General features: G+C 74.8%; 57 protein-coding genes and 1 pseudogene (1 of these 58 running past the window's edge). 29 read left to right on the top strand and 29 right to left on the bottom strand.

The genetic code is table 11. From position 1 onward, the window contains the following. A protein-coding gene (locus ACFWXO_RS10230) for an ABC transporter substrate-binding protein (protein ID WP_380523138.1) crosses the window boundary here: on the bottom strand, nt 1-394 show its beginning. The gene continues 1,031 nt to the left of window position 1, outside the view; 394 of the gene's 1,425 nt are visible here — the first part of the coding sequence; its start codon is at nt 392-394; the stop codon falls past the left edge of the window. Further along, complete coding sequence (locus ACFWXO_RS10225) at nt 385-972, bottom strand: hypothetical protein (protein WP_380523137.1); 588 nt, start codon at nt 970-972, stop codon at nt 385-387. Before ACFWXO_RS10225 ends, ACFWXO_RS10230 begins: the two co-directional genes overlap by 10 nt. A 113-nt stretch (nt 973-1,085) precedes the next feature. On the opposite strand from ACFWXO_RS10225, the gene ACFWXO_RS10220 reads away from it, so the two are divergent. From ACFWXO_RS10220 to ACFWXO_RS10205, 4 genes are all read left to right on the top strand, one after another. Next, a complete protein-coding gene (locus tag ACFWXO_RS10220) occupies nt 1,086-1,754 on the top strand; it encodes a hypothetical protein (RefSeq protein ID WP_380523136.1) in 669 nt (222 codons plus the stop codon). A 4-nt stretch (nt 1,755-1,758) separates the two neighbouring features. Beyond that, the gene (locus ACFWXO_RS10215; RefSeq protein WP_380523135.1) at nt 1,759-3,738 is read left to right on the top strand and encodes an ABC transporter permease; all 1,980 of its coding nucleotides are present in this window, start codon (nt 1,759-1,761) and stop codon (nt 3,736-3,738) included. A 283-nt stretch (nt 3,739-4,021) separates the two neighbouring features. After that, a complete protein-coding gene (locus ACFWXO_RS10210) occupies nt 4,022-4,705 on the top strand; it encodes an ABC transporter ATP-binding protein (RefSeq protein ID WP_380523134.1) in 684 nt (227 codons plus the stop codon). A gap of 52 nt (nt 4,706-4,757) precedes the next feature. Continuing rightward, a complete protein-coding gene (locus ACFWXO_RS10205; RefSeq protein ID WP_380523133.1) occupies nt 4,758-5,441 on the top strand; it encodes an ABC transporter ATP-binding protein in 684 nt (227 codons plus the stop codon). Between the two features lie 19 nt (nt 5,442-5,460). On the opposite strand, the gene ACFWXO_RS10200 is transcribed toward ACFWXO_RS10205, so the two are convergent. Next, on the bottom strand, nt 5,461-6,237 hold the full coding sequence (locus ACFWXO_RS10200) for a GNAT family N-acetyltransferase (RefSeq protein WP_380523132.1): 777 nt from the start codon (nt 6,235-6,237) through the stop codon (nt 5,461-5,463). Nucleotides 6,238-6,344: 107 nt separating this feature from the next. On the opposite strand from ACFWXO_RS10200, the gene ACFWXO_RS10195 reads away from it, so the two are divergent. Next, nucleotides 6,345-6,869 carry a hypothetical protein gene (locus tag ACFWXO_RS10195; RefSeq protein ID WP_380523131.1) on the top strand — a complete coding sequence of 175 codons (525 nt, stop codon included), beginning with the start codon at nt 6,345-6,347 and terminating at the stop codon, nt 6,867-6,869. A gap of 20 nt (nt 6,870-6,889) precedes the next feature. Here ACFWXO_RS10195 and ACFWXO_RS10190 read toward each other — a convergent pair whose 3' ends face one another. Both ACFWXO_RS10190 and ACFWXO_RS10185 read right to left on the bottom strand, forming a co-directional pair. Then, nucleotides 6,890-7,666, bottom strand: coding sequence for an SDR family NAD(P)-dependent oxidoreductase (locus ACFWXO_RS10190; protein WP_380523129.1), 777 nt, complete (start codon nt 7,664-7,666; stop codon nt 6,890-6,892). Between the two features lie 127 nt (nt 7,667-7,793). Next, nucleotides 7,794-8,720 (bottom strand): NADP-dependent oxidoreductase, encoded by a 927-nt coding sequence (locus tag ACFWXO_RS10185; RefSeq protein WP_380523128.1) that lies wholly within the window; start codon nt 8,718-8,720, stop codon nt 7,794-7,796. Between the two features lie 163 nt (nt 8,721-8,883). On the opposite strand from ACFWXO_RS10185, the gene ACFWXO_RS10180 reads away from it, so the two are divergent. Genes ACFWXO_RS10180 through ACFWXO_RS10170 form a run of 3 tightly spaced genes read left to right on the top strand, consistent with a single transcriptional unit; the run spans nt 8,884 to nt 11,616 of the window. Next, the gene (locus tag ACFWXO_RS10180; RefSeq protein ID WP_380523127.1) at nt 8,884-10,266 is read left to right on the top strand and encodes a LuxR C-terminal-related transcriptional regulator; all 1,383 of its coding nucleotides are present in this window, start codon (nt 8,884-8,886) and stop codon (nt 10,264-10,266) included. 37 nt (nt 10,267-10,303) lie between these two features. Continuing rightward, the gene (locus ACFWXO_RS10175) at nt 10,304-11,143 is read left to right on the top strand and encodes an SDR family NAD(P)-dependent oxidoreductase (protein ID WP_375892057.1); all 840 of its coding nucleotides are present in this window, start codon (nt 10,304-10,306) and stop codon (nt 11,141-11,143) included. Nucleotides 11,144-11,160: 17 nt separating this feature from the next. Then, nucleotides 11,161-11,616 carry a protein phosphatase gene (locus tag ACFWXO_RS10170; protein ID WP_380523126.1) on the top strand — a complete coding sequence of 152 codons (456 nt, stop codon included), beginning with the start codon at nt 11,161-11,163 and terminating at the stop codon, nt 11,614-11,616. Nucleotides 11,617-11,642: 26 nt separating this feature from the next. On the opposite strand, the gene ACFWXO_RS10165 is transcribed toward ACFWXO_RS10170, so the two are convergent. Both ACFWXO_RS10165 and ACFWXO_RS10160 read right to left on the bottom strand, forming a co-directional pair. Beyond that, the gene (locus ACFWXO_RS10165) at nt 11,643-13,265 is read right to left on the bottom strand and encodes a serine/threonine-protein kinase (RefSeq protein WP_380523125.1); all 1,623 of its coding nucleotides are present in this window, start codon (nt 13,263-13,265) and stop codon (nt 11,643-11,645) included. A 98-nt stretch (nt 13,266-13,363) separates the two neighbouring features. Further along, the gene (locus ACFWXO_RS10160; protein ID WP_380523124.1) at nt 13,364-14,239 is read right to left on the bottom strand and encodes an NmrA/HSCARG family protein; all 876 of its coding nucleotides are present in this window, start codon (nt 14,237-14,239) and stop codon (nt 13,364-13,366) included. Between the two features lie 68 nt (nt 14,240-14,307). On the opposite strand from ACFWXO_RS10160, the gene ACFWXO_RS10155 reads away from it, so the two are divergent. Then, nucleotides 14,308-14,802, top strand: coding sequence for a MarR family winged helix-turn-helix transcriptional regulator (locus ACFWXO_RS10155; protein WP_380523123.1), 495 nt, complete (start codon nt 14,308-14,310; stop codon nt 14,800-14,802). A gap of 66 nt (nt 14,803-14,868) precedes the next feature. Here ACFWXO_RS10155 and ACFWXO_RS10150 read toward each other — a convergent pair whose 3' ends face one another. The 10 genes from ACFWXO_RS10150 to ACFWXO_RS10105 all read right to left on the bottom strand — a co-directional run bounded on the left by ACFWXO_RS10150 (nt 14,869) and on the right by ACFWXO_RS10105 (nt 23,779). Continuing rightward, on the bottom strand, nt 14,869-15,834 hold the full coding sequence (locus ACFWXO_RS10150; RefSeq protein ID WP_380523122.1) for an urease accessory protein UreD: 966 nt from the start codon (nt 15,832-15,834) through the stop codon (nt 14,869-14,871). Further along, nucleotides 15,831-16,451, bottom strand: a complete 621-nt coding sequence (ureG, locus tag ACFWXO_RS10145) for an urease accessory protein UreG (RefSeq protein WP_375892068.1) — start codon at nt 16,449-16,451, stop codon at nt 15,831-15,833. The genes ACFWXO_RS10150 and ureG overlap by 4 nt, the downstream gene beginning before the upstream one ends. 45 nt (nt 16,452-16,496) lie before the next feature. After that, nucleotides 16,497-17,213, bottom strand: coding sequence for an urease accessory protein UreF (locus tag ACFWXO_RS10140; protein WP_380523121.1), 717 nt, complete (start codon nt 17,211-17,213; stop codon nt 16,497-16,499). Next, nucleotides 17,210-18,934 (bottom strand): urease subunit alpha, encoded by a 1,725-nt coding sequence (ureC, locus tag ACFWXO_RS10135; protein WP_380523120.1) that lies wholly within the window; start codon nt 18,932-18,934, stop codon nt 17,210-17,212. Before ureC ends, ACFWXO_RS10140 begins: the two co-directional genes overlap by 4 nt. Next, nucleotides 18,934-19,377 carry an urease subunit beta gene (locus ACFWXO_RS10130; protein ID WP_380523119.1) on the bottom strand — a complete coding sequence of 148 codons (444 nt, stop codon included), beginning with the start codon at nt 19,375-19,377 and terminating at the stop codon, nt 18,934-18,936. Before ACFWXO_RS10130 ends, ureC begins: the two co-directional genes overlap by 1 nt. Before the next feature lie 23 nt (nt 19,378-19,400). Beyond that, complete coding sequence (locus ACFWXO_RS10125) at nt 19,401-20,246, bottom strand: sirohydrochlorin chelatase (protein ID WP_380523118.1); 846 nt, start codon at nt 20,244-20,246, stop codon at nt 19,401-19,403. A gap of 3 nt (nt 20,247-20,249) precedes the next feature. Continuing rightward, nucleotides 20,250-20,555, bottom strand: coding sequence for an urease subunit gamma (locus ACFWXO_RS10120; RefSeq protein WP_188310190.1), 306 nt, complete (start codon nt 20,553-20,555; stop codon nt 20,250-20,252). A 98-nt stretch (nt 20,556-20,653) separates the two neighbouring features. After that, on the bottom strand, nt 20,654-21,589 hold the full coding sequence (locus tag ACFWXO_RS10115) for an urea transporter (RefSeq protein ID WP_380523116.1): 936 nt from the start codon (nt 21,587-21,589) through the stop codon (nt 20,654-20,656). A gap of 448 nt (nt 21,590-22,037) precedes the next feature. Further along, nucleotides 22,038-22,847 carry an alpha/beta hydrolase gene (locus ACFWXO_RS10110; RefSeq protein WP_380523115.1) on the bottom strand — a complete coding sequence of 270 codons (810 nt, stop codon included), beginning with the start codon at nt 22,845-22,847 and terminating at the stop codon, nt 22,038-22,040. A 164-nt stretch (nt 22,848-23,011) separates the two neighbouring features. Then, on the bottom strand, nt 23,012-23,779 hold the full coding sequence (locus ACFWXO_RS10105; RefSeq protein ID WP_375892079.1) for an alpha/beta fold hydrolase: 768 nt from the start codon (nt 23,777-23,779) through the stop codon (nt 23,012-23,014). 101 nt (nt 23,780-23,880) lie between these two features. Between ACFWXO_RS10105 and ACFWXO_RS10100 the strand changes: the two genes are divergently transcribed. Both ACFWXO_RS10100 and ACFWXO_RS10095 read left to right on the top strand, forming a co-directional pair. Beyond that, nucleotides 23,881-24,414, top strand: a complete 534-nt coding sequence (locus ACFWXO_RS10100; protein WP_375892080.1) for a SigE family RNA polymerase sigma factor — start codon at nt 23,881-23,883, stop codon at nt 24,412-24,414. Then, nucleotides 24,411-25,325 (top strand): hypothetical protein, encoded by a 915-nt coding sequence (locus ACFWXO_RS10095; protein ID WP_380523114.1) that lies wholly within the window; start codon nt 24,411-24,413, stop codon nt 25,323-25,325. The genes ACFWXO_RS10100 and ACFWXO_RS10095 overlap by 4 nt, the downstream gene beginning before the upstream one ends. A 98-nt stretch (nt 25,326-25,423) precedes the next feature. Here the strand turns inward: ACFWXO_RS10095 and ACFWXO_RS10090 are convergent, their stop codons facing one another. The 3 genes from ACFWXO_RS10090 to ACFWXO_RS10080 all read right to left on the bottom strand — a co-directional run bounded on the left by ACFWXO_RS10090 (nt 25,424) and on the right by ACFWXO_RS10080 (nt 28,628). Beyond that, on the bottom strand, nt 25,424-26,641 hold the full coding sequence (locus tag ACFWXO_RS10090) for a glycosyltransferase (protein WP_380523113.1): 1,218 nt from the start codon (nt 26,639-26,641) through the stop codon (nt 25,424-25,426). Nucleotides 26,642-26,764: 123 nt separating this feature from the next. Beyond that, nucleotides 26,765-27,577, bottom strand: a complete 813-nt coding sequence (locus ACFWXO_RS10085; protein WP_380523112.1) for a nucleotidyltransferase domain-containing protein — start codon at nt 27,575-27,577, stop codon at nt 26,765-26,767. A 127-nt stretch (nt 27,578-27,704) separates the two neighbouring features. Beyond that, nucleotides 27,705-28,628: a LysR family transcriptional regulator gene (locus ACFWXO_RS10080; protein ID WP_375892086.1), complete on the bottom strand. Its 924-nt coding sequence runs from the start codon at nt 28,626-28,628 to the stop codon at nt 27,705-27,707. A 182-nt stretch (nt 28,629-28,810) separates the two neighbouring features. Here ACFWXO_RS10080 and ACFWXO_RS10075 point away from each other — a divergent pair, with 182 nt between their 5' ends. Then, complete coding sequence (locus tag ACFWXO_RS10075) at nt 28,811-29,704, top strand: NAD-dependent epimerase/dehydratase family protein (RefSeq protein WP_380523111.1); 894 nt, start codon at nt 28,811-28,813, stop codon at nt 29,702-29,704. Continuing rightward, nucleotides 29,701-30,597: an aldo/keto reductase gene (locus tag ACFWXO_RS10070; protein WP_380523110.1), complete on the top strand. Its 897-nt coding sequence runs from the start codon at nt 29,701-29,703 to the stop codon at nt 30,595-30,597. The genes ACFWXO_RS10075 and ACFWXO_RS10070 overlap by 4 nt, the downstream gene beginning before the upstream one ends. Before the next feature lie 41 nt (nt 30,598-30,638). Here ACFWXO_RS10070 and ACFWXO_RS10065 read toward each other — a convergent pair whose 3' ends face one another. Next, on the bottom strand, nt 30,639-31,028 hold the full coding sequence (locus ACFWXO_RS10065) for a VOC family protein (protein ID WP_375892092.1): 390 nt from the start codon (nt 31,026-31,028) through the stop codon (nt 30,639-30,641). A gap of 108 nt (nt 31,029-31,136) precedes the next feature. On the opposite strand from ACFWXO_RS10065, the gene ACFWXO_RS10060 reads away from it, so the two are divergent. Next, on the top strand, nt 31,137-32,306 hold the full coding sequence (locus ACFWXO_RS10060; protein ID WP_380523109.1) for a PQQ-binding-like beta-propeller repeat protein: 1,170 nt from the start codon (nt 31,137-31,139) through the stop codon (nt 32,304-32,306). Nucleotides 32,307-32,314: 8 nt separating this feature from the next. On the opposite strand, the gene ACFWXO_RS10055 is transcribed toward ACFWXO_RS10060, so the two are convergent. Continuing rightward, nucleotides 32,315-32,554 (bottom strand): hypothetical protein, encoded by a 240-nt coding sequence (locus tag ACFWXO_RS10055; protein WP_380523108.1) that lies wholly within the window; start codon nt 32,552-32,554, stop codon nt 32,315-32,317. A 140-nt stretch (nt 32,555-32,694) separates the two neighbouring features. Here ACFWXO_RS10055 and ACFWXO_RS10050 point away from each other — a divergent pair, with 140 nt between their 5' ends. The 4 genes from ACFWXO_RS10050 to ACFWXO_RS10035 all read left to right on the top strand — a co-directional run bounded on the left by ACFWXO_RS10050 (nt 32,695) and on the right by ACFWXO_RS10035 (nt 35,671). Then, on the top strand, nt 32,695-33,393 hold the full coding sequence (locus ACFWXO_RS10050) for a glyoxalase (protein ID WP_380523107.1): 699 nt from the start codon (nt 32,695-32,697) through the stop codon (nt 33,391-33,393). A gap of 123 nt (nt 33,394-33,516) precedes the next feature. Further along, on the top strand, nt 33,517-34,206 hold the full coding sequence (locus ACFWXO_RS10045) for an alpha/beta fold hydrolase (protein WP_380523106.1): 690 nt from the start codon (nt 33,517-33,519) through the stop codon (nt 34,204-34,206). Between the two features lie 276 nt (nt 34,207-34,482). Then, complete coding sequence (locus ACFWXO_RS10040; RefSeq protein ID WP_380523105.1) at nt 34,483-34,962, top strand: RICIN domain-containing protein; 480 nt, start codon at nt 34,483-34,485, stop codon at nt 34,960-34,962. A gap of 229 nt (nt 34,963-35,191) precedes the next feature. After that, the gene (locus ACFWXO_RS10035) at nt 35,192-35,671 is read left to right on the top strand and encodes an RICIN domain-containing protein (protein WP_380523104.1); all 480 of its coding nucleotides are present in this window, start codon (nt 35,192-35,194) and stop codon (nt 35,669-35,671) included. 55 nt (nt 35,672-35,726) lie between these two features. Here ACFWXO_RS10035 and ACFWXO_RS10030 read toward each other — a convergent pair whose 3' ends face one another. Beyond that, entirely contained in the window at nt 35,727-36,719 is a 993-nt protein-coding gene (locus ACFWXO_RS10030; protein ID WP_375892104.1) for an Lrp/AsnC family transcriptional regulator, read from the bottom strand. A gap of 157 nt (nt 36,720-36,876) precedes the next feature. On the opposite strand from ACFWXO_RS10030, the gene ACFWXO_RS10025 reads away from it, so the two are divergent. The 3 genes from ACFWXO_RS10025 (at nt 36,877) to ACFWXO_RS10015 (ending at nt 40,264) form a co-directional block, all read left to right on the top strand. Beyond that, nucleotides 36,877-38,445 (top strand): MFS transporter, encoded by a 1,569-nt coding sequence (locus tag ACFWXO_RS10025; protein ID WP_380523167.1) that lies wholly within the window; start codon nt 36,877-36,879, stop codon nt 38,443-38,445. Nucleotides 38,446-38,644: 199 nt separating this feature from the next. Continuing rightward, a complete protein-coding gene (locus ACFWXO_RS10020; protein WP_380523103.1) occupies nt 38,645-39,550 on the top strand; it encodes a HEAT repeat domain-containing protein in 906 nt (301 codons plus the stop codon). A 39-nt stretch (nt 39,551-39,589) separates the two neighbouring features. After that, the gene (locus ACFWXO_RS10015; RefSeq protein ID WP_380523102.1) at nt 39,590-40,264 is read left to right on the top strand and encodes an O-methyltransferase; all 675 of its coding nucleotides are present in this window, start codon (nt 39,590-39,592) and stop codon (nt 40,262-40,264) included. A gap of 54 nt (nt 40,265-40,318) precedes the next feature. On the opposite strand, the gene ACFWXO_RS10010 is transcribed toward ACFWXO_RS10015, so the two are convergent. From ACFWXO_RS10010 to ACFWXO_RS09990, 5 genes and pseudogenes are all read right to left on the bottom strand, one after another. Continuing rightward, on the bottom strand, nt 40,319-40,615 hold the full coding sequence (locus ACFWXO_RS10010) for a DUF1330 domain-containing protein (protein WP_375892109.1): 297 nt from the start codon (nt 40,613-40,615) through the stop codon (nt 40,319-40,321). A gap of 209 nt (nt 40,616-40,824) precedes the next feature. Further along, nucleotides 40,825-41,313, bottom strand: coding sequence for a peptidoglycan-binding protein (locus ACFWXO_RS10005; RefSeq protein ID WP_375892119.1), 489 nt, complete (start codon nt 41,311-41,313; stop codon nt 40,825-40,827). 12 nt (nt 41,314-41,325) lie between these two features. After that, nucleotides 41,326-41,712, bottom strand: a pseudogene (locus ACFWXO_RS10000) (peptidoglycan-binding protein); the annotation flags it as partial. A gap of 303 nt (nt 41,713-42,015) precedes the next feature. Beyond that, nucleotides 42,016-42,525 (bottom strand): YbaK/EbsC family protein, encoded by a 510-nt coding sequence (locus ACFWXO_RS09995; RefSeq protein ID WP_380523101.1) that lies wholly within the window; start codon nt 42,523-42,525, stop codon nt 42,016-42,018. Between the two features lie 7 nt (nt 42,526-42,532). Then, on the bottom strand, nt 42,533-44,290 hold the full coding sequence (locus ACFWXO_RS09990) for a 2-isopropylmalate synthase (RefSeq protein WP_380523100.1): 1,758 nt from the start codon (nt 44,288-44,290) through the stop codon (nt 42,533-42,535). A gap of 290 nt (nt 44,291-44,580) precedes the next feature. On the opposite strand from ACFWXO_RS09990, the gene ACFWXO_RS09985 reads away from it, so the two are divergent. From ACFWXO_RS09985 to ACFWXO_RS09955, 7 genes are all read left to right on the top strand, one after another. Continuing rightward, on the top strand, nt 44,581-45,270 hold the full coding sequence (locus ACFWXO_RS09985; RefSeq protein ID WP_380523166.1) for a FadR/GntR family transcriptional regulator: 690 nt from the start codon (nt 44,581-44,583) through the stop codon (nt 45,268-45,270). A 501-nt stretch (nt 45,271-45,771) separates the two neighbouring features. Continuing rightward, nucleotides 45,772-48,627 (top strand): nitrate- and nitrite sensing domain-containing protein, encoded by a 2,856-nt coding sequence (locus ACFWXO_RS09980; protein ID WP_380523098.1) that lies wholly within the window; start codon nt 45,772-45,774, stop codon nt 48,625-48,627. Beyond that, complete coding sequence (locus tag ACFWXO_RS09975; RefSeq protein ID WP_375895420.1) at nt 48,627-49,073, top strand: roadblock/LC7 domain-containing protein; 447 nt, start codon at nt 48,627-48,629, stop codon at nt 49,071-49,073. The genes ACFWXO_RS09980 and ACFWXO_RS09975 overlap by 1 nt, the downstream gene beginning before the upstream one ends. A gap of 104 nt (nt 49,074-49,177) precedes the next feature. Then, nucleotides 49,178-49,543, top strand: coding sequence for a DUF742 domain-containing protein (locus ACFWXO_RS09970; protein WP_375895482.1), 366 nt, complete (start codon nt 49,178-49,180; stop codon nt 49,541-49,543). A gap of 3 nt (nt 49,544-49,546) precedes the next feature. Continuing rightward, a complete protein-coding gene (locus tag ACFWXO_RS09965; RefSeq protein WP_380523097.1) occupies nt 49,547-50,161 on the top strand; it encodes an ATP/GTP-binding protein in 615 nt (204 codons plus the stop codon). Nucleotides 50,162-50,208: 47 nt separating this feature from the next. Then, nucleotides 50,209-51,342: an FAD-dependent monooxygenase gene (locus ACFWXO_RS09960; protein ID WP_380523096.1), complete on the top strand. Its 1,134-nt coding sequence runs from the start codon at nt 50,209-50,211 to the stop codon at nt 51,340-51,342. A gap of 231 nt (nt 51,343-51,573) precedes the next feature. Then, nucleotides 51,574-51,993, top strand: a complete 420-nt coding sequence (locus ACFWXO_RS09955) for a DUF2690 domain-containing protein (protein ID WP_380523094.1) — start codon at nt 51,574-51,576, stop codon at nt 51,991-51,993. A 101-nt stretch (nt 51,994-52,094) separates the two neighbouring features. Here ACFWXO_RS09955 and ACFWXO_RS09950 read toward each other — a convergent pair whose 3' ends face one another. After that, complete coding sequence (locus ACFWXO_RS09950; RefSeq protein ID WP_380523093.1) at nt 52,095-52,853, bottom strand: serine hydrolase; 759 nt, start codon at nt 52,851-52,853, stop codon at nt 52,095-52,097. A gap of 146 nt (nt 52,854-52,999) precedes the next feature. Here ACFWXO_RS09950 and ACFWXO_RS09945 point away from each other — a divergent pair, with 146 nt between their 5' ends. After that, nucleotides 53,000-54,097 (top strand): trypsin-like serine peptidase, encoded by a 1,098-nt coding sequence (locus ACFWXO_RS09945; protein WP_380523092.1) that lies wholly within the window; start codon nt 53,000-53,002, stop codon nt 54,095-54,097. Nucleotides 54,098-54,257 lie beyond the last annotated feature (160 nt).

Here is a 54,257-nt window from a genome sequence, read left to right as displayed (position 1 = left end):
CGTCGTCGCAGGTCACCACCTCGACCGTGCGCCCGTGCAGGCCGCCGCGGTCGTTGAGGGCCTGGAAGAACGCCTGGGCGCCGTACCGGGGGCCGCTGAACACCTCGCTGCCGACCGGGCTGGTCAGGGAGGTGACGATGCCGATCCGGATCGCGGTCGCGGACACGCCGGTGTCGAAGGACGGGTTGCCGCCGGCCCCCGGGGCGGGCGTGGCGCGGGCGGTGAAGGCGCCGTCCGGCAGCCGGGTGCCGCAGCCGGCGAGCAACGGCAGCAGGGCCAGGAGCAGGGCCAGGACCGGTGCCAGGACCGGGACCAGGACCGGACGCAGAACGGGCGTCGGCCCGCGGCCGTGCGGCAGTGCGGTCAGGTGCCGCCGAGGTGCGGTCAGCCGCATCCGGGGACCGGGGTGGCACTGGCCCCGCCGGCCTGGGTGAGCAGCCCGCACAGGGTCGAGCGGGAGACCTTCCAGGTGCCGTTGTCGAGGACGGCCTGCCCGGTCGCGGCCGGCGCGACCACGGTGCCCTGGAGGGAGAGCGCGTAGGTGACGGTCGCGTCGGCGGCGTCGGTGAACGCGACCCCGCCCACCGTGGCCTTCACCTGGCCCACCCGGGGGTCCTGGGAGAAGCCCTGGAGCACCGGGAGCAGCGTGTCGCCGCCCTGGAGCAGCTTGGCCTTGTCGGCGATCGGGGTGGCCGGGTCGAAGAACTTCTCCCAGTTGGCGGTGACCTCCGCCTGGGCGGCGGCCGGGTCGGCGGGGGCGGTGGCACTGGCGCCGGCGCCGGCGCCGGTGGTGACACTCGCACCGGCGGCGACGCTCGCGGTCGCGGCCGGGGAGGAGGCCGAGGACCCGGACCCGGACTTGGTGCTGCCGCACCCGGCCGCGGTGCCCGCCAGCAGCAGGGCGAGCAGCCCGCCCGCCGTCCGCAGGAGGGCGCTGCCGCCCCGGGAGGTGCCGCTTCGCGTCACGCGCATGGTGTTCCCTCTCGACCGCGCCGCCCGGACTGCGCCCGGCCGGTCGCGGATCCCCGGATGCTGTTCCAGGCCGATCCTGGAAACGTCTCAGGTGACACCATGAAGGCGGATCCATGGACGCATCGCAATCCGACGGAGAAATCACCCGTAACGCCCCGAGGGTTTCCCCCGTCCGGCGCGGTGCCCGCCTGCCGCAGAGCCTCCGGAGCGCGCGCGAGCGGGCCGGGCGCGAGCGGGCCGGCTGGCTGCTCCTCGCGGTCGGGGCCGTGCTGTGCGTGCTCGGCTGGTACGGGGTCTCCGGCGAACGCTTCGTCGAGCAGCAGGTCCCCTACCTGGCCTCCGCCACCGTCCCCGGCGCGGCCCTGATCGTGGCCGGCGCCGTCCTGGTCGCGCTGCGGCCGCCGCCCCCGCGCGGGCACCTGGGGGAACTGACCGACCGGCGGGTCGAGCGGCTGTACGACCTGCTGGTGGAGCCCGGGGCCGAGCCGGGGCCGGGGCCTGATCCGGCCCCGGCGCACCGGTCGGGGCCACTCGCCGTCCCCGAGGGCACCCGCTACCACCGGCCGGACTGCCCGCTGGTCACCGGCAAGGCGACGGCCGCACCGGTGGACGCGGCCGCCGTACAGGAGCGGGGTCTGACGCCCTGCCCGCTCTGCTCGCCGGACGCCCCCGGGGCCCCGGACGCCCTGGGGCTCCCGGAGACCCCGAACCCCCCGAACACCCCGGACGCCCCGAGCAGGCCCGCCACCCGTCCGGGCGAAGCCGCCCCGCCGAGCGGCTGAACCGATGACCGTCCTGCTCGCCGCGCCCGACTCGTTCGGCCTCACCCTCGACCTCGCCCTCGCCGGGCTCACCGTCGGCAGTGCCGCCGCGCTCAGCGGCATCGGACTGGTCGTCTGCCACCGCGCCACCGGCGTGCTCAACATCGCCCAGGGCGCCCAGGCCATGGCCGTCGCCTACCTGCTGCGCGACCTCGTGGTCGTCCGGCACTGGCCGGTCTGGCCGGCCCTCGCCTGCTGCCTGCTGGTGGTCGCGCCCGCCCTCGGCGTGCTCCTCGACGTCCTCGTGCACCGCCCGCTGCAACGGCGCGGCGCCGGACCGGCCGAGACCATGGTCGCCGGGCTCGGCGTGTTCGTGCTGCTCATCGGAGTCGCCGTCCTGCTGTGGGGACCGGCCCCGCTGGCCGGCGCGCCCAGCCCGTTCGGCGGCGCCCCGATCCGGCTGCCCGGCGGCCACACCCTGCGCCCCGACACCGTCGCCCAGCTCGCCGCGATCCTGGTCCTCGGCCTCGCCGTCGCCGCCACCACCCGCTGGACCCGCCTCGGCCTCCACCTGCGCGCCGTCGTCGACGACCGCCGGCTCGCCGCCCTCACCGGCGTCGACGCCGACCGGGTCTCCGCCCTCGGCTGGGCCTTCGGCACCTTCACCGCCGGACTCGTCGGCGTCGCCCTCGCGCCCTACCTGCTGCTCGACCCGTACGGGCTGCCGCTGCTGGTCATGGAGACCATGGCCGTCGCCGTCGCCGCCCGGCTGCGCAGCATCCCCGTCGCCGTCGCCACCGGACTCGGACTCGGCATCGCCCAGTCCGAACTCACCCGGCTCCGCCCGTCCGGCCAACTGCTGCCGCTGGTCCAGGCGGTGCAGTCCAACCTGTTCGTGATCGCGCTGCTCGCCGCCGCCCTGCTCGCCGGGCCCGGCATCAGCGGGGGCCGGGCCCCGGACGGCGGGGCGCCGCTCACCTCCCGGAGCCACCGACCCGGAGGAGGACGAGGAGGAGGGCGAGGAGGAGGAGGCGGCGGCGGGCGGTCGGCCGGCGCGGTCTGCCTGGTGCTGCTCCTGTTGCCCTTCGGCTTCCGCGGCAACGACCTGCGCAGCGCCCTGCTCGTCCCCGCCCTCGCACTGGTACTGCTGTCCGTCGTCGTCGTCACCGGCTACGGCGGGCAGACCTCCCTCGGCCAGGCCGGGTACGCGGGCCTCGGCGCGCTCGGCACCGCCCTGCTGATGAGCGGTCGCGTCCCCGGCCTGCCGGCCCTCCCGGCCGTCCCCGCACTGCTGCTCGCCGTCCTCGCCACCGCCCCGCTCGGCCTGCTCACCGGCCGGCCCGCGATCCGCCGCCGTGGACTCGCCCTCGCCCTCGTCACCTTCGCTTTCGGCACCGCGCTGAGCCGCTTCGTCTTCCAGCAGCCCTACGCCACCACCGGACTCACCCTCGACCGCCCCGCCCTCCTCGATGGCGACCGCGCCTTCTACCTCGCCGAACTCCTCCTGCTCGGCCTCGGTCTGCTCGCCGTCCGCGCCCTCCACCGCGGCCGCCTCGGCCGCGCCCTCACCGCCATGCGCGACCACGAGGCCGGTGCGGTCGCGGCGGGCGTCGACGTACCGGGCCTCAAACTCCTCGCCTTCGTGGTCGGCGCCGCGCTCGCCGCCCTCGGCGGCGGCCTGATGGGCCTCGCGGGCCGCGCCTTCGACGCGGCGTCCTTCGACCCGGTCCGCGGCCTGCTCTGGTTCGCCGCCGTGGTCGTCGCCGGCGCCGACAGCGCCCTCGGCGCCGTCCTCGCCGCCGCCCTGCTGATCGGCCTCGACGCGGGCACCGTCACCGGCGTCTCGGCCGTCGCGGTCGGCGTCCTCGCCGCCGCCATCGGCCGCCTCCCCGGCGGCCTCGCCGCCCTCCCCACCGCACGGCGCGACCCCCCGCCAGACCTCCCGCCCGGCCGCCTCACCCCCACCGGCCGACGCCTCCGCGCCACCCTGAACCGCCGCCCGTGAACGGAGCACCGGCGCCACCCGAACTCCCTGCGAAGGAAGGCCCGTTGAACAGATCCTCGCCCCCCGCCCGACACTGCGGCCGGATCCACCACCGACTCCCCCGCGCCACCACCCTGCCGGGTGCGGCCCGACCCGACGCCCTACGACCGCGGGCAGGAGCCGAGGCCCCTGCCGGCCGGAGACGGCGGACGACGAGCCACCTCACCTTCCCCGTAGGCCTGTTCAGCTGGACGACGCCCCCCGGTGGGGCGTCGTGACGGCGGCGCGGTTGACCGTGCGGGGGGTGGTGCGGCGGTACGGGGGGATCGTGGCGGTGGGCGGGGTGGACCTGGTGGCTCCGGGTGGGCGGATCACGGCGTTGATCGGGCCGAACGGGGCGGGGAAGAGCACCCTGTTCGACTGTCTGGCGGGGACGGTGCGGCCGGATGCCGGGCAGGTGCTGCTGGGCGGGCGGGACGTGACCGCCGTGGCCGCGCACCGGCGGGTGCGGCTCGGGTTGGCGCGGACGTTCCAGCAGATCGCCGTCTTCCCGACCCTCTCGGTGGCCGACAACGTGCGGGTGGGCGCGGAGCAGCGAGGGGGCAGGGGGGCGGCGGAGCGGACGGAGCGGGCGCTGGGGTTGCTCGGGTTGCGGGGTGTCGCGGACGAGCCGGCGGGGGTGCAGCCCACCGGGGTGCTGCGGCTGGTGGAGTTGGCGCGGGCGCTGGCGGGCGAACCCCGGGTGCTGCTGCTGGACGAGCCGGCGGCGGGGCTCGATGCCGCCCAGACGGGCCGCCTGGTGGCGGTACTGCGCGCTCTCGCGGGGCGTGGGATGGCACTGCTGCTGGTCGAGCACGATGCCGAGCTGGTGGCCGAACTCGCCGATGCCGTCTACGCGATGGCGCAGGGCCGGGTGGTGGCGGCCGGGCCGACGGCGGCGGTGCTGGCGGACGCCCGGGTGGCCGAGGCCTGGGGTGGCCGCCCGTGAGTGCCGAACTCCCGTACGGGAAGCCCTGCTTGGACGCCGCCGGGGTGATCGCATGCCGGTAGCCGCGGCCCTGTGCGGCGTCCGGGTCCGGTACGGGCCGCTGGAGGCGCTGCACGGTGTGGACCTCGCTTTTCCGGCCGCCGCCGTCACCGTCCTGCTGGGCCGCAACGGTTCGGGGCGCACCAGTGCGCTGCACGCCCTGGCGGGGGTGGTGCCGCTGTCCGGTGGGCGGGTGTGCTGGCGGGGGCGGGACGTCACCGGGCTGTCGGTGCACCGGCGGGTGCGGCTGGGGTTGGCGCTGGTGCCGGCCGAGCGCGGGGTGTTCGGTTCGCTCACCGTGGCGGAGAACCTGGGCCTGGCCGGTGCGGGGCGGGCGGAGGTGCCGGCGGAGGTGCTGGAGGCGTTCCCGGAGCTGTCCGCGCTGCTGCCCCGCCGGGCGGGCACGCTGTCCGGCGGTCAGCGCCAACTGGTGGCGGTGGGGCGGGCGTTGGGGGCGCGGCCCGATCTGCTGCTGCTGGACGAGCCGGAGCGCGGGCTGGCGCCGGCGGTGGCGGCGCGGCTGCACGCGGTGCTGCTGGCCGGGGCGGCCGGGGGCCGTACGGTGGTGCTGGCCGCGCAGTCCCTGCCGCGCTCGCTGGCGGGGGCGGCGGCGGTGCACGTGCTGCACCGGGGTGAGGTGGTGTTCTCGGGCGAGCCGGGGGAGGCACTGCCGGGGCGGTTCACGCCCACGCCGTGACGCCCCCGGCGCCCGGGCCCTACGGCTGGTACACGTACGGCGTGGTGGTGCTGAGCCGCGCGAAGCCGAGCCGCTCCAGGATGGGGCGGCTCTGGTCGCTCGCGTCGACCTGGAGGTACTCGTAGCCGAGTGCGGCGGCCTGGCGGGCGCGGTGGGCGACCAGGGCGCGGTAGATGCCGCGCCCGCGCCAGCCGGGGACGGTGCCGCCGCCCCACAGGCCGGCGAAGCCGGTGCCCGGGGTGAGCTCCGTCCGGGCGGCGCTCACCGGCTGGTCGCCGGCCATCGCGACGACCAGGAGCAGCGTCTCCGAGTCGTGCCGGAGGTGGTCGAGCAGGCGCCCGCGCAGGGTCGGGGATGCGGCCCCGAAGGCCAGATCGTGGGCGGTCACCATGAGGTCCACCCCGGCCTCGTCGGTCACCGGCTCCAGCCGGACGCCCTCGGGCAGGGCCGCGTCGGTGGGCAGGTCCGCGATCCGGGCGATCATCAGCGCCTCGTCGGGTTCGGCGGTGAACCCGGCCGCGAGCAGCCGCCGGCCGAGGTCGGCGGGGCGGTCGTGGCTGTAGGTCTTCCACTCGAACTCCAGTCCCAGCCCGGTGAAGTGGGCGACCTGCGCGGCGATCGCGGCGTCCGCCCCGGCCTCGTCCAGTCCGGACCAGACGATGCCGTTCCAGGCGTGCTCGCCCCCCACCTGGCGCACCACGGCGCCGTCGCGCTCGACCCGGACGTCGGGGCCGTCCGGCCGCGCGTCGCGCCGGATCCGCTGGTCGAACAGGGCGAGTACATGATCACGATCCATCCGACCACTCCAGCACGCCGCGACGGGCGGGCGCCACCGCTTTTACGGCCCGCCCACGAACGCCCCCGCCCGGCGCGGGCGGGCGCGGCGGCTGGGATACTGCCGCCATGCCCTTGCTCACGTGGATCGCCGAACTCGCGGACGACCCGCTGGTACTGGACCCGGACGACCGTCCGGCGGAGCAGCGGACCAACACCTGGTGGATGACCGCCGAGGAGGAGGACCGGCGGACGCTGACCGTCCAGCAGGTGGTGGACGCCTTCGAGCGCACCGCCGCCCTGCTCCTGGAGCGGGTCCGGGCACTCGGCCACCACGGGCCGGCCACCTTCTACGTCTGGCACGACGTGCTGGCCGGGCAACTGCGCTGCTCGACCGGCTCGGTCGGGCCGCGGGACCTGCCGTTCCGCGGGAACTACCTGCCGACCACGGACCTCGGCCCGATCGTCGCGGACCACCTCGCCGACGACGAGCCCGGCACGGTCCTGCGCACCGAACTGGTGGACATCGGCGACCTCGACGAACCCCCGAACGACGGGGACGTCCTGGACGCGGACGGGAACTGGGTCCCGGGGCCGCCCCTCCCGCCGTTGCCCGTCTGGGTCCGCGACGTCGGAACGGCGGGCGGCGCCTGATCGGCCCCGCGCCCCGCCCGCTACTGCGCCAGGTAGCCGCCGTCGACCGGCAGGACGGCGCCGGTGATGAACGAGGCCTCCTCGGAGGCGAGGAAGAGGACGGCGGCGGCGACCTCGGCCGGGTCGCCGAGACGGCCCATCGGGTGCAGCTTCTCGATCGCCGCCAGGTACTCGGGCCCGCCGGGCTCGTCCCGCAGCCGGGCGACCCGCTCGGTGCCGATGGTGCCGGGGGCGACGGCGTTGACCCGGATGCCGCGGTCCGCCCATTCGACGGCGAGGTGCTTGGTCAGCCCGGAGGCGACGAACTTGGCGGGCCCGTACACCGCCTGGCCGCGCTGGCCGGCCTCGCCCGAGATGGAGGACAGGCAGACGATCGAGCCGCCCGGCCGTTCCTGGGCGAGCATCGCCTCGATCGCGTACTTGCAGGTGAGGAACATGCCGCGGCCGTCGACGGCCATCACCCGGTCCCAGTCCTGGGCGCTCGCCTCGGTGATGTCCATCAGCGGGATCACCCCGGCGTTGGCCACCAGCACGTCGATCCGCCCGTGCCGTTCGACGGCCGCCGCGACCATCCGGCGGGCGTCCGCGTCGACGGACACGTCACCGACCACCGTGCCGACGGCCTCCGGGAACCGCCCGGCCAGCCGGTCCAGCCCCTCGGCGTCCAGGTCGGTGGCCACCACCGACGCGCCCTCCCGGACGAAGCGTTCCGCGACGGCCCGGCCGATGCCGCTGGCCGCGCCGGTCACCACGCAGGAACGGCCGGCCAGCCGCCCCGCCGCGTTCAGAGTCACCATGGCGGGACTCTACCGAGCGCGGCGGCGCGGGGCCGGACTTCCGCCCGACGGGCCCGGGTCGACAGCGGACCGGCCCGGACGGCGGTAGCGCTCGGACCGCTCGGACCGCTCAGGCCGCTCAGGCCGCTCAGACCGTAAGGACGATCTTCCCCCGCACGTGCCCGTCCTCGCTGATCCGGTGCGCCTGCGCCGCCTCCGCCAGCGGGAGCACCCGGTGCAGCGGCAGCCGCAGGGTGCCCGCCCGGTGCAGGGCGAGGGCGGCCGCGAAGGCGCGCCCGTGGTACGACTCGCCGCCCTCGGCTCCGCCGCTGAAACGGATGCCGTGCTCCTGCGCGCCGGGGATGTCGGCGATCGTCAGCACCCGCTCGGCGCTGCCCGCCAGTTCGACGGAGAGCGGCAGCACTCCCTTGCCCGCCGCGTCCAGGACGCGGTCGACCCCGCCCGGCGCGGCCGCCCGCACCCGCTCGGCCAGGCCCTCGCCGTACGTCACCGGGATCGCGCCCAGCTCCCGCAGGTAGGCGTGGTTGGCCTCGCTCGCGGTGCCGACCACGGTGATGCCGCGGGCCCGGGCGAACTGGAGCAGCAGGGTGCCGACGGCCCCGGCGGCGCCGTGCACCAGCAGCGTCTCCCCGGAGCGCACGCCCAGGATGTCGAGGACCCGCTCGGCGGTCTCGGCGGCGACCGGGATCGCCGCGGCCTCCTCCCAGCTCAAGGTGGCGGGCTTGGCCACCACCTGGTCGGCGTCGAGCAGCGCGTGCTCGGCGTAGCCGCCGCCCATCAGGGCGCCGAACACCTCGTCGCCGGGGGCGAAGGCGGTGACCTCCGCGCCGACCGCCTCCACCACCCCGGCGACCTCGTAGCCGGGCACGGCGGGGAAGGTGACCGGGATGATGCCGTCGAACGCGCCGCTGCGCACCTTGTGGTCCAGCGGGTTGACGCCGACCGCGCGGACCGCGACCCGCACCTGGCCGGGCCCGGGGGCGGGCAGGTCGAGCTCGATCGGGCGCAGCACGTCCGCGTCGCCGTACCGGGGGAAAGCGATGGCCTTGGTCATGGAAGATCCTCGGTTCGTCCGGGCGTTGTCCGTCCGGGGGTTGTTCGTTCCGACGGCTCCATCCTGCGGCGCCGGCCGCAGGCCCCCGGCCGGCCGTTCGGACAGTTCCACCTGGCCGAAGGGAGGGGCGGCCGGGGGCGGCCCCGGAACTAGGGTGAAGGGCATGGACGCAGGCATGGAGTCGCACGAAGGCATGGACGCGGTGGACGGCCCCGGCCCCGACGAGGCCTGGCGGGAGCACTGGGGCCGCCCCGAGGACGCGCTGGCGCGGGCCGTCGAGGTGCTGCGCGCGCCCCGGCCCGAGGTGGTGCCGCGGCTGTCGGCGGTGGTCCGCACGCTCGTCCCGCACGTCGCGATCGCCCACCTGAGCGGTGTCTGCGCCTACTCCCCCGCCAACGCCCACGGCCCGCGCGAGCTGGTCGGCGGCCTCTCCGGGCTGGAGCTGGCCCGGCTCGCCGAGCAGGCCGCCGGGACGACCTCGGCCGGCCGCCCCTGGCAGGGCGAGGCCGAACTGGCGGGCCGGACCCGGCCGGTGGTGGTGATCGCCGCTCCGGCCGACGACAAGGAGGTGCTGCTGGTCCTGGTCCGCGGCGACGCCGCGCCGGTGCCGGCCGGTGCGCTCGCCGTCCTCCAGCAGGTGTGCGAGCTGGTGATCGCCCACTCCGAGCACCGCGCCACCGACGCCGCGCCCGGCCAGGCGATGATCTCCCGTACCGCGGCCGTCACCCGGGCCCGGACCATCGCCGAGTTCACCGGCACCCACAGTGCCGCGCTGACCGCCGTCCTGGCGCCGCTGCGTTCGGCCGACCTGGACGACCGCGCCGCCCGCCGGGCCGCCACCGACCTGGCCGTCACCGCCCTGCTCGACCTGCGCCGGGCCGCGGACCTGGACCGCGAGCTCAGCGAGGAGCCCGCCGACGCCGCGTTCGCCCGGCTCGCCCGCGAACTGCGCCCGCTGCTGCGGCACACCGGGGTCCGGCTCGACCTCGCGCCGCCGTCCGACGCCACCCGGTCCATCCCCGCGGACACCGCGCACACCGCCCGGGCCGCCGTGCAGTGCGCCGTCATGCTGATGATGGAGCAGGAGAAGCCCGGTCGGCTGCACCTGAGTTGGCAGTTCACGGCAGACGGCGCGCTGCGCACCGTGGTGCGCGACGACGGCCTCGGGGTGCTCGCCGCCGACGCCCTCGCCGTCCACCGCACGGCCGACCGGATCACCGCCCTCGGCGGCCGCTACGAGGTCGAGTCCGTCCCCAACTGGGGCACCACCGTGACGGTGGAGCTGCCGCTCGGCATGCCCTCGCCGACCGCCGTCACCGACCCGCTGGACGGGCTCCAGCCGCGCGAACTGGAGGTGCTCGACCAGCTCGCCCAGGGCCGCCGCAACCGGGACATCGCCGCGGAGCTGCACATCAGCGAGTCCACGGTGAAGTTCCACGTCGCCAACATCCTGGCCAAGTTGGGTGTCGGCTCGCGCGGCGAGGCGGCCGCCCTCGCCCACCGCGCCGGGATGCCCGGCGGCGCGCGGCTGCACGTGGCATCCTGAACCGGATCCGCCGCCACACCCGTTGACAGGAGTCCCGATGACCACGCCCACCCCACCGCGGACCGTTCTCATCACCGGCTCCACCGACGGCCTCGGCCGCGCCCTCGCCCACCGCCTGGCCGCCGAGGGCGCCACCCTCCTGCTGCACGGCCGCGACCGGGACCGGCTCGACCGCACCGCCCGGGAGGTGGCCGAGGCCCACGGGACGGCCCGCCCGGCCACCCTGCTCGCCGACCTCGCCGAGCTGGAGCAGGTCCGCGCCCTCGCGGCCGAGGTCCGCGCCACCACCGGCCGGCTCGACGTCCTCGTCAACAACGCGGGCATAGGCGCCGGCGAACCCGACGGCCGCACCCGCCGCACCAGCGCCGACGGCCACGAACTGCGCTTCGCCGTGAACCACTTGGCCGGCTTCCTGCTCAGCCTCGAACTGCTGCCGCTGCTGCGCGCCTGCGCGCCCGCCCGGATCGTCAACGTCGCCTCCGCCGGACAGCAGGAGATCGACTTCGACGACCTCATGCTGGAGAACGGCTACGACGGCACCAGCGCGTACTGCCGCAGCAAGCTCGCCCAGATCGCCTGCGGCATGGAGCTCGCCGCCCGGGTGCCGGCCGCCGAAGTGACCGTCAACAGCCTCCACCCGTCGACGTACATGCCCACCAAGATGGTGCTCCGGGAGATCGGCCACAGCATCGACAGCCTGGAGGACGGCGTCACCGCCACCCACCGGCTGGTCACCGACCCGGCCCTGGCCGGCACCACCGGCCGCTACTACGACCGGCTGCGCGAGGCCCGCGCCAACCGCCAGGCCTACGACCTGCGGGCCCGGGCCGAGCTGTGGGAGCGCTGCTTGAAGCTCGTCGGGCACGCCGACCTCTGAAAGGCGACATCAACGACATGACCGAGCACCCCCGCACGAGTTGGGCCCCCGACGCCCCGGGCGTGCTGCGCCTGCCCTCCGGGCGGCTGCTGCGCGGCCGCGGCGTCCTCAACCCGCTGCCGCCGGGCCCGCGCCCCGACTTCGGCATCTACCTGCTGGGGCGCGAACCGAAGCCGCTCCCCTGGGAGAGCCGCTGGGTGCGCTGGCCCGACTTCCGGCTGCCCGCCGACCGCACGGACGCCGCCGACGCCTTCCGGGAGGCCTGGGAGCGCTGCACCGGCGAGCGGGTCGAACTCGCCTGCGCGGGCGGCCGCGGGCGCACCGGCACGGCCCTGGCCTGCATCGCCGTGCTGGACGGCGTGCCGGCGGCGGAGGCGGTCGGGTACGTGCGGGAGCACTACGGCCGGCACGCCGTGGAGACGCCCTGGCAGCGGAAGTTCGTGGAGCGCTGGGCCCGGCCCTCGACCGACTGACCGGTCCTGCGGCGACTGACCGGTCCTCAGCTGCGCGGGTACGCCTTCACGACCGTGCCGTCGAAGTCCGCCCTGAGGTAGGCGGCGCCGTAGGCGTCCGCGACGTACACCAGCAGCGACGGTTCGGTGTCGCCCATCCCCTGGGCGTCGTGCAGGAACACGTAGTGGCTGGTCGGATGGGTGATGCCGAGTTCGGCGTCGGCCCGTTGCAGCAGCGCGGGGAGGGCGTCCCAGTTGACGGACCGGAGGTCCAGCGGCTTCTCGCCGAAGGCCACGGTGCCGGAGCGGATGCCGGGCGTGGACTTGCCGTCGCGGTAGGAGAGGCTGTCGTAGAGGTTCGGGTTGGCGGCGGTCGCGACGAGGGCGTCGCCGGAGTCCTGCCGGAGCGTGAACTCCAGGAAGGCGCGGCCGCCCGACTTCTGGCTCATGGACTGGATCGCGCTGCGCGCGCCCGTCGGCGTCAGCAGGCCCGGGTAGGCCGCCGGCGGGGTGGCGGTGCTGTCGCCCTGGGCCGCGAAGTGCTGGACGGCGAAGCCGATGCTCACCATCAGCACCGGGACCAGCACCAGGTAGCCGGTGCGCAGCGCGCCGCGCAGCCTGCCGGGCCGGGGCGGGGGCGTCGCGTCGCGCGGCTCCTGGCCGAGGGTCTGCGGCGGGCCGTAGGCCTGCCCGGTGGGGTGCCCCGTGGCGTACCCGGTCGGCGGCGGGGCGGTGGCCGTGGCCGTCGGGCCGGTGGCCGTGGCCGTGGCGGCCGCGGGCGGGAGCAGGCGGACCGTGCCGACCGCCCCGGCCTGGGCCTCGGCCGCCGCCGCGACCTCGGCGTCGGCGAGCTGCCGGTCGAGCTGCCAGGCGTCGGGGCGCGCGGCCGTGTCCCGCACCAGCAGGGCGGCGAGCACCGGGCCCAGCGGCCCGGACCGCACCGGGGCCGGTACCGGCTCGTCCAGCACGGCCGCCAGCGTGGCGAGGGTGGTGGCGCGCCGCAGCGGGTGCTGCCCCTCCACCGCGACGTACAGCATCAGGCCGAGCGACCACAGGTCGGAGGCCGGGTTGCCCTCCTCGCCGCGGACCCGCTCGGGGGCTATGTACTCGGGCGAGCCGATCAGGGCGCCGGTGGTGGTCAGGCTGGGCGCCTCCGACAGCGCGGCGATGCCGAAGTCGGTGAGGACCGGGGTGCCGTCCGGGCGCAGCAGGACGTTGCCGGGCTTGACGTCGCGGTGCTGGATGCCGGCCGCGTGCGCGGCGCTCAGGGCGGACAGCACGCCGCGGCCGAGCCGGGCCGCCTCCAGGGGCGTCATCGGGCCGCGTGCGAGCCGCTCGTGCAGCGAGCCGCCGGTCACCAGCTCCATGACCAGCCAGGGGTGCGGGTACTCGGGCCGGTCGACGATGTGGTGGATCGTCACCACATGGGGGTGGTTGAGCCGGGCCAGCGACCGGGCCTCCCGCAGGACCCGCTCGCGCAGCACCGCCGCCGCGCCCGGGTCGCCGGCGAGGTCGGCCGGGTCGGGCGGGCGCACCTCCTTCAAGGCCACCTCGCGCTCCAGGAGGGTGTCGCGTGCCCGCCACACCAGTCCCATGCCGCCGCCGCCCAGCCGCTCCACCAGTTCGAAGCGTCCGTCGATGAGTTGGAGCCCCGGCCCCCCAGAATTCATGACGGTCATCGTAGGGGCGCGGTCCGTCATCGGTGACACCGGCAGTCCCGCACCGGCCTGGCCGACGGGGCGGGCCGGCGCCGCCGGGGCGGAGCGGGTCAGAGGTCCCAGGTCTGCCCGGCGGCCCAGGACTCCAGCGTGCGCCACTGCACGGCCGGGGTCTCGGCGTGCAGGGTGTCGGTGTCGATCTCCAGGCCGACCTCCTGGAAGTAGCGGAACATCGCGGCGAGGTCCTGGGAGTAGGTCTCGACGACGGACAGCGGCACCTCCTGGCAGCGGACCGGCCGGCCGGCCGCCGCCGTGATGGCGGCGGCGATCTGTTCGCCGGTGCACCACTGGGAGGCGATGTCGATGCGCCGCCCCGCGTAGTCGTCCGGGTGGGCCAGGACGTGGGCGGCGAAGTCGCCGATGGTCTCGGCGGCGATCACCGGGAGGGGGACGCCGGGGGGCATGGGCAGCGGGAAGACCCCTTCGCGCAGCGAGGCGAGGGTCCAGTCGTTGGCGTAGTTGTCCAGGAAGGCCGCCGGGCCGATGACCGTCCAGGGCAGGTCGAGGCCGGCGAGGTGCTGTTCGATGCGCTGCTTGGAGTCGAAGTGCGGGATGCCGGTGGAGCGGTCGGCGTTGGTGGCGGAGGTGAGGACGACGTGCCGCACGGTGCCGGCGGCGCGGGCGGCGTCGAGCAGGGCGATGCCCTGGCGGACCTCGGTGTCGAGGTCCGTCCCGAACGGGGTGGACATCGCGAAGAGGCTCCCGGCACCGTCTAGGGCGGCGGCGAGCGAGGCCGGGTCGTCGAAGTCGGCACGGACCGGCTCGGCGCCGAGGGCGGCGAGTTCGCGGGCGGCCGGGGATCCGGGGTCGCGGGTGAGGGCCCGGACCGGGCGGCCAGCCCGGAGCAGGGCCCGGGCGGTGGCGCCGCCCTGGGCGCCGGTGGCTCCGGTGACGGCGACGGGGGGTCGAGATATTATCTGCGTCATGCAGACAACATACGAAGAGATCTCTGCGTGACGCAAATGATTAACGGCCTGCCGGTTACCCTGGCCCCATGACCCCCCACCGCGACGAACTGCTGGCCCGGCTCTGGCCGCTCTCGCGCCGCTACCTGGCCTCCTACGTGCTGTTCAACCAGGCCGTCGCGGACCACCTCGGCATGCACCCGACCGACGTCCAGTGCCTCAACCTGCTCACCCTGGAGGACGGCCCCGTCACCACCGGCCGGGTCGCCGAGCTGACCGGACTGACCAGCGGCTCGGCGACCCGACTGGTCGACCGCCTGGAGAAGGCGGGCCTGGTGGCCCGGCAGCGGGACGAGGCCGACCGCCGCCGGGTGCTGGTCGCCGTCCTCCCCGACGCACTGGCGCGCTTCGGGGAGGTCTGGCGCGAGCTCGGCGGCGACTGGGCCGCGATCTTCGCCGAGGACAGCGAGGACGAGCTGGCCTTCCTGCTTCGGCACATGAACCGCACGGTCGAACTCAGCCACCGGCAGATCGCCCGCCTCGCCGACACGGACCTGCGCCCCGGGGGCGACCGGGACTCCTAGGGCCGCCAGGACTCCGGGCCCGACCAGGCCTCCCCCGCCCGGCAAGGCCCCCGGCCCCCGGCCCCGTCAGGTCTTGCGCAGCTCCGGCGCCGGCGCCCCGATCAGCAGCCGGCGGACGGCGTCCCAGGCGGCCCGCAGGGCGGCGGCGCAGACGCGGGTGTCGGAGTCGAGCAGCCGCAGCCAGGCACCGCTGTCCTGCGGCAGCACGCTGACCCCGTACAGCAGGCCGCGGTCGGCCAGGGCCTCGTGCAGCGCCTCGGCGATCCGGGCGGCGGGGGCGAGCGGGCTGAGCACGTAGAGGCTGGACATCACGTCGTGCCCGCCGAGTACGGCGGGGCCGGTGACGCCGGCCCCGGCGGGCTCCAGCCGGACGGTGTCCAGGGCCACCAACTCGCCGTCGGGGCGCCGCACTTCGAGGTCCGAGGCGAAGACCTGGTAGGCGTTGCGCTCACCCCGGGCGAGGCGGCCGGCGAGGACGGTCTCGCCCGCCAGGACGGTCGCCCCCCGGTCCACGGTGAGCACCGTGCGCTGGTAGAGGCGCGAGTCGACGAAGGGGATCACCGGCTCGGGCAGGTACTCCACGTAGGCGCCGGGCCCGGCCTCCAGATTGACCAGCTGCGTCGCGTAGTCGTACTCCATCCGGTAGACCTTGGTGGCCGCCTGGGTGGTCAGGTGGACCGCCGTGTCGGCCCCGCAGCGGATGTCGGTGCGCAGCCGGTCGGCCTGGAGGATGCCGCCGCCGGTGGACATCAGCAGGGTGACGGCGAGGTCGGGGCGGGCCGGGTCGAAGTACAGCGGGCGCATGATCTGCAGCGGCGACTTCTGGTAGTGGCCGGTGAGTTCGGTGCGCCCGCCGATCCGCTCGAAGGCCAGCTCCAGCAGCCCGACCTTGCCGGGGCGCCCGACCGCGAGGGTGTCGGGCGTCCCGGCGTACCGGCGGACCGCCTGCGGGACCCGGGCCGGCTCGTAGTGCCGGGGGTCGAGCCGGGGCACCGGCCGCCGCCCCTCGGGGGCCCGCGCGGCCACCGTCACGCCGGGACCTTGCGGAAGGTCTCCAGGAAGGTCGCGATCTCCTCCAGCCCCTCCCCCGTCAGGCAGTTGGTGAGCACCACCGGCCCGCCCTCGCGGACCCGCCGGGCGTCGGACTCCATGACGCCGAGGTCGGCGCGCACGTACGGGGCGAGGTCGGTCTTGTTGATGACCAGCAGCTCCGACTCGGTGATGCCCGGGCCGCGCTTGCGGGGCATCTTCTCGCCCTCGGCGGTGTCGAGGACGAACAGGAAGAGGTCGACCAGCACCGGGCTGAACGTCAGGGTCAGGTTGTCGCCGCCGGACTCGTACAGCAGGGTGTCGACGTCGGGGAAGCGCTCCAGCATCTCGGCCCCGGCGGCCAGGTTCATGGTCGGGTCGTCGCGCACGGCGGTGTGCGGGCAGGCGCCGGTCTCGACGCCGACCACCCGTTCCGGGTCGAGCACCCCGGCGAGGGTGCGGCGGACGTGCTGGGCGTCCTCCTGGGTGTAGATGTCGTTGGTGATCACCGCGGGGCGGTGGCCGCGCTCGATCAGCACCGGCACCAGCGCCTCGATGAGCGCCGTCTTGCCGGAGCCGACCGGGCCGCCGATGCCCACCCGGAGCACGTTCTCGGTCATGGGGTCCTCCTCCATTCGTAGGGGTGTCCAGCGTTCAGCGGGTGTTCAGCTCGCGAAGAGCCGGGCCTCGGCCCGTTCGTGCCGTCCGGACATCGCGTCCGCGACCGGTACGCAGCCGCCGAGGTCCGCCGACTCCCGCTCCAGCGCGGCCGCCACGACCTCGCGGATGACCGGGGCGGTGGCCCGCAGCACCACCTGCGCCTTGCGGTGGTCGGTCAGCCGCAGCCGCAGCGCGGCGCCGACGAAGCTGGTGCAGAAGGCGAACAGGTCGCCCGCCACGGCCTGTTCGACGGGGACGGCGGCCGAGGCGTAGGCGACCCCGGCGGCCACCGCCTGGCAGCCGGGGGCGCGCTTGTCGGCGACCAGGGCGGCGTACCGCTCCAGCGGCTCGCCGCCCACCGACTCCCGGGCGATGTCCAGGAGTTGGCGCCCGGTGCGGGTGGCGGCGAGCCTCAGCTCGCGGTTGAGCTTGGTGGCGTGCAGCCGCTGGTCGGTCTCGGCGAGCAGCGCCCAGTCCCCGGCGCCGGCGGCCCGGTGGGCCAGGGCGAGCGCCGTGGCGTCGGCCGGTCCGACGCTGTGCCGCAGCAGGTCGGCGAGCAGCACCGGCATGGTGTCGGCGGTGACGGCCTTGGCCTGGGCGTAGCCCTCCAGGCCGTGCGAGAGGGTGTAGAAGCCGCTGGGGAAGGCCGAGTCGGTCAGCTGGAGGCTGACCAGCAGGGCGTCCAGCCCGGCGTCGGCGGGCCCCGGGTCGGCGCCGCTCACGCGAGGTAGAACAGGTGGTTGAGCGGCAGTTCGCGGGCCGGCTCGATGGTCGCGGGCTCGCCGTCCAGGGTGACCTTGTACGTCTCCGGGTCGACCGCGATCCTCGGCAGCGCGTCGTTGCGCACCATGTGCTGCTTGCCGACCGAGCGGCAGTGCCGCACCGGCAGCACCCGGCTGTCCAGGCCGAGTTCCTTCGGCACCCCGAGGTCGACGGCGGCCTGGGACATGAAGGTGATCCGGGTGGCCTGCCTGGCCCGCCCGAGCGCCCCGTACATGGGCCGGTAGTAGACCGGCTGCGGGGTGGGCAGCGAGGCGTTGGGGTCGCCCATCAGCGCCCAGTTGATGAGGCCGCCCTTGATGACCAGCTTGGGCTTGGCGCCGAAGGAGTTGATCGGCCACAGCACGATGTCGGCGAGCTTGCCGGGCTCCAGCGAGCCGATGTACTCGGCCGTGCCGGAGGCGATCGCCGGGTTGATGGTGAGCTTGGCGAGGTAGCGCAGCACCCGGACGTTGTCGTTGCGCTCACTGTCGCCGTCCAGCTTGCCGCGCTGCGCCTTGCAGTGGTGGGCGGTCTGGAAGGCGCGGGTGAAGGACTCCCCGATCCGGCCCATGGCCTGCGAGTCGGAGGAGAAGATCGAGATGACGCCCTCGTCGTGCAGCACGGTCTCGGCGGCGATGGTCTCGGCGCGCACCCGGGAGTCGGCGAAGGAGACGTCCTCGGGGATGTCGTGGCTGAGGTGGTGGCAGACCATCACCATGTCGAGCAGCTCGTCCACCGAGTTGACGGTGTAGGGCAGGGTCGGGTTGGTGGAGGACGGCAGCACGTTGGGCTCGCCGGCGATCCGCATGATGTCGGGGGCGTGGCCGCCGCCCGCGCCCTCGGTGTGGAAGGTGTGGATGGTGCGGCCGTCGATCGCGGACAGGGTGTCCTCGAAGAAGCCGGACTCGTTGAGGGTGTCGGTGTGGATGGCCACCTGCACGTCGTACTCGTCGGCGACCCGCAGCGCGCTGTCGATGGCCGCCGGGGTGCTGCCCCAGTCCTCGTGCACCTTGAGCCCGCACACCCCGGCCTCGACCTGCTCGCGCAGCGCGCCCGGCAGCGAGCCGTTGCCCTTGCCGAGCAGGCCGACGTTGACCGGGAGGTCCTCGACCGCCTGGTACATCCGCCCGATGTTCCACGGGCCGGGGGTGCAGGTGGTGCCGTTGGTGCCGTCGGAGGGGCCGGTGCCGCCGCCGATCAGGGTGGTGATGCCGTTGCTCAGCGCCTCCTGGGCCTGCTGCGGGGCGATGAAGTGGATGTGGGTGTCGATGCCGCCGGCGGTGGCGATCAGGTGCTCGCCGGAGATCACCTCGGTGCCGGGGCCGATCACCAGCTTGGGGTGCACCCCGCTCTGGGTGTGCGGGTTGCCGGCCTTGCCGACGGCGGTGATGAAGCCGTCCTTGACGCCGATGTCGCCCTTGACCACGCCGAGCACCGGGTCCAGCACGACGACGTTGGTGATCACCAGGTCGAGCGCGCCCTGCGCCGAGGTGGCGGCCGGGTCCTGGGCCATGCCGTCGCGGATGCCCTTGCCGCCGCCGTAGACGGCCTCGTCGCCGTAGTGGCCCTGGTTGAAGTCCTGTTCGACCTCGACCACGAGGTTGGTGTCGGCCAGGTGGAAGCGGTCACCGACGGTGGGGCCGAAGAGGTCGGTGTACTGCTTGCGGGACAGCATGGCCATCAGCGGTCGCCCTCCGAGTGGGTCCGGATGTGGAAGTCCCTGCCGTGCAGGTCGTCGTCCTTGAGGTCGAGGTTGGTGCCCTTGAAGCCGCGCGCGATGGCCCGGTCGATGGCCCGGGCACGGGTGTCGCGCGCGGTGGTGCCGCCGTCCACCAGGTTGCTGAAACCGACCAGGCGGCGGTGCCCGCCGAACTCGGCCAGGGTGACGTCCTTGGTGTCACCCGGCTCGAAGCGGACGGCGGTGCCGGCCGGGATGTCGAGGTGCTTGCCGAAGGCGGCGTTGCGGTCGAAGTCGAGGGCGCGGTTGGCCTCGAAGAAGTGGTAGTGGGAACCGACCTGGATCGCGCGGTCGCCCGTGTTGCTGACCGTGATCGTGGCCTTGGCGCGGCCGGCGTTGATCTCCACCGGGTCGTCGCCGTACAGGTATGCAGCGCCACCGGACATGGCTGGCCTTCCTCTCTGCCGGTTCAGTGGGGGGTGTGTGCAGGTGCTCGGGGGTGGGGGTGCGTGGGGGCGTGCGGGTGGCCGTGGTGGTGGTGCGCCTCGCCCGGGCCGTGGCTGTGGGCGTAGCCGTGGCCGTGCTCGGCGTCGAGGCCGGCCAGGATGCCGTCCTCGCCGTGGCCGAGCAGGTGCAGCGCCGCCGCCGTGCGGGCCGCGACCACTCCGGCGATCGCGGCCGGGCGCAGCAGCGGGCCGCCGTCCCGGACGCCCTCGCCGGTCGGGCCCGGGGGCAGTGCGGTGCCGAAGGAGGCCGGGACGACCGTGACCCGCCCGGCGCCGAGCAGCCGGCAGCGTTCGACGCCCTCGGCCGGGTCGGGGTCGCCGCCCGTGAAGGCGACCTCGACCCGGTGGTGGCGCCCGTACTGGCGGACCAGCCGGGCGATCCGGAACAGTTCGGCGTCCTCGAAGGGCCCGGCCGCCGGGGCGGTGACCAGGACGGCGTCCCCGTCGCCGGCCGTGGCCGCGGCGGCGCGCAGCCAGCCGATCAGGTGCTCGGCGGCGCCGAAGGGTGCGGTGAGCGCGAGCCGTCCGCGGCCCTCGCCGGCGGCGAGCCAGCGCAGCGCGCGGGCGGTGTCGGCGATCAGTTTCGGGTCGCGGCCGAGGGTCATCGGGACGACGCACACCGGCCCGTCCCCGGCCGCCAGGGCGGACCGGACGGCTTCGGCGAGCGGGCGCCCGGCGGCGGCCGCCGCGTGCCCGGCGTACCCGTGCCCCTGCCCGCGCCCCTGCCCGACCAGGGCGGCCAGGTCGCGGCCGCCGTCGCTCTCGTGCCCGCCGGCCAGCACGACCGTGGCGGACTGTGGTGCGGTCATGGGTCAGGCACCGACCGGGTCGTGACAGGAGACCAGCTTGGTGCCGTCCAGGAAGGCGGCCTCGACCTGGAGCAGCGGCAGCATCTCGCGGACGCCGGGCATGACCTCGGCGTTGCTGACGACCTGCTTGCCGATCTCCATGCACTCGGCGACGGTGCGGCCGTCCCGGGCCCCCTCCATGATGGCCTCGCTGATCAGCGCGCAGGCCTCGCTGTAGTTGAGCTTGACGCCGCGGTCGCGGCGTTTGCGGGCCAGATCGGCCACGACGTAGATGTAGAGCTTGTCCATCTCACGCGGGGAGAGGTTCATCGGAACCACTTCTCCTTTCCGAGAATCCGACGAAATGCAAGTCATAGGAATTGCAGGGGAGTTGGCCGACGGAATACCAGGTTAGGGCGACTACGGGTTCAGATCCGACGCAGCCGGGGAATCGCCGGCACCGCCGCCAGGAACAGCAGGGTGGTCAGGACGAACGGCCAGGTGAAGGCGTGGCCGCCGAACGGCGCGGTGACCGCGCCGAGCGCCGGGGTCAGCACGGTGGCGGCCGCCGCACCGAGCACGGCGTAGGCCGCGCTCCAGCCGTCCGGGGCGATGAACACCCCGCACAGCGCCAGCGCCACCAGCACACTGCTGTAGCCGAGCAGCCCCTGCTCGACCGCCTCCGCCGGGGCGCCCAACACCCGGGCGGTGAGCAGTGCGGTGGCGCTGCCGACGCAGGCCATCAGCCCGGCGAGCCGGCCGGCCGCGAACAGCCCGGCCAGGAACAGCAGGCCGACGTACCACTGGGGCATGAGGAAGACCTGGCCGATGTTGGCGAAGAACCCGTGCCAGAGGTGTTCCCAGCTCAGGCCGGTGCCGCCGGTGGCCGGTGCGGGCAGCGCGGCCGGGCTGCCGCCCTCCGGCCACAGCCGCCGGAACCCGGGCGCGGCCACCGTGACGGCGGTCGCGACCAGGCAGAACGGCGCGGTCAGCGCGGGCAGTCCACGCCCTTCCAGCAGCACCCCGAGCCCGGCGGTCACCACCACGGCGACCACCGCGCCGAGCACCGCGACCACGACCGTGGCCGGGCGGCCCGGGTCGAGGAACACCGCGCAACCGAGCGCCACCAGGCACCCGTTGTACCCGGTCAGCCCCGCCTCGACGGTGTCCCGCCGCAGCCGGAGAGCGTACCCGGCGGCGGTGGAGACGGCGCTGCCCAGCAGGCCGTAGACGCCGTACTGCCAGCCGGCGGCGAACAGTGCGACGACGAAGAGGAGTCCGCACACGGCGGACGGCATGAAATCGACCTGGGCGACACCGCGCAGGACTTCGACGACCAACTTGACGGATAGCGGACGGACCACCGGCGGAACCCCTTCCGGGACTCCTTCCCCACCCTTTTGCAGACCCATGCGGCGCACCAATTCCCCGGTACGGCCGAGGGGGCTCGGGAGATTGCTCGGGAGCCCGTTCGGCGATTCGTTGGGAACCGTACTCCTGCGGATTGCGGAGCGGGATGGGCGCGGTGGGTCACGCCAAATCGACGGTGGGTGACGGCAGGGCCGCTGAGCTGCAACATTCTGTTGAAATCAACGTCCGACGGAGTGGTTGAGGAGGGCAATTCTTTGCGAAGTTTTACTCGCCCTCGACAAGCGCCGGAATATGACCATGTCAAGTAATTCTTGACAAATTCCGCTGATCCCGGCAATACGGACAGCGGACACCGTGGGAAAGCTGTGGGAAAGCTGTGAAGCGCCGGGTGGATGTGGTGGAAGTGTGGTCGGATCGGGGCGCCGGCGCACACGGCTCCGGTCAGGCCGCCGCCGGCCCCCCGCCGCCGAGGTGGCGCAGCAGGAAGCCCTCCGAGGCCGCCGCCTCGAAGTCGGGCACCGCCAGATGGCCCCCGGCGTTGGCGTACAGCGTCTTCTCCCGCGAGCCCAGCGCCCCGTACAGCGCCAACGCGCCCTCGCGCGGCTGGAGTTCGTCGTCCCACTGGAGGACGAACTCCACCGGCACGGTCACCCGCCCGGCCGCCTCCGCCAGCGCGGCGTTCCCCGCCAGGCCGAACACCGCCGCCACGATGCGGGGTTCGACGGCCGCGAGCGGGACGCCGATCACCGTGCCGAGCGACAACCCCCAGTAGCCGACCGGCCCCAGGCCCTCCCCCGTCGCGTCCGCCAGGGCGTCCAGCACCGCCCGCCACTCCGGCACGGCCCGCTCCGCGAGCGCCGCCGTGTGCCGGGCCACCCACGCGCTGACCGGACGCCCGGCCGCCAGCAACTGCCCGATCTCGGTGGCGAACCGCTCGTCCTGCGCGGTGCGCGCCCGCTCGCCGTGCCCGGGCGCGTCGATCGCCACCGTCGCCCACCCGTACCGCCGCGCGCAGCGCAGCGCCCGCTCCCGCGGCCCCCAGCGGCCCTGCCCGCCCCCGCCCCCGTGCCCGAGCAGCACCAGCGGCCGCGCGCCGGGGCCCGTACCGTCAGGGCCGGGAGGGCCGTCGGGGCCGGGAGGGCCGTCGTCGGGGCCGGAGCCGTCCGGCTGCCAGAGCACGCCGGGTACGCCGTCAAGGACGAAAGGGCGTTCCAGGACGCCGTCCGAGCTGGTCTCCGAGGTGAAGTGCACCCGTCCATGATGGCCCCCGACGCACGTTCGAGTCCGGCCTTTCCACCCCCTGGCCGATACTCGCCGGAGCCGCCCCGGCCCGGACCGCCGCACACGCACCACCGCACTGCTGCCGCGCCGCCGCGGCCCTGCCGACGCGCCGCCACCGCCCGGCCGGCGCCCTGCTACCGCGCCGCCGAGGACTCCCGCAGGAAGTCCGTCAGCAGTGCCGTCACCTCCGCCGGGCGCTCCAGGCTCGGCAGGTGGCCGGCCCAGGGCAGTTCGAGGTGGCGGACGTGCCGGGCGTTCGGCAGCAGGCCCGGCAGTTCGGCGGCGATCGCGCGGTAGTCCGGCAGGTCGTGGGCGCCCGCGACGGCCAGGGTCGGGGCGGTGATCCGGGCGAGGTCGGTCTCCTCCTGCTCCGGACCGCCCGTCGCGTCCCACTGCACCTCGAAGGCGTGGCGCTGCATCCGGCGGACGAACGCGCGGGTCTCCTCGTCGGCCTCCGGGCCCAGCCAGGTGCGGACGTTGAGCTCGACGGCGCCGTCGAGGTCGTCCGCCTCCACCAGCGCCTCCTCCTCGGCGCCGAAGGCCCGCAGGGCCTCGGAGGGCTGGTGGCCCGGCCGGCCGGCGCCGAGCAGGGCCAGGGCGGTGACCGCCTGCGGGCGCAGCGCCGCCACCGTCAGGGCCGTCCGCCCGCCGTACGAGGCGCCGACCACCGCGGTGGACTCGATGCCCAGGTGGTCGAGCAGGGCGAGGACGTCGGCGCCGGCGGCGTACGGCCCGTCGGCGAGCGGCGTCCCGCCGAAGCCGCGGAAGTCGCAGCGGACGACGCGGTGGCCGGCGTCGAGCAGGGCCTGCCACTGCGCGTCCCACATCCGCCGGTCGCACACCGCGGAGTGGAGCAGGAGGACGGCCGGACCGGCACCTGAGTCGTCATGGGAGAGGATCATGCGGCGGATGGTAGCCGTGGGAAGGGTGGGGCGCGAACCTTTTCTCCGCGGAGTAAGCGCTTCCGGCCCCGGGTGGGCTCTTGGTGGGCGAGGAGGTGCTCATGGGAGAACCGAAGAACACACGGGACGAGGAGTTCCAGACGTTCATCGTCGCGGCCTGGCCACGGCTGGTGCGGACGGCGTTCCTGCTGGCCGGCGAGCAGTACGCGGCCGAGGACCTGGTGCAGTCGGCGGCGGAACAGGCCTGCGCGGCCTGGTCGAAGGTGCGTCGGGCCGACGATCCGTACGCCTACGTGCGGCGGATCCTGGTGAACCAGCACGCCCGCCGCTGGCGCCGCCGGCCGCCGGAGCTGCTGGTCGACGCGGTGCCGGACGCGGCCGGGCCGGAGGACGGCTTCGCCCGCTCCGACCAGCGCGGCGCGCTGCTGGCCGCGCTCGCCACCCTGCCGCCGCGCCAGCGCGAGGCGGTGGTGCTGCGCCACTGGGAGGACCTGAGCGACAGCCAGACGGCACTGGCGATGGGCTGCTCGGTGGGCGCGGTGCGCAGCCACGCGGCGAAGGGCATAGCGAAGCTGCGGCTGGTCCCGGCGCTGGTGGAGACGATGGACAGGACTGAGATCGGAGGGGCGGTATGACCATGGAGAACCCGGAAGCGGGCAAGGACACCGATCTGTGGGTCGGGCTGGGCCTGGCCGAGGCGGCGTCGACGGCGCGGATCGGACCGGTGCCGGTGGCGGACATCGTGGCGGGCGGCCGGCGGATCCGGCGCCGTCGCCGGACGGCGGTCGGCGCCGTGGCGCTGGCCTCGGCGGTGCTGCTGGCGGGCGGGGCGATCAGCCAGCTGCGGCCGGCCCCGGCCGCCTCCCAGCCGCTGGTCGCCGCGGGCACCGGCCACGGCTCCGGCACCGGCGGCCCGCCGACCCCCACGGCGGGCACGCCCACCACCCCGTCCGCGCGGGACCCGTTCACCCCGCTCCGGGTGGTGCTCGGGCAGGGCACCACGGCGGACGGCAAGGAGTGGAAGCTGTGGCAGGCGGTGTGGCCGACCGCGCCCAGGGACCGGGCGTACGAGCAGGCCCTCGCCGTGTGGCAGGAGCGCAGCCCGTACGACTCGGCGGTCGGCAAGCCCACCCCGGAGTACGTCGACCAGTACTACGACGCCGGCTCCGACGTCATCAACACCTACTTCACGGTCGACGGGGTCCGGCAGAGCCACGACTCCGAGGGCATCACCCCTGCCCCCGGCAAGCTCGACCCCCGCAGCGGCGCGTACATCGCCGGCGGCCTCCAGGGCGCCCGCGGCAAGGGCGACACCGTGGCACCGGGCGAGATCGTCGCGCTGAGCCTCGGGCCGGACATCGCCCGGGTGAAGGTCACCTGGACGGACGGGAGCGTCACCGAACCGACCATCGTCACCGTGGGCGACCTGCCGCTGCGCCAGGTCGTGGTGGCCCGGCCGGCGGGCAAGACGGCCAAGCTGTGGGAGTTCTTCGACCGGAACGGCGCCAAGCTCCCGGACTCGGGGTCGCAGTTCCTGACCTCCTGACGCCCTGGCCCCTGGCCTCCTGGTTCCTGGCCTCCAGGTTCCTGACGTCCTGACCGCCTGACGTCCTGGCCCCTGGCCTCCTGGCTCCGCCCGGGCCGTCAGCCCAGCAGCAGCCCCGCCGCCACCTCCGCCCCGTCCGTACGGATCTCGCGTGCGAGCGCCGTCGCCCGCGCGGCGACCTCCGGGGCCCGCGCCGCTCGGAGCGCGGTGGTCAGCGAATCGACGGTGGGGACGGCCCCGTCGTGGGCCGCACCGATCCCCAACTCGGCGACGCGGCCCGCCCAGTAGGGCTGGTCGACCATCTGCGGGACCACCACCTGCGGGACCCCGGCCAGGGCGGCCGCGGTGGTGGTGCCCGCGCCGCCGTGGTGGACGACGGCGGCGACCCGGGGGAACAGCGCCTGCTGGTTGACCTCGCCGACGGCGAAGCAGTCGCCCCCGCCGTCGGCGAGGGCCAGCTCCGCCCAGCCCCGGGCGAGCACCGTCCGCTGCCCCAGGGCCCGCGCGGCCGTCACCGCGTCGCGGGCCGCGTCGGGCGCGCCGCGCATCGGCATGCTGCCGAAGCCCACGTACACCGGGGCCTCCCCGGCGTCCAGGAAGGCAGACAGGGCAGCGGGCAGCGGGCGGTGGTCGGGCAGCAGCCAAGCCCCCGTCTGCACGACCGTGCTCCCGGCGAACTCCGGCCACGGGCCGAGGAGTTGGTCGGTGGCCAGCCAGGGGCGGTCGGTGAGGATGTGGTCGCGCACACGGTCCACGGTGGGCAGGCCCACCGAGGCCCGGTGGGCGTTGACCGGCTCGCGGAACAGCGCGTCCATGGTGCGGATGTTCTCCTGCCACAGCTCCCGGTTGTCCGTCACCCCCGGCGGGTGCGGGTGGCCCGGGTACTCGAACGGCGGGTGGTGCGGGGAGGGCAGCATGGTCGGCTGGAGGGCGACGTACCGGAAGCGGGCGCCGACCGTCTCGGCCGCCGACCGGGCGCCGGCCACCGCCGGGAACAGCCCGGTGGCCACCACCGTGTCCCCCGGCCCGGCGGTCGCCGCGACGGCCTCGTGGAACTGCCCGACCATCGTGGCCACCCGCCGGGGGAAGTCCCCGGGCGCGGGCGGCGCCCCGTTCACGGCCGCCCGCACCGCTGCCCGCACGTCCGGTCCGACCGGGACCAGCTCGACCCCGTCGACGGCCAGCCGCCGGGCGAACTCCTCGTCCGGCGGAGCGCACACCCGCACCGGCACGCCGAGTTCCCGCAGCTTCACCGCGAGTCCCGCCAGCGGCTGGACGTCACCGCGCGAACCGTAGGTGGAGAGCACCACACGCATCCTGACATTCCTCCCGTTCTCCCCAGGGACGACCCTGGAGGGGGAGATTCTGCGGCACGACCGGGGCCTTGCGGCAAGGCCCCCCGTGCGCTATAGCTTGAGAGTGGCGGGAAGCGCGTGCGGTCATCCGCGCAGGACCGCCACCACCTCCCCGACCAACTGCCGTGCCCGGTCCACCGTCGCGGCCAGCGCCTCGGGCGTCTCCCCGGCGGAGCCGAGCAGTCGACGCACCCGGGCCTCGAAGTCGACGGGCACACCGTCGAGTCGACCGGCGACGGCCAGCGCGCCCTTCTCGTTCAGGCACCAGCGCCGGTCCCGCGCGTACAGCGCCTGCACCAGCACGCCGACGGCCCGGGACAGGCAGAGCGACACGTACAGCACGTCGCCCCGCCCCGCACCCTTCGCGGCCGCGCCGACCAGGAACTCCGCCTCCCAGGCCCCGGCCGTCAGGGCCGCCCGCAGCGGTTCGGGATAGTCCGCGACCCGCGCCCGCAGGGTGGCCAACTCCCCTGCCGGGTCGGCGAGTACGCGACCGAGCGCGAGCTCCCCGACGTAGCAGGGCGACCAGAATCCGAGCGGGTGCCCGGCCTGCACGCCGACCTCGTAGCGGCCCGCGCGGCAGTCCGCCCACACCCGCTCGACCCGGTCGAGGTCCCGCAGGATCCAGTCCACGGCGACCCCGCCGACCCGCAGCCACGCCCCACCGTTCACCCACGGCCCCCAGCCGCCGGGCCCGGCGACCTCGACCCCGGGGCCCGCCACCTCCCCCAGGGCGGCGAGGTCCAACTCGCCCCGGTAGTACACCCCGAGGTCCCAGTCGGACTCCGGCCGGTGTTCCCCCCGCGCCCGGCTGCCCCCGAGCATCACCCCCACCACGCCCGGAACTTCGGCCAGCCGGGCCGCCATGTGCTCGATGTGCTCGGTGATCGCCTGCATGACGGGCATTCTGGCGCGCCCACCGCCCCCGGGCCCACCGCATTCCAGCCCGGCGGGGTGCGCCGTGGACGGCCCCCGCCGCCGGGAACGGCTCCCTCGGGTCGACGGGCCGCGAGGGCCCGTCGCGTCAGGACCCGCCTGATCCTCGGCCGGTCAGGTGGGCGGCCAGGTCTTCGGCCAGGCGGGCGGGGTGGCCCCGGCGGCGGCGGGCGAGGGCGAGGCCGAGGTGGCGGCGGGGGCCGGGTTCGGCGAGGGGGAGGGCGACCAGGTCGGGGTGCGGGGCGAGGCCGATCTCGGGGATGAGGGCGATGCCGATCCCGCCCCGGACGAGGGACTGGGCGAACTCGTAGTCGGTCGCGGTGCAGCAGATCCGCAGCTCGACCCCGGCCAGGGCGGCGTGGTGGGTGAGCTGGCCGGCGGACTTGCGGCAGCCCAGGATCCAGCGCTGGTCGGCGAGTTCGGCCAGGTGCGGCGGCTCGGGCCGGTCCCGGTAGCGGATCGCGGCCGGGTGCCGGACGGGCAGGACGACCCGCAGCGGGTCCGCGCCGAGCGGGGTCCAGTCCAGGCCGGAGCGGTCGCCGGGGCGGCTGGGCGGCGGCCCGTCGAGGTGGTAGGCGAGGGCGAGGTCGGCCCGGCCTTCGCGGACGGCGGGCAGGCTCTCCTCCGGCTCCGCCTCCAGGACGGTGAGTTCCACCTCGGGGTGGTCGGCGGCGAAGGCGGCGAGCGCCGCGGGCAGCAGGCGGCGGCCGCCGCTGGCGAAGGTGGCGACGGTCAGGGCGGTCCGTTCGGCGGTCAGCCGGTCGATGCGCTGCCGGGTGTCGGCGAGTTCGGCGGCGATCGCGTCGGCCGCCTCGACCAGGAGGCGGCCCGCGTCGGTGAGGGTGACGCCCCGGGTGGAGCGCTCCACGACGGGCGCGCCGAGGCCGCGTTCGAGGGCGGCGACCTGCTGGGAGACGGCCGAGGGCGTGCAGTGCAGGGCCTGCGCCGCCTGGTTGAAGCTGCCGCGGCGGGCGACCTCCCGCAGTACGGCCAGCCGCTGGACGTCGATCAACAGTTCTCCTTATGACGAGGGCTCCAGCTCGACACTACTGCTGTCGCCCCGTGCGCGGCAGGCTGACCACCGAAGCCGACCCGCAGCGGGCGGGGCGGCACAGTGCGGGACAGCACGGTGCGGGACAGCACGGCATGGGACGGCACGGTACGGAACCGGGCCGGACAGAGGGGATCCGAACGATGGACGTGTGCGTGATCGGCGGGAGCCGCTACTTCGGCAGGCAGTTGATCGAGGAGCTCCGCGACGCGGGCGCCGCGGTGACGGTGGTCAACCGCGGCTCGGTCCCCGCCCCGCACGGCGTGACCCACCTGCGCGCCGACCGCAACGACGAGGCCGCGCTGAACGCCGCGCTCGGCGACCGGCGCTTCGACGCCGTCGTGGACCAGGTCTGCTACACGCCCGTCCAGGCGGCCGTCGCCGCGCGGGTCTTCGCCGACCGCACCCCGCGCTACCTGCTCACCTCCACCGTCGAGGTCTACGCCCACCTCGGCCGCCCCGGCGGCGCACCGCTGCCGGAGCAGGCGCTCGACCTGTCGGCCGAGCGGGTGGACCTGCGACTCCCCTGGTCCGAGCAGGAGTTCCGGTCGGAGAACTACGCCGAGGGCAAGCGCCAGGCGGAGGCCCTGCTCACCCGGCTGGCCCCCTTCGACCTGGTCGCCGTCCGCACCGCGCACGTCCTCGGCGGCGCCGACTTCACCGGTCGGCTGGCGCACTACGTGGAGCGGATCGGGCGCGGCCTGCCGGTGGCCGTGCACCCGTCGCCGCAGCGCGCGTCCTTCGTCCACGCGCCGGAGATCGCCCGGTTCCTGGCCTGGGCCGCGCAGGCGGACTTCACCGGCCCGGTCAACGCGGCCTCCCCGGAGGCCCTGGACGTACGGGAGTTGTCCGCCGTGGTCGGCCAGGTGGTCGGCCGGGAGCCGGAGTTGGCCGTCGCCGGTGCGGGCGGGCCGCACTCCCCGTTCTCCTTCGACCACTGCTACGCGATGGACACCTGCCGGGCGGCCCACCAGGGCTTCCGCTTCTCCCCCGTCACCGACTGGCTGCCCCAGGCCGTCAAGGAGGCCCACGCATGAGCACGCTCCCCACGACTCCCGCCACCCGCCGGATCGGCGGCCTCGGCGTCGGCGCGATCGGCCTGGGCGCGATGCCCCTGTCGGTCGAGGGCCGCCCGGCCGAGGAGCAGGCCGTCGCCACCGTCCACGCCGCCCTGGACGCGGGCGTGACGCTGATCGACACCGCCGACTCCTACCACTGGCACGCGGACGAGGTGGGCCACAACGAGCGCCTGGTCGCCCGCGCCCTGGCCACGTACGGCGGCGGCACCGACGACGTCCTGGTGGCGACCAAGGGCGGGCGGGGCCGCCCCGGGGACGGCAGTTGGACGGTCGACGGCGACCCGCGCCACCTGCACCGGGCCGCCCGGGCCTCGGCCGCGCGGCTGGGCGTCGAGGCCATCGGCCTCTACCAGCTGCACAAGCCCGACCCGGCCGTGCCCTTCGCCGACTCGGTCGGCGCGCTGCGCGAGCTGGTGGACGCGGGGACGGTACGGCTGGTCGGCATCTCCAACGTGGACTGCGCGCAGATCCGCACCGCCTGGGAGATCCTCGGCCCGCACCTGGTCTCCGTTCAGAACCGTTTCTCCCCGGCGTACACCGCCACCCGCGACACCCTCGACCTGTGCGCCGCACTCGGCCTGGCCTTCCTCCCCTGGAGCCCCCTCGGCGGCATCTCCACCAGCGCCGTCGACGACCCGGGCGCCGCCGCACCGGCGACCGACACCCCGTTCCACGCCCTCGCCCGCGCCCGGGGCGTCAGCCCCCAGCAGATCTGCCTGGCCTGGCACCTCGCCCAGTCCCCCGGCGTCCTGCCGATCCCCGGCGCCCGCCGCCCCGCCTCCGTCCGCGACTCCGCCGCCGCGGCCGGGCTCTTGCTGACGGCCGAGGAACTGGCGACACTGCACCTGTAGTCGCCCGTACGACACCCGTAGTGCCGGGGTCGAACGGCGGCTCAGGCCCCCGCCTCCGTGGCGGCCCGCTCGGCGGCGCTGCGGAGCACGCAGAACTCGTTGCCCTCGGGATCCGCGAGCACCGCCCACCCGGTGCCGTCCGGCTCGCGGCGGTCGGCGACGAGGGTGGCGCCGAGCTCCAGCAGCCGTGCCACCTCCTGGTCGCGCGGGCCCTCCGGGCGCAGGCACAGGTGGAGGCGGTTCTTGGCCGTCTTCGGCTCGGGCACCTGACTGAAGTACAGCACCGGCCCCTCCGCGAGCATCACCGCCACCTCCTCGTCGCCGGGCCCGTCGTCCGGGCCGAGCGGTCGGCCCGTCACCTCACTCCAGAAGCGGGCCAGCTCATAGGCGTTCGCACAGTCGACCGCCACGTTCTGCACTACCGAGACCATGCGCCCGAGCCTCCCCGATTCCCGCGCCGGCCGCCACCGGGTTGCGCGCCGACCGCCACCGGGTTGCGCGCCGGGAACCATCCGAGCGGGTACGAAGTCCTGTACGGAGTGAATCCCGATGCAGCAGCCCAGAACCCGCCGGCCCGCCCCCAGGTCAACCAGATCAACCGCAGGCGGCTGCTGTTGAGCGCGGCGGGCGGCATCGGCGCGCTCGCCGTCGCGGGCGGTGCCCGCTGGTGGGCGGACCGGAGCGCCGAGCACGGCCCCCGGCTCTGGAGCACGACGGCCGCGAACGGGCGGCTCCTCCTGACCGACGGCCCGCAGCGGGACCTCTACGTCTCCGGGTCCGACGGCAACCTGCGCGCGCTCGACCCCCGCACCGGCGCCGTCCGCTGGAGCCGGGCGGTCGACTCGCCCGACGCCGTCTCCGCCTACCTGGGCGGCCGCCCGTCGGCGGTGGGCGACGGCGCGGTGTACACGGCCACCTCGACCGGGCTGCAGGCGTTGGACGCCGCCACCGGCGAGGTGCGCTGGCAGGTGCCGGTGCCGGAGTGGGCCGAGCTCCCCGCCGAGCAGACCCCGGTCGCCGTCGGCGGCGGCCTCGTGTTCGCGGTCCACGGGGGCGCACTGCACGCCCACGACCCGGCCACCGGCGAAACGCGCTGGAGCAAGGCGTCGGGTGCCGGGGACTTCCTGGCCGCGGACGGCGACACCGTGTACACCGGCGGGGCCGGGGCCCGCGCCTTCGACGCGCGCACCGGCGAGCAGCGCTGGGTGCAGGAGACCGTCCCCGGCGTCAACACCACCCCCGTCGTCCACCGGGGCGCCGTCCTGCTCACCTACGCCGGCGGGACCGCGACCACCACATGGGTCTGCTCGCTGGAGGCGGCCACCGGCCGGGTGCGCTGGCAGCGCATGCAGCGTGGCGCGACCAACCACCCGCTGTCGGCCGCGGACGGGACGGTCTGCTTCCTCAGCGGGACGCAGCTCGTCGGGATGGACACGGAGACCGGCGAGCCGCGTTGGACGGCCACCGTGACCCTGGGGCTGGGCCGCGGCGAGAGCTCGATGACCACCGCGAACGGCGTCGCCTACGTCGGCACCAACGACGACCGGCTGTTCGCCTTCGACCTCACCACCGGCAGCCCGCGCTGGCAGGACGCCCCGGACGACCTCCGCTCCGGCACCGGGTACACCTACGTCTCGCTGGCCGCCGCCGGCTCCACCGTCTACCGCAGCAGCCGCACCGGCCTCCAGGCCCTGGGCACCCTGACCTGAGGCCGGGCTCACCCGGCGCCACGGGCGAACCGCATCGAACACCGGCGGTGGGCCCCGTCGTCCCGGTACGTCCGCTCCACCAGCCGCCACCCCGCCGCCTCGATCCGCTCGACGTACCGCGCGAGGTTCCGTTCGGGATGCACCGGGTGCAGGCGGATGCTCCGCTCGTGCCCGGCGTCGCCCCGCTCCCAGCACCGGGCGGCATGACTGTCCACGGGACCGAGGCCACGGGGCACGTGTCGCTCCATGCGGGCGATCGTAGGCGGGACCGGGACGTTCGAGCACCCGGCTTTCCCGTCGGCCGCCCCGGGATCCCCATAGGCGCGAAAACGCGATCTGCGGCAAGCTCGGAGCGGTGGTGCCGAGCGGAGACCGAGAGGCGGCGGGCATGACGGAAGCGACGATACGGGCCAACGAGACGACGGTGCCGGTGATGCCGTGCGTTTCGGTGGAGGAGACGCTGGAGTTCTACCGGGCGCTGGGGTTCGAGGTCACCTTCCAGCAGACCCGGCCCTACCTCTACCTGGCACTGGAGTGGAGCGGTTTCGCCCTGCACTTCGGAACACCGCCGAAGAACACCGACCCGGGCCAGGAGGAGGTGGGAGGCTGCCTGATCCTGGTCGACGATGTCGCGCCCTACCACGCCGAGTTCAGCAGAGCCCTGCGCGCCGCCTACGGGAAGGTCCCGGCCAAGGGCAGGCCGCGCATCACCCGGTTCCGGCCGGGGGCAAGCCGGTTCACCATGGTCGACCCGTCCGGGAACTCGGTCATCTTCATCCAGCGGGACGAACCCGCAGGGCTGGAGTACGGCGGCTCGAAGGAGCTCACCGGGCTGGCCAGGGCCCTCGACAACGCCCGGATCCTCAGCGAGTTCAAGAACGACGACCGCGCCGCCCTGCGGGTCCTCACCACCGCCCTGCGTAGGCACGGGCCCACCGCACCGCCCGTGGACACGGCCCGGACGCTCACCACGCTGATCGAGCTCGCCACTTCGTTGGACGAGACCGAAGGCGTCGACGGATGGCGTCAACGATTGAACGCCCTCGACCTCACCGACGCCGAACGTGGCCCGGCGGGCATGCCCTGAGGTTCCGCCGTCCGCCCGGCCGTCGTGGGAACCGATGGGCGGCCGGTGCGGGCGGGTAGCTTGTGACGGGGTCACCCGGCGCCGGAGAGCGGCGAGTTCCCGAGCAGACGGAGGTTGGGCACGGTGGCGACGTACGTACTGATCCACGGCGCGGCGGCGGACGCGTGGTACTGGGGGCCGCTGGCCGCCGAGTTGCGCGGCCGGGGCCATGAGGTGATCGCACCGGACCTGCCGTGCGGGGACGAGTCGGCCGGGCTCGGCGCGTACGCGGACGCGGTGGTGGCGGCGATCGGCGACCGGTCCGAACTCGTCGTGGTGGCGCACTCGTTCGGCGGTTTCACCGGGCCGCTGGTGTGCGCGCGGGTGCCGGTGGACCTGCTGGTCATGCTCCAGGCCCAGATCCCGGCCCCGGGCGAGACGCCGGGCGCGTGGTGGGACACCACCGGGTACGGCGGGGCCCGGCAGGAGGCCGACCGGCGGCGGGGCGTCCCCGAGGGCACCGAGGAGGACCCGGTCACCCTCTACCTGCACGACACCTCGGCGGAGCTCGCCGCCGAACTCCTGACGCATCACCAACAACCGCAAGCAGCTGCGCCGTTCGGCGACCCGTGGCCACTGGACGCCTGGCCGCAGGTGCCGACCGAGGTCCTGCTGTCGGCCGGTGACCGGTTCTTCCCGGTGGAGTTCATGCGGCGGCTGGCCGTCGAGCGGCTCGGCATCGAGCCGGACGAGATGCCCGGCGACCACCTGCCGATGCTCGGCCACCCGGAGGAACTGGCCGAGCGCCTGGAGGCGTACCGCGCCGCGCTGTAGCGGCCCTGGCACGCGGGAGGAACGGGAAGTCGGCAGCGTCGACTTCCCACTCCTCGCGGTTCACGGGTGCGAGTTGCCGGGAGTCCGGCTATGGCCGGGTTCAGGTGGCATCGGGGGGCGGCGGCATCGGCTGACCCATCCAGGTGAAACACCGTGACCACTCGGGCCGACACCTCCCGAGCTGCGGCCGAACCGCACCGCCGCCCACCTAGCTTCGCGGCTGAGCGGGCCCGACCGAACGGGCTCGCGACTACCTAGATCTAGGAGTGAGCAGCAGTGCGCATCACCCACAAGGCCGTCGCGATCCTCGCGGCGGCCGTCTCCTTCTCCGGCCTCACCGTCCTCAACTCCGGGACCGCCACGGCCGCCGTCCCGGTCACCGCCTCCCTCCAGGCCCAGAGCGACAACACCAACCTGGACGAGTACCTCGGCACCACCGTGCTGACCCGCGACCCCAGCTTCACGTACCAGAACTGGACCCTCACCCCGCTCGGCGACGGCAGCTTCACCATCAAGGGCACCCACTACGGCAAGTGCATCGCGAGCAACGGCCTCGGGGCGAACGTCACCCAGAAGCCCTGCAACGCGAACGACCTCGCCCAACGGTGGTACCTCGACCCGGGCCTGGACTTCACGGCCATCGCGAGCGCGAAGTACCTGGACACCGTCCTCCAGGCCAACGGCCTGGACAGGCCCGTCACCACCGAGTTGTCGCTCGGCACCACGAACCAGCAGTGGACCCCCTACTTGAAGTGACGCCCTTTCAGGTACCGGTCCGCCGCCACCCAGCGGCGGGCCGGTACCGCACCGTCGAGGTCGCCCTCCTCACCCTCGCGACCGCCACCGCTGCGCCGTCCCAGCGAAACGCCTGAACCAGTTGGCCTACCCTCATCGAGTCGTCCACAAACGACTTCCCTCGCACCCCTAGTTTCGCGGCCGGGCGGGCCCACCCCGGGCTCGCCGACCCCTCGAACTAGGAGAAGCAGTGCGCATCACCCAGAAGGCCGTCGCCACCCTCGTGGCGGCCGCCTCCCTCACCGGCGGCGCCGTCCTGAACTGCGGAACGGCCTCGGCCGCTGTCCCGGTCACCGCTTCCCTCCAGGTCCAGAGCGACTTCAACAACCTGGACGAGTACCTCGGCGGCGAGGTCTGGACCCGCGACCCCAACCTCACCTACCAGGTCTGGACCCTCACTCCGCTCGGCAACGGCACCTTCACCATCAAGGGCACCCACTACGGCAAGTGCCTCGCTGCCGCCGGCCCCGGCAAGGCCGTCACCCAGCAGAACTGCGACGCGACCAACCTCGCCCAGCGGTGGATCGTCGAACCGAGCGTGGACGCCACGGCCATCGCCAGCGTGAAGTACCTGGACTACGTCCTCCAGGCCAACGGGCAGGACCAGCGGGTGACCACCGAGCTGTCGGTCGGTTCCCAGAACCAGCAGTGGACCGCCTACGAGAAGTAGCGCAGACCGGCCCCGGCCCGCCGCGCCCACCGGCAGGCCGGCGCCGCAGCACCCGTCAGGCCAGGGCCGGGTGGATCAGCCGGCCGTGGTGGATCAGGGAGGCGGCCTGCTTGAGGCGGCGCACGCGGACGCTGATCTCGTAGCCGCGGATGCCCTCGATGCGGGCGAGGCGGGTGCTCAGGTAGCGGTAGAAGTCCGGGGTGTCCTTGCAGAACACGACGGCCATGATGTTGTGCCGGCCGCTGACGGCCGCGGCGAAGGCGACCTCGTCGTGCCGGCTGATCTCCTCGCCGATGCGGTGCAGCCCGGACAGGTCGACCTGGAGCCAGAGGGTGGCGTTGAGTTCGTAGCCGAGCCGCTCCGGCATGGTGTCGATGTCGAAGACCAGCGAGCCGGAGGACTCCAGGGCCTCCATCCGGCGGGCGACGCGGGGCTTGGACCAGCCGGTGACCTCGGCGAGGCGGGTGTGGGAGGCGCGGCCGTCCTCGGCCAGGGCGGCCAGCAGGGGGAGGTCCTCGTCGGTCGGGGTGAGCGGGGGGCCGACGGGGGCGGGGCGCTCCCCGGCGAGCCGGCGGACCTGCTCCTCGGTGAGGGAGCCCTCGCCGCCGGTCCAGCCGCCCGCGCGCTCGGGGCCGAAGGGGTGGATGAGCAGGTCGACGCTCATGTCGAGGACGGAGGCCGCCTTGGGGAGCTGCCGCAGCAGGACGTCGTCGCGGCCGGTGCCGGCCGGTGAGCGGATGATGCAGTTGATCTCCGAACCGCCGGAGGCGATGCCGACGTAGGCGACGTCGGGCCTGCGGGCGAGGGAGTCGGCGAGCGGCCCCACGGCGTCGGGTCGGCAGCGCAGGCGGGCGATCCACTCGGCCCGGCCGTGGGCGGCGGCGGAGCTCAGGCCGACGACGCGCAGGACCCCGCTGCGGCGCAGCGCGGTGTAGCGGCGCGCCACGGTCTGCTCGGACACCCCGATGACCTCGGCGAGGCGGCGGAAGGGGACCCGCGGGCCGTAGTGGAGTCCGTGGATGATCGTGCGGTCCAGAGCGTCGGGCATGGCGGAATCATCACACAGTCGGCACCGGAATGGATGTTCCGGAACGTCCTCCGAGATCGTTCGGGGATCCCGAACCCGCCGGGGTGAAGCTGGTCGGCGACTCCGCACCCTCCGCACCCTCCGCACCCGAAGGACGACCTCCGTGAACTCCGCAACGATGCAAGGCCCCAGGACCGGACGGGGCGTCACCCTCGTCATGGCCTGCCTGGGCGTCTTCGTCGCCTACCTGCCCGTGACCACCGTGTCGGTCAGCCTGCCCGCGATCCAGCGGGCGCTCGGCGCCACCACGGCCCAACTGTCCTGGGTGTCGGACGCGTTCGTGCTGCCGATGGCCGCGCTGATCCTGACCACCGGCGTGGTCGGCGACGTCCACGGCCGCAAGCGGGTGTTCCAGGCGGGCATGGCGCTGTGCGCGGTGGGCGCGGCGGTCTCGCTGGGCTCCGACTCCGTCCAGGTGCTGTGGGCCGGGCAGGCCGCCTCCGGCCTCGGCGCGGCGGCGCTGCTGCCGACCACGCTGGCGCTGATCAGCCACGCGGTGCCCGACCACCGGGAGCGCGGGAGGTTCATCGGGCTGTGGGCGATGTCCCTGCTGGCCTCGCTGGCCGTGGGTCCGCTGATCGCGGGCGTGCTGCTGGACCACGTCGCCTGGCGCTGGATCTTCCTGCTGCCCGTCCCGGTGTCGCTGGTCGTGCTGGCCGTCGCCGCGTTCCTGCTGCCCGACTCGCGCGCCCCGCACGGCCGTCGGCTCGACTGGCCGGGACAGATCAGCGCGGCCGTGGCCGTCACCGCCGTGGTCTACGGCGTCATCGAGGGCGGCGCGAACGGCTTCGGCGAGCCCGCCACGGTGGCCGCCCTGGTGCTGGGTGCGCTCGCCGCGGTCGTCTTCGTCGCCGTGGAGCGGCGCAGCGCGAGTCCGATGATCGACCCCGCCCTGTTCCGCAGCCCGGCCTTCACCGCCACCTCGCTGGTCGCCATGATCAGTTTCCTGGGTCTGATCGGCTTCTTCTTCGCGCTCAGCCTGTACTTCGGCCTGGTGCAGCACCTGACCACCCTCCAGGCGGCCCTGCGGATGGTCATGGTGACCGGGGCGTCGCTGGCCGCCAGCCTGCCCGTCGGGCGCCTGATGCACCGGGTGTCCGCCCGGGTCCTGATCACCTCCGGCCTGGTCGTCACGGCGGGCTCGCTGCTGTCGCTGACGAACCTCGACGCCCACACCTCCTTCGGCTCGATCGCCTGGCGGCTGCTGCTGCTCGGGCTCGGCCTGGGCGCCGTGCTCACCCCGATGACCGCCACCGCCGTCTCCGCCGTCCCGCACCACCTGGCGGGCATGGCCGCGGCCGGCAACAACGCCTTCCGCCAGGTCGGCGGCGCCCTCGGCCCGGCCGTGCTCGGCGCCCTGCTGACCACCCGGGCCGTGGACGCCCTGCCCGGCCGGCTCACGGACGCCGGGGTACCGGCCGCGACCGCCGGCCACGTCGTCGACGTCGCCCGCGCGCAGGGCCTCGGCGCCGTCGCCGGACTGGACCTCGGCCCGGCCACCGGCCAGGCCCTGACGGCGCTCAGCGGCTCCTTCCTGGACGGCCTGCGGCTCTGCCTGATCGTCGCGGCCTCGCTCGCCCTGCTGGCCGCCCTCGCCTGCGCCGTCCTGCTCCGCCCGGCGCCGCCCCGGACCCCGGCGCCGCGCACCGCCCCGGCCACCGACCGGGAGCCGGTGCCCGCGCCCTGACGCCGCCCGATCCCCCAGCATCACCACCTTCGCCACCGGCAGCCCTTCGGGTTGTCGGTGGCACATGTGAGGAAGGGTGTGCACCAACTGGTCTGCGGGACGGGGAACTGCTGTGGGGTGGATCGGGACCGAGACGTCGGCACCGGCCGCGAGGGGCTGGGCGGGCACGCTGCCCGAGCGTGAGGACGTGCGCCCGGTCGTGGCCGCGATACCGCGGGTGGTCAAGGACGACCTGCGCTACGACGCGGTGCCCTGGGCCCGGTTCGACCACGCCTACGGCTCGGCCCAGGACGTCCCCGCCCTGCTGGAGACCGTCCGCCTGGGTGACGCGAGGGCCTCCGAGGGAGCCCTCGCCACACTGTGGAACCGCCTCGCCCACCAGGGCGGCACCTCCACGGCCGGCGCCCTGGCCGTCCCCTTCCTGCTGCGCATCGCCTTCGCGCACCCCCGGCACCGCGCTTCGCTGGTGCGGCTGACGGCGTCGGTGGCCCACCGGATGCCGTGGGGCGACGGGACGCGTGGCGGCCTGCTGCGCGTCGGCCTCCCGGCGGACCGGCCCCGGTACGAGCAGGACGGCAGCCTGGCCAACCGGTCGATCGAGGCGGCCCGTTCGGCCGTGGCCGCGGACGCGGCGCTGCTGCTCCACCTGCTGGACGACCCGGACCCGGAGATCCGCCACGCCGTCGCCCAGGCCGCGGCGGTCGTACCGCCCCCGGCGCCCGTGGTCGCGGCCGTGCTGCACGGGCGCCTCGCCGTCGAGGAGGACCCGGCAGTGCGCGCCTCCCTCGTCCTGGCGCTCGGTCAACTCGCCTGGGAAGCGGGCGATCCGGCCACCACCGCGCTCCTGCACGCCTGGTGGCGGGACGAGGCCCGCCCGCCGGAGGTCCGGGTCGGCGCCGCCCTCGCCTGGCTCTGCCTGACCGACGACCCGATACCCGCCGACCTCGACGCCTTCCTCGACACCGCCGTCACAGACGACCTGGTGGAACTCCTCGCCGCCGTCCCCTGGCTGGACGCCGTCGAGGACCTCGACGAGAGGAACGGGCTGTTGGTCTGCCTGCACCAGATGCGCCATCCTGAGGACTTCGCCTGGCTCGCCGACTGACCCGAGCGGCCGGGACCACCGCTGGGGAGGAACGACGGCATGTACGCATCCGAACAGGCCTGGCGCGAGGTCGACGCCTACTTCGTCGACACCCTCGTCCCCGAGGACGAGGCGCTGGTGCACGCCCGGCGGTCCGGCGGGGCGACGACGATGCCGCAGGCCGAGGTCGCGGCGAACCAGGGGAAGCTGCTGGCCCTGCTGTGCGGGATGAGCGGCGCCCGGCGGGTGCTGGAGTTCGGCACGCTGGCCGGGTACAGCACGATCTGGCTGGCCCGCGCCGTCGGCCGGGACGGCCACGTCACCACCCTGGAACTGGAGCCGCAGAACGCCGCGGTCGCGGCCGACAACCTGCGCCGGGCGGGCGTCGCCGAGCGGGTCGACCTCCGCACCGGCCCCGCGCTCAAGTCGGCCGAGCAGCTGGTCGAGGCCGGCACCGAGCCGTACGACTTCGTCTTCATCGACGCCGACAAGCCCAGCAACCCGGCCTACTTGAAGGCCTCCCTGGCGCTGACCCGCCCCGGCAGCGTGATCGTCATCGACAACGTGGTGCGCAACGGCGCCGTCACGGACCCGGACAGCGTCGACGACCGGGTCCGGGGCGTGCGCACCGTCCTCGCGGACATCGCCGCGGACGACCGCCTGGAGGCCACGGCGCTCCAGACGGTCGGTGCCAAGGGCTGGGACGGCTTCACCGTCGTCCGCCGGGTGCGGTAACCGGACGCGGTGCCCGGTGCGGTGCCCGACGGAGGGAGGGGTCGGGGGGCGGGGTCAGAGGGCGGGCACGATCATCGCCGTGAACGGGACGGTGGCCGCCAGGCGCTCCTCCAGCAGGCCCCGGTAGGCGTCCGACGCGTAAGCGGCGTGGGCCTGTTCGGCGTCGGCGAAGCGCAGCACCACGGTGTGGCTGCCACCGGGCGGGCGACCGCCCTCGCCCAGGTGGACCGTCCGGTCGGTGCTGGCGACCAGCTCCGCGGGGCCCAGCAGGACGGCGGCGGCGCCCTGGCGGTAGGCCTCCAGGCGCTCGGGGTCGGTGACGTCGTAGTTCAGGATGAGCAGGGCGGGCACGTCGGCTCCTCGTCAACTCTGCGAAGGGGCCGGCCCGGTGGACGGCCCGTACCCCAGTGTCCCCGTCGCGGACGGCGCCCTGCGGGCGGGGTCCGGCGGGCCGCGCCCGGGTACCAGGCCGCCCCCAACGCGACGGGGCAGGGCCACCGGAGGGTTTCCGGTGGCCCTGCCCCAGCAGGGTGCGCCGCTCAGGAAGCGCTCCGCAGGCGTCAGTTCATGAAGGTGACGTCCCAGTGGCTGCCCTCGTTGGCGAAGATGTTGCCGGAGGGGGCGGTCCACAGGTCGGCGCCGTCGCCGCGGGTGCCGCTGTGCGAGAAGTTGCCGTGGATGTAGTTGGTGATGCAGCTCGTGATGCCGAAGTCCAGCTTGTAGCCGGTGCCGTGGCTGTAGGTGCCGCTGGCGTGGCCGGCCTCGGTGCCACCGGTGATGTTCACCGCGCAGTTGCTGGCCCGCTTGAAGTTGACGGCGCCGTCGGCCGAGGCGCGGCGCAGGCCGTCGAAGGAGGTGCAGCTGCTGTTGTTGCGGTCCGAGCAGCCGCCCGAGGACGACCAGGTGATGCCGGCGGACGAGAAGATCGAGGCGGCCTGCGACTGGGTGAGCTTGTCACCGCTGCCGCCACCGGAACCGCCGGTGCTGCCGCCACCGCCGAGCAGGGCGCCCCAGGTCGCCGGGCCGACGATGCCGTCGACCGGGTTCAGGCCGGCGCTCTGCTGGAAGGCGCGCACCTTGCCGTCGGTGCCGGGGCCGAAGGCACCGTCGACGGCGAGGCCGGCGCCGTGGGCGTTCAGCTGGACCTGGAGGGCCTTGACGGCGTCGCCGTTGTCGCCGTTGCGGACCGTGACGATCAGCTTGGACCAGGTGTCGCCGCCGACGATGCCGTCGACCGGGTTCAGGCCGGCGGACTGCTGGAAGGCCTTGACCTTGCCCTCGGTGCCGGGGCCGAAGTCGCCGTCGACGCCGGTCGCGAAGCCGCGGGCGGACAGCAGGTACTGGACGGTGGTGACGTTGTCACCGCGGTCACCGCTGCGGACCAGCGGCCAGCTCGCGGCCTGGGCGGCCGGAGCGACGAGCACGGCCGCGAGCAGCGCGGCGAACATCGCGGCGACGATGGCCGAGATGCGTTTCATGACGGTTCCTCACTGACTGACTGAGCGCGGAGCGCAGGAGAGGGGATCGGCGGCGCCGGACGGCCGTCGGCCGCGACCGGCCGCCGTGGGGAGACGCTAGGAGCCGCCGACGGCGTCCCGCTAGCGCTTCCCCGTCCCTGGGACGCCGTCCGCCCCCGGGACCGGTCTGCGGCCCGGGTGCCCCCGGCGTCCCGGGCGTCCCAGGGACGCGCCGCACGGCGACGGCCCGCCGCCGGGACGGCGGTGGGCCGTTGCGAGCCCGGCTACCGGCCGTCAGCCGTCGGCCGCCGCGCTCGGCTCCGACGGCGGCACCACGGCCGTCGCCGCGCCGCCGGTGACCCGCAGCAGCTCCTGGTACGTCATCGGCACCACGGTGTGCGGGTGCCCGGCCGCCGCCCACAGCACCTCGTACTGCCGCAGCGCGGTGTCGACGACGGTCCGCAGCGGCGCCGGGTGCCCGGTGGGGGCGACGCCGCCGATGGCCTGGCCGGTGGCCTCGCGGACCTGGTCGGCGGAGGCCCGGGTGATCCGGCCCGCGCCCAACTCCGCCGCCAGGTGGGCGGTGTCGACCCGGTGGGCGCCGCTGGTCATCACCAGCAGGGGTTCGCCGTCGCAGGTGAACACCAGGCTGTTGGCGATCGCCCCGACCTCGCAGCCGAGGGCGGCAGCGGCCTCGGCCGCGGTGCGGGCGGAGTCGGGCAGGACGAGGATCTCACCGGTGACGCCGGCGGCCGCCAGTGCCTCGGCGACCGCGACGCTTCGTGCGGGAAGGGGTGAACTCATCGCCCCATCATGCCTTTCCGCGTCCGGAAGCCACCCCGGACGCCATCCCGGAAGCCGTTCCGGACGCCGCGCGGGCGGCCGCGCGGGCGGCGGCGCTGAGCACCGCCCGTACGCCGGCCGTGAGCACCGAGGCGTCGCGTCCGACGCCCCAGACCACCGCGCCGTCGCCCGCCCGGGCCTCGACGTAGGCGATCGCGTCCGGGCTGCCCCCGACCTTGTGCTCGGTGAAGGAGAGCACCTCCACCCCCACCGCGTCCGCGACGGCGTCCACCGGCCCGGCGCCGCGGCCCGGGCGGCCGTCCACCTCGGCCCGGCCGCCGTCGACCCGCCAGGCGCGGGCGGCACCGGCGTCCAGGTACTCGGCCCGGAACAGCGCGTACAGCTCCTCGCCGGTCACCTCCCGCCCGCTGTCGTCGGCGGCCTCCTGGACGACCCGGGCGAACTCGATCTGCAGCCGCCGGGGCAGCTCCAGTCCGGCGGCGCTCTGCAGCAGGTAGGCGATGCCGCCCTTGCCGGACTGGCTGTTGACCCGGATCACCGCCTCGTAGTCGCGCCCGAGGTCGGCCGGGTCGATCGGCAGGTACGGCACCGACCAGGGCGCCTCCCGTTCGGGCAGGCCGAGTTCGGCGGCGGTCCGCGCGTGCCGGGCGAAGCCCTTCTTGATGGCGTCCTGGTGGGTGCCGGAGAAGGCGGTGTGCACCAGGTCCCCCGCGTAGGGGTGGCGTTCGTGCACGGGCAGCCGGTTGCAGTGTTCGACGGTGCGGCGGATCGTGTCGATGTCGGACAGGTCGAGCATCGGGTCGACGCCCTGGGTGTGCAGGTTGAGCGCCAGGGTGACCAGGTCGACGTTGCCGGTGCGCTCGCCGTTGCCGAACAGGCAGCCCTCGACCCGCTGGGCGCCGGCCAGCACGGCCAGTTCGGCGCAGGCGACGCCGGTGCCCCGGTCGTTGTGGGGGTGGACGGAGAGGATCACGCTGTCGCGCCGGACCAGGTGGCGGTCGAGGTACTCGATCTGGTCGGCGTAGACGTTGGGGGTGGCGATCTCGACGGTGGCTGGCAGGTTGTGGACCACCGGCCGGTCGGGACTCGCGTCCCACAGCTCGGTCAGGCCGTTGCAGACCTCCAGCACGTAGTCCGGTTCGGTCAGGTTGAACACCTCGGGCGAGAACTGGAACCGCACGCCGTCCCGGTCGCCCCCGAGCCGGGCCATCCGTTCGGCGGCGGCGGTGATCAGCGCCCGCAGCTCGGCCCGGTCCTTGCCGAGGACGACGTCCCGCCACAGCGGGGCGGTGGCGGTGTAGAGGTGGACGAGGACGCGCGGCAGGCCCTCGACGGCCTCGAAGGTGCGGTCGATCAGGTCGGCCCGGGCGGCGGTGAAGACGACCACGGTGACGTCCTCCGGCACCGCCCCGGGCGTCTCGGCGAGCCGGCGCACGAACGCGAAGTCGGTGCGGCTGGCGGAGGGGTAGCCGACCTCGATCTCCTTGAAGCCCATGGCCAGGAAGAGGTCGAACATCCGCTGCTTGCGCGCCGGGTCCATCGGCTCGGCGAGCGCCTGGTTGCCGTCGCGCAGGTCGACGGGCACCCAGAGCGGGGCCCGCTCGGTCCGGCGGCCGGGCCAGCGGCGCAGCAGGGCGGGCACCTGGACCCGCTCGTGGGCGGGGCGGTAGCGGTGGGAGGGCATGGCGCCGCCGCGCTGGGGGTTCCAGGCGGGGGCGTCGGCCGGGGTGGGGCCGGCGGGGGCGTGCAGGGTCGGGAATCGCATCGGGCGTCCTCGGGGGTCCTCGACTCGGGTGCCGGAGCCGGGCGGCGGGATCGGATCATCGGGGATCGGGATCACGATCGGATCATCGGGATCGCGCCCGGATCATCGGGATCGGATCGGGATCGGATTCCCGCGCTCTGGTTCCGGGGACCGGCAGGACGGCGCCCCGCAGCGGGGTGCCGGTCAGGTCACGCCCCGCTGCGGCCACCAAGAAGGAGAGCGCTCCACGGCTGCATGCCGGGTAGGGTAACCATGACCGAAGTCCTCAGACAACCTGACAGGTGACGACGATGCCCCCGCTCCGCCCCTCCCACCTCGCCGCCCAGGCCGCCGAACTGATCGAGCGGCGGATCCGGTCGGGCGAGTGGCCGGTCGGCGGCCGGCTGCCCGGCGAGGTCGCGCTCGCCAAGGAGCTGGGCGTCGGCCGCTCCACCGTCCGGGAGGCGCTGCGCACCCTCGCCGCGGCCGGGATGGTGCGCGCCCGCCAGGGCGCCGGGGTGTTCGTAACGTCCGACCGCCCGACCGCCGGGGACTGGGCCACCCGGCTGCGGGCCGCCGAGCTGGCGCACGTCTACGAGGTGCGGACGATGGTCGAGGTGCAGGCCGCCCGACTGGCCGCCGAGCGCCGCACGGAGACCGACCTGGCCGCCGTGGACGCCGCACTGGCCGCACGCCTGGCGGCCGGCGGCGCGGACGACGCGGTCTTCGTGGACGCCGACATCGCGCTGCACACGGCGATCGTCGCCGCCGCCCACAACCCCGTCCTGGACGACCTCTTCGCCCAGTTCGCGCCGGTGCTGCGGGAGCACCTGGTGGCCCTGGTCGGACTGTTCGGTCTACGCGAGGGGGATCCGAACCAGGGGTACGACTCGCACGCGGAGCTGGTGCGGGCGCTGCACGAGGGCGATCCGGCGGCGGCGGGGCGGGTGCTGGCGGCGGAGCTGGAGTCGACGCGCTCGCGGCTGCTCAGCCCGCACTGAACCCAGCGGCGGGCGGCCCCGTTGAACCCACCGGCGGATGCTCCCCTCGAAGTCACCGGCGGGCGGCCCTCGCTGAACCCACCGGAGGGCGCGGGCCGTCTTCCGGAGGGGCGTCACACAGTTTTCACACCGCGGCCACCCAACGGCCCGGAGTGGGGACGACACTGTGTCAGGCAGGAGCAAACCCGGCTGCTTCGGACACAGACGGTCAACGCGGGGGTGACATTGTGTCCGGCTGGTGCACAAGCACCACGCAGGTGGCACACGGGCTTTCACTCCAATCACACGATATGGCTAGTATCGCTTCGTCAAAAGCCCGTGCCCGGACGGCCCGCCCCTCACCGGCCGGCCGCCAGTCCCAAGGAGTCTGCTCTGCGCGCGCGTGCGAATCGGCGGCCCCCGACGCCGAAGACCCCCCGCAGGCGTCCACGCCTGTCCCTGCGGACGGCGCTGCTCGTCCTGGCCGTCGTCCCCAGCCTGGCCCTGGTCGCCCTCTGGGCGGTGACCAGCGGTGAGACCGTCTTCGACTTCCAGCGCCAGGCCGCCCAGGGCATGCTCGCCCAGAAGGCCGGCCAGCCGTCCAACATCGTCTACTACAACCTCCAGGAGGAGCGCCGGCTCAGCGCCGAGGCGCTCGCCCGGCCCGGCAGCAACGCCGACCAGCTGCGCCACCAGCGGCAGCTGACCGACGACGCGGTGCGCCAGTTCCAGGCGCTGTCCGGCGAGACCGCCGACAACGCCCCCGACGACGTCCGCACCGCCGTCGCCGAAGCCCGGCAGGCCATGGGCAAACTGGCCGAGGAACGGGCCGCCGTCGACAAGGGCGCCCTCGACCAGCAGGCCGTCTTCACGTACTACACCGACCTCATCGCCGTCGACCTGCGGCTGTTCACCGCGCTCAGCCACGTCGACGCGGGCGAGGTCACCTGGGTGTCCAAGACCCTGGTCAACTCCTTCTGGGCCAAGGAGATGCTGGCCCGCGAGGACGCCGTCCTGGCCCGCGGCTGGCCCACCGGCCGGCTCAGCACCGCCGACTACCAGCAGGTCCAGCAGCTGATCGGCGCCCAGGACCACCTGTTCACCGTCCAGGTCGTCCCGTACGTCCCGGACGGCGAGGCCGCCGCCTGGCACGACCTGATGAACAGCCCCGCCTGGCAGGCCAAGACCGCCGTCGAGCAGCAGCTCACCCGGCCCACCGCCGCCGAGTCCAACGGCACCGTCAAACTGCCCGCCGCCCAGGACCAGTGGCGCCAGGCCGTCGACCAGCTCAACCCCCAGCTGGTCAAGGCCATCGAGGCCCGCACCGGCGCCATCGTCGAGGTCGGCAAGGGCACCATCCTCGGCCTGCTCACCCGCGTCGTGCTGACCGCCGTGGTCGGCCTGATCACCGTCATCGCGGTGGTCATCGCCTCCTGGCGGCTCAGCCGCTCGCTGCGCCGCCGCATCAAGGAACTCCACACCCAGGCCGAGGAGATGGAGCGCACCCTGCCCGAGGTGGTCGACCGCCTCGGCCGCGGCGAACAGGTCGACACCGAGGCCGCGAGCCGCGCCGTCACCACCGGCGAGCACGGCAACGGCACCGACGAACTCGCCCGCCTCGGCCAGGCCCTCAACCTGGCCCGCTCCGCCGCCCTGGAGGCCGCCGTCCGGCAGGCCGACCAGCACCGCGGCTTCGAACGGCTGCTCCAGCGCATCGCCCGCCGCACCCAGCTGCTGATCGGGCGCCAGCTGCGCAAGCTCGACGAACTGGAGCGCAAGCACGAGGACCCGGAGGTCCTGGAGGGCCTGTTCGACCTCGACCACCTCACCGCCCGCCTGCGCCGCTACGAGGAGAACCTCGTCATCATGGCCGGCGGCCAGCCCCAGCGGCGCTGGCGCAAGCCCGTCCCGCTGCTGGACGTGCTGCGCTCCGCCCAGGGCGAGGTGCAGGACTACCGGCGGATCATGATCGACGTCGAGGGCCACCCCTGGCTCTCCGAACGGGCCGTCGGGCCGGTCGCCCACGTGCTCGCCGAGCTGATGGAGAACGCCACCACCTTCTCCAAGCCGCCCACCCCGGTCGAGGTCCGGGCCGCCATGGTCGGCCGCGGCCTCGCGGTCGAGATCGAGGACCGCGGCCTCGGCATGGACCCGGAACAGTACGACGCGGCCAACGAGCTGATGAGCCGCCCGCCGCGCACCGACGTGCTCGCCCGGGCCGACGACATCCGGCTCGGCTTCCACGTCGTCGCCCGGCTCGCCTCGCTCACCGGACTCAGGATCGAGTTCCGGCCGTCCGCCTTCGGCGGCACCAGGGTGGTCGTGCTCGTCCCCGACGAGCTGGTCATCGACGGCGACGCCGGACTCCCGGACGCCGCCCCCGTCGAACCCATCCCGCTGGTCCGGCGCTCCCGCCGGGCGGTGCGCTCCGCCTCCGACGAGGCGGCCCAGCCGACCGTCGCGGTCGGGCCGCCGGTCGCACCGGTGGACTCCTTCGAGCAGCTGCCGGTCGGGGTCGGCGGGGTCGGCCTCGGGGCCGGCGTCGGCGCACCGGTCGCGACCGTCGCTCCGGCGCGGTGCGTCGCCCCGGCCTTCCAGGAGCCGGGGCCGCTGGAAGCCCCGCTCCCGGAACCACCGTTCTCGGAAGCGGCATTCCCGGAAGCGGCATTCCCGGAAGCGCCGTTCCCGGAGGCCCCGTTCCCGGCGCAGTCCCATCAGCAGGCGTCGCCGCAGCCGTACGAGCAGGCGCCGTCGTACGAGCAGCCGATCCAGCACAGCTCCCCCGTCGACCCGGCCCCGGCCTACGCCGCCGCACCGGCCGGGGCGCAGCCCGCCACCGGCACCGCCACCCCCGCGCCGGAGGCCCCCGCCTACCCGGACATCGCCTACGCCCGGGTCACCGAGGCCGAGGCCCCGTACGCCGACGAGCAGTACCGCCCGGCCGACCACTACCGGCTGGCCGAGCGGCGCCGGCACCGCGAGTACCCCTCCGCCGTGCCGGTGAGCCAGGTCGAGGGCGGCCAGCCGCCGCTGCCCCAGCGCGTCCGCCAGGCCAGCCTGGCCGCCGAGCTGCGGGTGCCCCCGCCGACCCGGCAGGAATGGGTCGACCCGGCGGCCGGGCAGCCCGCCGCCGCCCCGTCCGAGCACCCCCAGGGCACCGAACGGCCCGTCCGCCGTTCCGGCGCCACCATCGGCGCCTTCCAGCGGCAGTCCCGCGCCGCCCGCTCCCAGGACAGCGGCGAACACCCGCTGCCCGCCCGCCCCACCCCGCCGGCTCCCCCCGCTCCGCCCGCCGGTCCCCCCGCCCCCGCGTCGGCGCCCTCCCCCTGGGCCCTGCCGGCCGCGGACCCCCGAACCACACGAACGGATGACCAGTGATGAACCGCACGATCGCCACCCACCAGGACCTGGACTGGCTGCTGGACGGACTCGTCGACTCGGTGCCCGGGACCCGCAACGCCGTCCTGCTCTCCGACGACGGCCTCGTGGTCAGCCACTCCCGCACCATCGAGCGCGCCGACGCCGAGCGCCTCGCCGCCGTGGCCACCGGCCAGCAGTCGCTCGCCCGGGGCGTCGGCCAGCTCTTCGACGGCGGGCCGGTACACCAGGTGATCGTCGAGCTCGCCGAGTGCTGGCTGTTCGTCATCGCCGCCGCCCAGGGCACCCACCTGGCCGTGGTCGCCTCCCAGGAGGTCGACGCCGAGGTGATGTCCGTCGCCATGCACACCCTGGTGCAGCAGGTCGGCCAGAAGCTCACCACCCCGGCCCGCGCCGAGGGCGCCCCCGCGTCCTTCGACGTCTTCGCCTCCCGGACCCGGGGCTGACCGGGGTGGGGCCGCACACCGGCGAGGAGGACCCGCGGGCCCGCGGCCGGACGCCGCACTGGAGCGAGCTGGAGGAACCGTACGCCGAGGACGAGACCGGCGTCATGGTCCGCCCGTACACCATCACCCGCGGCCGGACCGCGCCCGAGCGCGACGACCTCACCCTGATCACCGTGCTCACCACGGCCGAGGAGGAGGCCGACGCGGCCCTGGCGCGGGGCAGCCGCACCGGCGCCCGCGGCCTCCAGCCCGAACACCGGCTGATCCTCGACCGCTGCCGCCGCCCGGCCGCCGTCGCCGAGGTCGCGGCCGGCCTGGACCTCCCGGTCTCGGTCACCAAGATCCTGCTGGGCGACCTCGTCGCCCAGGGCCTGCTGAAGGCCCGGGCACCCCTCTCGGTCGCCCGCGCCGCCGGGGGCGTGGACCTCGGCCTGCTCACGGCCGTACGCGAAGGACTCCGGAGACTCTGAACCATGGCAACACCCCACTCCCCCGCACCCGTTGCCGCCTCCGCGGCCCCCGCCGCCCCCGCCGCCCCCGCCGCGGTCAAGATCCTGATCGCGGGCGGCTTCGGCGTCGGCAAGACCACCCTGGTCGGCTCGGTCAGCGAGGTCACCCCGCTGCGCACCGAGGAGTACCTGACCACGGCCAGCGTCGGCGTCGACGACCTGGACGGCGTCGACCAGAAGGACACCACCACCGTCGCCCTCGACTTCGGCCGGATCACCGTCAGCCCCGAGCTGGTGGTCTACCTGTTCGGCACGCCCGGCCAGGAGCGCTTCTGGTTCATGTGGAACGACCTGGTCAACGGCGCCCTCGGCGGCATCGTCATCGCCGACACCCGGCGGCTCGACACCAGCTTCGCCTCGATCGACTTCTTCGAGAGCCGCGGCATCCCGTTCGTGGTCGCCATCAACTGCTTCCACAGCCACAACACCCGCACCCCGGAGGAGATCCGGGCCGCCCTCGACCTCGACCCGCAGGTCCCGATGCTGATCGGCGACGTACGCGAGCGCGGCTTCGGCCGCGACCTGCTGCTCGCCCTGGTCGACCACCTGATGGACCTCGCCGCCACCCCCGTCGGCTGAGCCCGTTCGAGCCCCCGCTCGAGCCCCGTACTCTGGAGCACCCTTCCATGACCACACCCCTGCGCGTCCTCGTCCACGGCGGCGGCATCGGCGGCCTCACCCTCGCCACCGCCCTCGCCCGGCGCGGCCACCACGTCGACGTCGCCGAACTGCGCGACGGGCTGGAGGCCCTGGGCGTCGGCATCATCCAGCCGTCCAACGCCCTGCACGTGATGCGCGAGATCGGCGTGCTGGACGAGTGCCTCGCCGTCGGCTTCGAGTGGGAGGTGCTGACCATCTGCGACCCGGCCGGCACCACCCTCGCGCAGATCCCCCAGCCCCGGATGGGCGACGCCCCCTCCAACAACGGCATACCGCGCCCCGCCCTGGCCCGGGTACTGGCCGCCGCCGCCACCTCGGCCGGCGCCGAGGTCCGCTTCGGGACCACGATCTCGGAGCTCACCGACGACGGCACCGGGGTCGACGTCACCCTCACCGACGGCCACGGCGGCCGCTACGACCTGGTCGTCGGCTTCGACGGCATCGGCTCGCCGCTGCGCCGGCACCTGTACGGCGACCGGTACGCCCCCGAGTACACCGGCTTCGCCAACTGGCGCGTCACCCTGCCGCGTTCGCCCGAGGCCAAGGGCGTGGTGATGTCCGCCGGCAACCTGAAGGCCAAGGCGCTGCTCACCCCGATCAGCGAGGAACTCATGTACCTGGGCTCGGTGTTCGCCGAGGCCGAGGACTTCCGCCCGGACCCGGAGCGCGCCCACGAGCAGCTCCACGAGCGGCTGGCCGGCTTCGGCGGCCCCATCGCCGAGGCCCTCGCCCAGGTCACCGACCCGGCCGCCGTGGTCTACTCCCGGATCTCCCAGGTCACCGTCGAGGAGCCCTGGCACGTCGGCCGCGTCGTCCTCGCCGGCGACGCCGCCCACGCCTCCACCCCGCACCTCGCCCAGGGCGCCGCGATGGCCGTCGAGGACGCCCTCGTCCTCGCCGAGAGCCTCGACGCGGCGTCCGACGTCCCGGCCGCCCTCACCGCCTGGGAGGCGCGCCGCCGCCCGCGCGCCATGTGGGTGCAGTCGCTGTCCCGCGCCGTCCTCAAGCAGGAGACCGGCACGCCGACCACCCCGGAGGAGGACGAGCTGCTCAAGATCGGCATCCCGGGCGCCGCGCACGTCCTCGTCAAGCCGTATTGAGCCGGTCGCCTCGCGTCGTGACCCCGCGCCCTGCCGGAACCGTCCGGCGGGGCGCGGCCGTTCGCGCTCCTCGGCCGCGGTCCCGGGTCCTGTCCTCGGACGCGGTTCCCGGGTGCGATCCCTGGACGGGGACGGGACGTCCCGGGGATCCCAAGGCGTAGCGGGACACCGGGTCCGGGCCGGATAGTCGGGCCCCGTACGGATCCAGCACCCGAGGACGAGGAACACACGATGCGCCCCATCACCCGCAAGGCAGCGATGATCGGCTCGACCCTGGCCCTGGCCCTGTCCGGCATCGCGCTCGGCTCGGCCCCCGCCTCGGCCGCGACCACCTGCTACGCGGCCAGCTGCACCGGCCTGGACCCGGCGAGCACCGTCTGCCAGAACGACGCCACCACGCTGCTGACCGCCGACACCGGCGTCGAACTGCGCTACAGCCGCACCTGCCGCGCCGTCTGGGCCCGGATGAAGGGCACCAGCGCGGGCCACAAGTACGTCGTCCGCAACACCAACAACGAGGAGCGGACCGTCACCGCCGGCAGCTCGGGCGGGACGGTCTACACCGCGATGGTCAACGACGCCGACATCTACGCCTACGCCGCCGACTACCGGCCCGACGGCACCATGGCCTCCTCCACCCTCTGGTCCTGACCCGACCCGACCCGCGCGCCGCGGTCCCCCTGACGGGGACCGCGGCTGGGACTACCGGATCGTCGCCGCCTGGAAACCGGACGGCACGCCGATGCCCGCGATCAGCGGGTGATCTCCTTGCGCCGCTGCCAGACCGCCCGCGAGATCCGGGCCAGCAGGCGGGCCGCCGGGTCGGTGCGGTCGGTGCCGTCGGCGAGCGGGCCGGTGTAGCAGACGGCGATCAGGTACGGCGGGCAGTCGTACGGGTGGACCAGGCCGACGCAGTGCCGGGCGCCGGGCACCCAGCCGTTCTTGAACGCGATCCGGGTGCCCGGCGGGACACCGGCCGCGAGGTCGACCCGGTAGTCGTTGCGTTCCAGCAGCGCCAGCAACTCCGGCTCGTCGGCGAGCGAGTGCAGCAGGCGGACCAGGTCACGGGCGCTCACCCGGTTGTGCACGCCCGCCGCGCGCGCCGCGTAGTCCTCGATCCCGCGCGGGCTGGAGCTGCGGGTGGCCCCCGCCCGGCGCCACACCTCGGCCACCGTCCGCTGGTCGGTGCGGGCCAGGCAGAGATTGGTGGCCAGGTTGGAGGAGTGGGTGATCATCCGCTCGGCCAGCAGCCGCAGCGGCACGTGGGTGCCCAGCAGTTCCCAGGGCAGCGGATCGCTGTCCCAGTCGGGATCGTTGCCGAACTCCCCGCCGACGACGGACTCGAAGCGGTTCACCACCGGCACCTCGGCGTCGAGGTCCACCCCGCCGCGGGCCAGCGCCGCCAGGACCGCGACCTTCATCGTGCTCGCGGCGTCGTGCAGTTCGTCCGGCGCGCGCAGCAGGACCGGCTCCGCGTCGCCCGCCCAAGGGGCCACCACCACAGACAGCATGGAGGAAGAGTAGGGGATGTCCGCCCCGGAACCGGTGACCGCCGATACACGAACGAGACGCTCTCCGGCGGAACCTGACGTGATCGATGGACGGATGAGACGCTCCCCGGACGTGAACCTGACCTCCCGTTCCTACAGTGCCGTCCATGTCACCCACACATGACCGGACCAGGAACCGGACACGCACTCACCTCGCCCTGACGACTGCCGTGTTGGCCGCCGGGCTCGCGCTGGCCGCACCCGCCGCAGCCGACCCGGTGGACGGCGCGACGGCCGACCCGGCGACCGGCGCTGCCACGAGCCGGGTCTCCGTCCACCCGTCGGCGGTCACGGCCGCGCAGCAGCAGGCCGTCCTGGCGTACTGGACCCCGGAGCGGATGGCCGCCCTGAACCAGCCGTCCTCCGGCAACCCGCCCAGGAGCGGCCCGGACGGCGGCCCGTGGACCGGGTCCGACACCCTGAGCAGAACAGTGGGCAGGCTCTTCTTCACCAACCACGGTGAGGACGAGAGCTGCACCGCGACCGTCGTGAACAGCGCGAACCGCAGCACCGTCGTCACGGCGGCGCACTGCGTCAACAGCACCGACCTCCTCGGTGACAACAACGAGTGGCTGTCGAACGAGATGTTCGTCCCCGGCTACCACGACGGCCTCGCCCCGTACGGCAAGTTCGTCGCCCGGGCCGGGATCGCCGACACCACCTGGCTGCTCGACGACCAGCAGAACGGCCTGCGGTTCGACGCCTACGACCAGGCGTTCCTGGTCCTGAACCGCAACGCCGAGGGCCGGCGCGTCCAGGACGCCGTCGGCGCCGCACAGCGGATCGGCTTCGACCGGCCGGGCAACGCCACGGTCCACCAGTTCGGCTATCCGCGGGAGTCCTCGGGCGATCCCGCGCGCTCGGGCCTGCCCGAGTTCACCGGGGCCAGGCTCGCCCACTGCACCGGGCAGACCCTCGAGTACCCCGGCACCAAGGACCACCCGGAGCCCCGGGGCCTGTGGGGCGCCCCCTTCGTCATGGGCGGCGGCTCCAGCGGCGGTCCCCGCATCGCCGACTTCGACCCGTCCGCCGGGATCGGCACCGTGGTGGGCGACAACACCCAGGCGGGCTTCTTCGACTCCTCGGGCCAGGTCTGCGAGCGAGGCACCCCCTCGTGCACCCGGCACCTGGTCGGCCCGCAGTTCACCTCCGCGATCACCAAACCGCTGTACCAGGCCGCCCAGGGCGCCCAGGCCGACGGCTGAGCCGTACGGGAGGACAGCGGACTGGAGTGGGGAGTCGGGCCCGCCGTCGCACACCCGCGCGCGGGCCCCCGCGGGCCGGGCGGCTTGGGCGGGGGGGCCGCGGGCGCGGGGGATCCCAGCCCCGCCCCCGCGCTGGGGGGCGCTCGCGGACTAGAACAGG

This window comes from Kitasatospora sp. NPDC059088 (assembly GCF_042738155.1).
Lineage (GTDB): Bacteria > Actinomycetota > Actinomycetes > Streptomycetales > Streptomycetaceae > Kitasatospora.
Note: the sequence above shows the minus strand (reverse complement) of the source record. Positions and strands in the feature narration are given on the sequence as shown.

Bases quoted from the DNA above. Each gene is read 5' to 3' on its own strand.
- ACFWXO_RS10100 (WP_375892080.1), top strand. From the start codon at position 23,881: ATGGGAGAACCGAAGAACACACGGGACGAGGAGTTCCAGACGTTCATC.
- ACFWXO_RS09975 (WP_375895420.1), top strand. From the start codon at position 48,627: ATGAACCGCACGATCGCCACCCACCAGGACCTGGACTGGCTGCTGGAC.
- ACFWXO_RS10190 (WP_380523129.1), bottom strand. From the start codon at position 7,666: ATGGTGACTCTGAACGCGGCGGGGCGGCTGGCCGGCCGTTCCTGCGTG.
- ACFWXO_RS10130 (WP_380523119.1), bottom strand. From the start codon at position 19,377: ATGTCCGGTGGCGCTGCATACCTGTACGGCGACGACCCGGTGGAGATC.
- ACFWXO_RS10050 (WP_380523107.1), top strand. From the start codon at position 32,695: ATGACGGAAGCGACGATACGGGCCAACGAGACGACGGTGCCGGTGATG.
- ACFWXO_RS10030 (WP_375892104.1), bottom strand. From the start codon at position 36,719: ATGCCCGACGCTCTGGACCGCACGATCATCCACGGACTCCACTACGGC.
- ACFWXO_RS10090 (WP_380523113.1), bottom strand. From the start codon at position 26,641: ATGCGTGTGGTGCTCTCCACCTACGGTTCGCGCGGTGACGTCCAGCCG.
- ACFWXO_RS10170 (WP_380523126.1), top strand. From the start codon at position 11,161: ATGACCGAGCACCCCCGCACGAGTTGGGCCCCCGACGCCCCGGGCGTG.
- ACFWXO_RS10180 (WP_380523127.1), top strand. From the start codon at position 8,884: ATGGACGCAGGCATGGAGTCGCACGAAGGCATGGACGCGGTGGACGGC.
- ACFWXO_RS09995 (WP_380523101.1), bottom strand. From the start codon at position 42,525: ATGAGTTCACCCCTTCCCGCACGAAGCGTCGCGGTCGCCGAGGCACTG.
- ACFWXO_RS10065 (WP_375892092.1), bottom strand. From the start codon at position 31,028: ATGGTCTCGGTAGTGCAGAACGTGGCGGTCGACTGTGCGAACGCCTAT.
- ACFWXO_RS10085 (WP_380523112.1), bottom strand. From the start codon at position 27,577: ATGCAGGCGATCACCGAGCACATCGAGCACATGGCGGCCCGGCTGGCC.
- ureG (WP_375892068.1), bottom strand. From the start codon at position 16,451: ATGACCGAGAACGTGCTCCGGGTGGGCATCGGCGGCCCGGTCGGCTCC.
- ACFWXO_RS10185 (WP_380523128.1), bottom strand. From the start codon at position 8,720: ATGACCAAGGCCATCGCTTTCCCCCGGTACGGCGACGCGGACGTGCTG.
- ACFWXO_RS10195 (WP_380523131.1), top strand. From the start codon at position 6,345: ATGCCCTTGCTCACGTGGATCGCCGAACTCGCGGACGACCCGCTGGTA.
- ACFWXO_RS09985 (WP_380523166.1), top strand. From the start codon at position 44,581: ATGCCCCCGCTCCGCCCCTCCCACCTCGCCGCCCAGGCCGCCGAACTG.
- ACFWXO_RS10225 (WP_380523137.1), bottom strand. From the start codon at position 972: ATGCGCGTGACGCGAAGCGGCACCTCCCGGGGCGGCAGCGCCCTCCTG.
- ACFWXO_RS09950 (WP_380523093.1), bottom strand. From the start codon at position 52,853: ATGCTGTCTGTGGTGGTGGCCCCTTGGGCGGGCGACGCGGAGCCGGTC.
- ACFWXO_RS10200 (WP_380523132.1), bottom strand. From the start codon at position 6,237: ATGGATCGTGATCATGTACTCGCCCTGTTCGACCAGCGGATCCGGCGC.
- ureC (WP_380523120.1), bottom strand. From the start codon at position 18,934: ATGGCCATGCTGTCCCGCAAGCAGTACACCGACCTCTTCGGCCCCACC.
- ACFWXO_RS10015 (WP_380523102.1), top strand. From the start codon at position 39,590: ATGTACGCATCCGAACAGGCCTGGCGCGAGGTCGACGCCTACTTCGTC.
- ACFWXO_RS10160 (WP_380523124.1), bottom strand. From the start codon at position 14,239: ATGACGCAGATAATATCTCGACCCCCCGTCGCCGTCACCGGAGCCACC.
- ACFWXO_RS10215 (WP_380523135.1), top strand. From the start codon at position 1,759: ATGACCGTCCTGCTCGCCGCGCCCGACTCGTTCGGCCTCACCCTCGAC.
- ACFWXO_RS09965 (WP_380523097.1), top strand. From the start codon at position 49,547: ATGGCAACACCCCACTCCCCCGCACCCGTTGCCGCCTCCGCGGCCCCC.
- ACFWXO_RS09990 (WP_380523100.1), bottom strand. From the start codon at position 44,290: ATGCGATTCCCGACCCTGCACGCCCCCGCCGGCCCCACCCCGGCCGAC.
- ACFWXO_RS09945 (WP_380523092.1), top strand. From the start codon at position 53,000: ATGTCACCCACACATGACCGGACCAGGAACCGGACACGCACTCACCTC.
- ACFWXO_RS10105 (WP_375892079.1), bottom strand. From the start codon at position 23,779: ATGATCCTCTCCCATGACGACTCAGGTGCCGGTCCGGCCGTCCTCCTG.
- ACFWXO_RS09970 (WP_375895482.1), top strand. From the start codon at position 49,178: ATGGTCCGCCCGTACACCATCACCCGCGGCCGGACCGCGCCCGAGCGC.
- ACFWXO_RS09955 (WP_380523094.1), top strand. From the start codon at position 51,574: ATGCGCCCCATCACCCGCAAGGCAGCGATGATCGGCTCGACCCTGGCC.
- ACFWXO_RS10025 (WP_380523167.1), top strand. From the start codon at position 36,877: ATGCAAGGCCCCAGGACCGGACGGGGCGTCACCCTCGTCATGGCCTGC.
- ACFWXO_RS10205 (WP_380523133.1), top strand. From the start codon at position 4,758: ATGCCGGTAGCCGCGGCCCTGTGCGGCGTCCGGGTCCGGTACGGGCCG.
- ACFWXO_RS10165 (WP_380523125.1), bottom strand. From the start codon at position 13,265: ATGAATTCTGGGGGGCCGGGGCTCCAACTCATCGACGGACGCTTCGAA.
- ACFWXO_RS09960 (WP_380523096.1), top strand. From the start codon at position 50,209: ATGACCACACCCCTGCGCGTCCTCGTCCACGGCGGCGGCATCGGCGGC.
- ACFWXO_RS10095 (WP_380523114.1), top strand. From the start codon at position 24,411: ATGACCATGGAGAACCCGGAAGCGGGCAAGGACACCGATCTGTGGGTC.
- ACFWXO_RS10155 (WP_380523123.1), top strand. From the start codon at position 14,308: ATGACCCCCCACCGCGACGAACTGCTGGCCCGGCTCTGGCCGCTCTCG.
- ACFWXO_RS10055 (WP_380523108.1), bottom strand. From the start codon at position 32,554: ATGGAGCGACACGTGCCCCGTGGCCTCGGTCCCGTGGACAGTCATGCC.
- ACFWXO_RS10125 (WP_380523118.1), bottom strand. From the start codon at position 20,246: ATGACCGCACCACAGTCCGCCACGGTCGTGCTGGCCGGCGGGCACGAG.
- ACFWXO_RS10070 (WP_380523110.1), top strand. From the start codon at position 29,701: ATGAGCACGCTCCCCACGACTCCCGCCACCCGCCGGATCGGCGGCCTC.
- ACFWXO_RS10175 (WP_375892057.1), top strand. From the start codon at position 10,304: ATGACCACGCCCACCCCACCGCGGACCGTTCTCATCACCGGCTCCACC.
- ACFWXO_RS10075 (WP_380523111.1), top strand. From the start codon at position 28,811: ATGGACGTGTGCGTGATCGGCGGGAGCCGCTACTTCGGCAGGCAGTTG.
- ACFWXO_RS10120 (WP_188310190.1), bottom strand. From the start codon at position 20,555: ATGAACCTCTCCCCGCGTGAGATGGACAAGCTCTACATCTACGTCGTG.
- ACFWXO_RS10220 (WP_380523136.1), top strand. From the start codon at position 1,086: ATGGACGCATCGCAATCCGACGGAGAAATCACCCGTAACGCCCCGAGG.